The 49,608-nt window shown below is 72.3% G+C and carries 44 protein-coding genes, 1 rRNA gene, 1 CRISPR repeat array and 1 riboswitch; of the genes, 21 read left to right on the top strand and 24 right to left on the bottom strand.

Going from position 1 to position 49,608, the window contains the following annotated elements; translation table 11 throughout:
- Positions 1 to 48: 48 nt before the first annotated feature.
- Positions 49 to 807: direct repeats of the CRISPR family, unit length 28 nt; unit sequence GTGCTCTCCGCGCGAGCGGAGGTGGGTC.
- Positions 808 to 1,444: 637 nt separating this feature from the next.
- The 4 genes from Q0994_RS32140 (at position 1,445) to Q0994_RS32125 (ending at position 4,329) form a co-directional block, all read left to right on the top strand.
- On the top strand, positions 1,445 to 2,560 hold the full coding sequence (locus Q0994_RS32140; protein WP_299541892.1) for a PP2C family protein-serine/threonine phosphatase: 1,116 nt from the start codon (positions 1,445 to 1,447) through the stop codon (positions 2,558 to 2,560).
- Positions 2,561 to 3,116: 556 nt separating this feature from the next.
- Positions 3,117 to 3,530, top strand: coding sequence for a phage holin family protein (locus Q0994_RS32135; RefSeq protein WP_299541890.1), 414 nt, complete (start codon positions 3,117 to 3,119; stop codon positions 3,528 to 3,530).
- Positions 3,527 to 4,066 (top strand): DUF3618 domain-containing protein, encoded by a 540-nt coding sequence (locus tag Q0994_RS32130; RefSeq protein ID WP_299541888.1) that lies wholly within the window; start codon positions 3,527 to 3,529, stop codon positions 4,064 to 4,066. The genes Q0994_RS32135 and Q0994_RS32130 overlap by 4 nt, the downstream gene beginning before the upstream one ends.
- Complete coding sequence (locus Q0994_RS32125) at positions 4,063 to 4,329, top strand: DUF4235 domain-containing protein (protein WP_299541886.1); 267 nt, start codon at positions 4,063 to 4,065, stop codon at positions 4,327 to 4,329. The genes Q0994_RS32130 and Q0994_RS32125 overlap by 4 nt, the downstream gene beginning before the upstream one ends.
- A gap of 160 nt (positions 4,330 to 4,489) precedes the next feature.
- On the opposite strand, the gene Q0994_RS32120 is transcribed toward Q0994_RS32125, so the two are convergent.
- A complete protein-coding gene (locus tag Q0994_RS32120; protein ID WP_299541884.1) occupies positions 4,490 to 4,837 on the bottom strand; it encodes a VOC family protein in 348 nt (115 codons plus the stop codon).
- 274 nt (positions 4,838 to 5,111) lie between these two features.
- On the opposite strand from Q0994_RS32120, the gene Q0994_RS32115 reads away from it, so the two are divergent.
- Positions 5,112 to 6,245: an acyl-CoA dehydrogenase family protein gene (locus Q0994_RS32115; protein ID WP_299541882.1), complete on the top strand. Its 1,134-nt coding sequence runs from the start codon at positions 5,112 to 5,114 to the stop codon at positions 6,243 to 6,245.
- 127 nt (positions 6,246 to 6,372) lie between these two features.
- Here the strand turns inward: Q0994_RS32115 and Q0994_RS32110 are convergent, their stop codons facing one another.
- The 3 genes from Q0994_RS32110 to Q0994_RS32100 all read right to left on the bottom strand — a co-directional run bounded on the left by Q0994_RS32110 (position 6,373) and on the right by Q0994_RS32100 (position 9,237).
- A complete protein-coding gene (locus tag Q0994_RS32110; protein WP_299541880.1) occupies positions 6,373 to 7,224 on the bottom strand; it encodes an alpha/beta fold hydrolase in 852 nt (283 codons plus the stop codon).
- Positions 7,225 to 7,418: 194 nt separating this feature from the next.
- Positions 7,419 to 8,174, bottom strand: coding sequence for a DUF4232 domain-containing protein (locus Q0994_RS32105; protein WP_299541878.1), 756 nt, complete (start codon positions 8,172 to 8,174; stop codon positions 7,419 to 7,421).
- Positions 8,175 to 8,568: 394 nt separating this feature from the next.
- Positions 8,569 to 9,237, bottom strand: coding sequence for a hypothetical protein (locus Q0994_RS32100; protein WP_299541876.1), 669 nt, complete (start codon positions 9,235 to 9,237; stop codon positions 8,569 to 8,571).
- Between the two features lie 238 nt (positions 9,238 to 9,475).
- Here Q0994_RS32100 and Q0994_RS32095 point away from each other — a divergent pair, with 238 nt between their 5' ends.
- From Q0994_RS32095 to Q0994_RS32085, 3 genes are all read left to right on the top strand, one after another.
- Positions 9,476 to 10,687 (top strand): HupE/UreJ family protein, encoded by a 1,212-nt coding sequence (locus Q0994_RS32095; RefSeq protein WP_299541874.1) that lies wholly within the window; start codon positions 9,476 to 9,478, stop codon positions 10,685 to 10,687.
- A gap of 205 nt (positions 10,688 to 10,892) precedes the next feature.
- Entirely contained in the window at positions 10,893 to 12,869 is a 1,977-nt protein-coding gene (locus Q0994_RS32090; protein ID WP_299541872.1) for a metallophosphoesterase family protein, read from the top strand.
- 171 nt (positions 12,870 to 13,040) lie between these two features.
- Positions 13,041 to 14,123, top strand: a complete 1,083-nt coding sequence (locus Q0994_RS32085; RefSeq protein ID WP_299541870.1) for a WxL protein peptidoglycan domain-containing protein — start codon at positions 13,041 to 13,043, stop codon at positions 14,121 to 14,123.
- Positions 14,124 to 14,137: 14 nt separating this feature from the next.
- Here the strand turns inward: Q0994_RS32085 and Q0994_RS32080 are convergent, their stop codons facing one another.
- Complete coding sequence (locus Q0994_RS32080) at positions 14,138 to 14,851, bottom strand: DUF2470 domain-containing protein (protein ID WP_299541868.1); 714 nt, start codon at positions 14,849 to 14,851, stop codon at positions 14,138 to 14,140.
- Positions 14,852 to 15,156: 305 nt separating this feature from the next.
- On the opposite strand from Q0994_RS32080, the gene Q0994_RS32075 reads away from it, so the two are divergent.
- Complete coding sequence (locus Q0994_RS32075; RefSeq protein WP_299541866.1) at positions 15,157 to 16,035, top strand: SGNH/GDSL hydrolase family protein; 879 nt, start codon at positions 15,157 to 15,159, stop codon at positions 16,033 to 16,035.
- Between the two features lie 80 nt (positions 16,036 to 16,115).
- Here Q0994_RS32075 and Q0994_RS32070 read toward each other — a convergent pair whose 3' ends face one another.
- Positions 16,116 to 17,036 (bottom strand): carbohydrate kinase, encoded by a 921-nt coding sequence (locus Q0994_RS32070; RefSeq protein ID WP_299541864.1) that lies wholly within the window; start codon positions 17,034 to 17,036, stop codon positions 16,116 to 16,118.
- 142 nt (positions 17,037 to 17,178) lie between these two features.
- Between Q0994_RS32070 and Q0994_RS32065 the strand changes: the two genes are divergently transcribed.
- The 4 genes from Q0994_RS32065 (at position 17,179) to Q0994_RS32050 (ending at position 22,130) form a co-directional block, all read left to right on the top strand.
- Positions 17,179 to 18,483: an acetyl-CoA carboxylase biotin carboxylase subunit family protein gene (locus Q0994_RS32065; RefSeq protein ID WP_299541862.1), complete on the top strand. Its 1,305-nt coding sequence runs from the start codon at positions 17,179 to 17,181 to the stop codon at positions 18,481 to 18,483.
- 81 nt (positions 18,484 to 18,564) lie between these two features.
- On the top strand, positions 18,565 to 20,664 hold the full coding sequence (locus tag Q0994_RS32060) for a CocE/NonD family hydrolase (RefSeq protein ID WP_299541860.1): 2,100 nt from the start codon (positions 18,565 to 18,567) through the stop codon (positions 20,662 to 20,664).
- A 215-nt stretch (positions 20,665 to 20,879) separates the two neighbouring features.
- Positions 20,880 to 21,419, top strand: a complete 540-nt coding sequence (locus tag Q0994_RS32055; RefSeq protein WP_299541858.1) for a Rieske (2Fe-2S) protein — start codon at positions 20,880 to 20,882, stop codon at positions 21,417 to 21,419.
- Positions 21,420 to 21,656: 237 nt separating this feature from the next.
- Positions 21,657 to 22,130 (top strand): pyridoxamine 5'-phosphate oxidase family protein, encoded by a 474-nt coding sequence (locus tag Q0994_RS32050; RefSeq protein WP_299541856.1) that lies wholly within the window; start codon positions 21,657 to 21,659, stop codon positions 22,128 to 22,130.
- Between the two features lie 28 nt (positions 22,131 to 22,158).
- Here the strand turns inward: Q0994_RS32050 and Q0994_RS32045 are convergent, their stop codons facing one another.
- On the bottom strand, positions 22,159 to 23,490 hold the full coding sequence (locus Q0994_RS32045) for an aminotransferase class I/II-fold pyridoxal phosphate-dependent enzyme (RefSeq protein ID WP_299541854.1): 1,332 nt from the start codon (positions 23,488 to 23,490) through the stop codon (positions 22,159 to 22,161).
- A 35-nt stretch (positions 23,491 to 23,525) separates the two neighbouring features.
- Here Q0994_RS32045 and Q0994_RS32040 point away from each other — a divergent pair, with 35 nt between their 5' ends.
- The gene (locus Q0994_RS32040; protein ID WP_299541852.1) at positions 23,526 to 24,221 is read left to right on the top strand and encodes a pyridoxamine 5'-phosphate oxidase family protein; all 696 of its coding nucleotides are present in this window, start codon (positions 23,526 to 23,528) and stop codon (positions 24,219 to 24,221) included.
- A gap of 92 nt (positions 24,222 to 24,313) precedes the next feature.
- Here Q0994_RS32040 and Q0994_RS32035 read toward each other — a convergent pair whose 3' ends face one another.
- Entirely contained in the window at positions 24,314 to 25,444 is a 1,131-nt protein-coding gene (locus Q0994_RS32035; protein WP_299541850.1) for a DMT family transporter, read from the bottom strand.
- A 162-nt stretch (positions 25,445 to 25,606) separates the two neighbouring features.
- On the bottom strand, positions 25,607 to 26,170 hold the full coding sequence (locus Q0994_RS32030; protein WP_299541848.1) for a Clp protease N-terminal domain-containing protein: 564 nt from the start codon (positions 26,168 to 26,170) through the stop codon (positions 25,607 to 25,609).
- A gap of 288 nt (positions 26,171 to 26,458) precedes the next feature.
- Between Q0994_RS32030 and Q0994_RS32025 the strand changes: the two genes are divergently transcribed.
- Positions 26,459 to 26,653, top strand: a complete 195-nt coding sequence (locus Q0994_RS32025; protein ID WP_299541846.1) for a hypothetical protein — start codon at positions 26,459 to 26,461, stop codon at positions 26,651 to 26,653.
- A gap of 88 nt (positions 26,654 to 26,741) precedes the next feature.
- On the opposite strand, the gene Q0994_RS32020 is transcribed toward Q0994_RS32025, so the two are convergent.
- The gene (locus tag Q0994_RS32020) at positions 26,742 to 27,389 is read right to left on the bottom strand and encodes a PadR family transcriptional regulator (protein WP_299541844.1); all 648 of its coding nucleotides are present in this window, start codon (positions 27,387 to 27,389) and stop codon (positions 26,742 to 26,744) included.
- A 254-nt stretch (positions 27,390 to 27,643) separates the two neighbouring features.
- On the opposite strand from Q0994_RS32020, the gene Q0994_RS32015 reads away from it, so the two are divergent.
- Positions 27,644 to 28,207, top strand: coding sequence for a DinB family protein (locus Q0994_RS32015; RefSeq protein WP_299541842.1), 564 nt, complete (start codon positions 27,644 to 27,646; stop codon positions 28,205 to 28,207).
- Between the two features lie 201 nt (positions 28,208 to 28,408).
- Positions 28,409 to 29,230 carry a PhzF family phenazine biosynthesis protein gene (locus Q0994_RS32010; protein WP_299541840.1) on the top strand — a complete coding sequence of 274 codons (822 nt, stop codon included), beginning with the start codon at positions 28,409 to 28,411 and terminating at the stop codon, positions 29,228 to 29,230.
- Positions 29,231 to 29,392: 162 nt separating this feature from the next.
- Here the strand turns inward: Q0994_RS32010 and Q0994_RS32005 are convergent, their stop codons facing one another.
- Positions 29,393 to 30,172: a CPBP family intramembrane glutamic endopeptidase gene (locus Q0994_RS32005; protein WP_299541838.1), complete on the bottom strand. Its 780-nt coding sequence runs from the start codon at positions 30,170 to 30,172 to the stop codon at positions 29,393 to 29,395.
- 201 nt (positions 30,173 to 30,373) lie between these two features.
- Between Q0994_RS32005 and Q0994_RS32000 the strand changes: the two genes are divergently transcribed.
- Positions 30,374 to 32,170 (top strand): substrate-binding and VWA domain-containing protein, encoded by a 1,797-nt coding sequence (locus Q0994_RS32000; RefSeq protein WP_299541836.1) that lies wholly within the window; start codon positions 30,374 to 30,376, stop codon positions 32,168 to 32,170.
- 84 nt (positions 32,171 to 32,254) lie between these two features.
- On the opposite strand, the gene Q0994_RS31995 is transcribed toward Q0994_RS32000, so the two are convergent.
- On the bottom strand, positions 32,255 to 33,760 hold the full coding sequence (locus Q0994_RS31995; protein ID WP_299541834.1) for a glutamate--cysteine ligase: 1,506 nt from the start codon (positions 33,758 to 33,760) through the stop codon (positions 32,255 to 32,257).
- 679 nt (positions 33,761 to 34,439) lie between these two features.
- Here Q0994_RS31995 and Q0994_RS31990 point away from each other — a divergent pair.
- On the top strand, positions 34,440 to 35,039 hold the full coding sequence (locus tag Q0994_RS31990) for a hypothetical protein (RefSeq protein ID WP_299541832.1): 600 nt from the start codon (positions 34,440 to 34,442) through the stop codon (positions 35,037 to 35,039).
- 305 nt (positions 35,040 to 35,344) lie between these two features.
- A complete protein-coding gene (locus Q0994_RS31985; protein ID WP_299541830.1) occupies positions 35,345 to 35,551 on the top strand; it encodes a DUF5999 family protein in 207 nt (68 codons plus the stop codon).
- 95 nt (positions 35,552 to 35,646) lie between these two features.
- Here Q0994_RS31985 and gcvP read toward each other — a convergent pair whose 3' ends face one another.
- Positions 35,647 to 38,532, bottom strand: coding sequence for an aminomethyl-transferring glycine dehydrogenase (gene gcvP / locus Q0994_RS31980; RefSeq protein WP_299541828.1), 2,886 nt, complete (start codon positions 38,530 to 38,532; stop codon positions 35,647 to 35,649).
- 191 nt (positions 38,533 to 38,723) lie between these two features.
- Positions 38,724 to 38,821: riboswitch (glycine riboswitch) on the bottom strand.
- 133 nt (positions 38,822 to 38,954) lie between these two features.
- Here gcvP and Q0994_RS31975 point away from each other — a divergent pair.
- A complete protein-coding gene (locus Q0994_RS31975) occupies positions 38,955 to 39,326 on the top strand; it encodes a PRC-barrel domain-containing protein (protein WP_299541826.1) in 372 nt (123 codons plus the stop codon).
- Here Q0994_RS31975 and Q0994_RS31970 read toward each other — a convergent pair.
- The 11 genes from Q0994_RS31970 to rrf form a co-directional block, all read right to left on the bottom strand.
- Complete coding sequence (locus Q0994_RS31970) at positions 39,248 to 40,723, bottom strand: DNA polymerase IV (RefSeq protein ID WP_299541824.1); 1,476 nt, start codon at positions 40,721 to 40,723, stop codon at positions 39,248 to 39,250. The genes Q0994_RS31975 and Q0994_RS31970 overlap by 79 nt on opposite strands.
- A gap of 100 nt (positions 40,724 to 40,823) precedes the next feature.
- Positions 40,824 to 41,438: a MerR family transcriptional regulator gene (locus tag Q0994_RS31965; protein WP_299541822.1), complete on the bottom strand. Its 615-nt coding sequence runs from the start codon at positions 41,436 to 41,438 to the stop codon at positions 40,824 to 40,826.
- Between the two features lie 179 nt (positions 41,439 to 41,617).
- Positions 41,618 to 42,091, bottom strand: coding sequence for a bifunctional nuclease family protein (locus tag Q0994_RS31960; RefSeq protein WP_299541820.1), 474 nt, complete (start codon positions 42,089 to 42,091; stop codon positions 41,618 to 41,620).
- 53 nt (positions 42,092 to 42,144) lie between these two features.
- Positions 42,145 to 42,891 (bottom strand): MerR family transcriptional regulator, encoded by a 747-nt coding sequence (locus Q0994_RS31955; protein WP_299541818.1) that lies wholly within the window; start codon positions 42,889 to 42,891, stop codon positions 42,145 to 42,147.
- Positions 42,892 to 42,933: 42 nt separating this feature from the next.
- Entirely contained in the window at positions 42,934 to 43,704 is a 771-nt protein-coding gene (locus tag Q0994_RS31950) for an FHA domain-containing protein (RefSeq protein WP_299541816.1), read from the bottom strand.
- Positions 43,705 to 43,894: 190 nt separating this feature from the next.
- Positions 43,895 to 44,743: a DUF881 domain-containing protein gene (locus tag Q0994_RS31945; protein ID WP_299541814.1), complete on the bottom strand. Its 849-nt coding sequence runs from the start codon at positions 44,741 to 44,743 to the stop codon at positions 43,895 to 43,897.
- Between the two features lie 5 nt (positions 44,744 to 44,748).
- A complete protein-coding gene (locus tag Q0994_RS31940) occupies positions 44,749 to 45,081 on the bottom strand; it encodes a small basic family protein (RefSeq protein ID WP_299541812.1) in 333 nt (110 codons plus the stop codon).
- Entirely contained in the window at positions 45,078 to 45,998 is a 921-nt protein-coding gene (locus tag Q0994_RS31935; RefSeq protein ID WP_299541810.1) for a DUF881 domain-containing protein, read from the bottom strand. The genes Q0994_RS31940 and Q0994_RS31935 overlap by 4 nt, the downstream gene beginning before the upstream one ends.
- Positions 45,999 to 46,128: 130 nt before the next feature.
- Complete coding sequence (locus tag Q0994_RS31930) at positions 46,129 to 48,624, bottom strand: mannose-1-phosphate guanyltransferase (protein ID WP_299541894.1); 2,496 nt, start codon at positions 48,622 to 48,624, stop codon at positions 46,129 to 46,131.
- A gap of 112 nt (positions 48,625 to 48,736) precedes the next feature.
- Positions 48,737 to 49,345, bottom strand: a complete 609-nt coding sequence (locus Q0994_RS31925; protein WP_299541808.1) for a CDP-alcohol phosphatidyltransferase family protein — start codon at positions 49,343 to 49,345, stop codon at positions 48,737 to 48,739.
- 178 nt (positions 49,346 to 49,523) lie between these two features.
- A 5S ribosomal RNA gene (rrf, locus tag Q0994_RS31920) occupies positions 49,524 to 49,608 on the bottom strand; the annotation flags it as partial.

Below are 49,608 nucleotides of genomic sequence, written 5' to 3'. Positions count from 1 at the left end.
GAGCGGAGGTGGGTCGCGGGTGTCGAGCAGGATGAACTTGCCCACGGTGTGCTCTCCGCGCGAGCGGAGGTGGGTCGGCGGACTCACCCCGGGGGACGACTTTGAGCAGGTGCTCTCCGCGCGAGCGGAGGTGGGTCGGTGTTCGTGGATGCGGACGCAGGCGCGGCGAAGTGCTCTCCGCGCGAGCGGAGGTGGGTCGCGGACCCTGGGTGCGTACAAGTACGGCGCCATGTGCTCTCCGCGCGAGCGGAGGTGGGTCAGTTCCTTGTGAGCGATCACCGACCGCTCCGACGTGCTCTCCGCGCGAGCGGAGGTGGGTCGGCGCTCGTGCATCTCGGCCACCAGCTCGTCCGGTGCTCTCCGCGCGAGCGGAGGTGGGTCGTCGATGGCCAGATCGTAGGTGGTCAGGCTGTCGTGCTCTCCGCGCGAGCGGAGGTGGGTCATCGGGCCCGGCGCCCACCGCCTGGTGCTCATTGTGCTCTCCGCGCGAGCGGAGGTGGGTCGTCGCGGTTCTCGGCCTCCGCCTTGGCGGCAATGTGCTCTCCGCGCGAGCGGAGGTGGGTCGACCTCGGCCAGCGGGACGAAGTGGTCGACGTCGTGCTCTCCGCGCGAGCGGAGGTGGGTCATCAGCGGACCCCGTAGGCGTGTCACCGCCTGCATGCTCTCCGCGCGAGCGGAGGTGGGTCGTTCGCGCCGGTCGTGGCGACGGCGACGAACGTGTGCTCTCCGCGCGAGCGGAGGTGGGTCGCTGATCGCGGGCAACGAACATGGGCAAGTCGTGCTCTCCGCGCGCGTGGAGGTTGACCGTCCTGAAGGCCAACAACGTGGCAGTCCGCTCCGTGTTCTCCCCGGAACCGAGGCGGCCCCCGCAGGCCCGTCGCCGCTCCCGACGTATCCGGCCACCCCTCCGCGATCGGCGGCGGCCCTCGGGCACCGCAATCCGGCGTACAGCCCGCCGGGTCCCCAAAGCCGCCAGCCCCGAGCCTGGCGCCGCTCGGCCCCGCCTCCCAGCGCGCCACCCCTGACCAGGCGTCGGGCCGGTCTACGATCGCGCCGTGCCGGAGGCCAACGGAGTGTTGAAGCGTCTCGGCGTCGTGCGTGCTCGGTGCGGTGAGGGCCTGCGCGCGAGGCCGCCGCCGAGAGAGCTGCGGTGGCGGCTCGTCATATCCGGTCCGCTCATACCCGACCCCGCAGCTCTCGGACCCGCGCGCCCCGCCCACGTACAGCCCCCGGAGACCCCCGTGCCCCCTGCACCCCCGACGACCCGGCGGACGGCGTCCCTCCCCGCGCCGACCGTCCCACCCGCTCCGTCCCTCCTAGCCGCCCTGTCCGCCCCGCGCAGCCGAGCCCGCACGCCCCCGCGCGGATCCTCCCCACCCCTCCCCCGCAGGCCCGCCGCCGCAGCCGATCCCGGTCGGCATCAGGGTGCGGCGGGGGTCGGCTCGTGAATGGCCGACGGGTCAGCCGCGCCGTGCGCTGGGCGGCTCTGGTGCCGTACGCGATCATCGTGGCGGTGGTACTGGTCGACGTCCTGGCGCAGTCCGCGGTGCTGCTGTCCCTGCTGGCCGCGCCGCCCGCACTCACCGCCGCCACGGGCCGGCCGCGGGCGGTGCTCATGACGGGCGGGGTCGCTCTCGCGGTGTGTCTCGGCGTGGTGTTGGCGGACGAGGTCTCGTGGGCGGGCCGCGGGTGGGCCGCGCTGGGGGCCGTCGCCTTCGTCACGCTGGCCGCCGCGCAGACCTCGGCGGTACGGGTCCGGGCCGGGGAGGCGCATCAGCAGACCAAGCGGGAGTTGGTGGACGTGCGGGCCGTCGCCGACGTGGCGCAGGAGGTGATCCTGGGGCCGGTGCCGCGGGTCAACGGCCGGATCGAGCTCGCGGTGTCGTACACCTCGGCGACGGTGGGGGCCCGGATCGGCGGGGACCTGTACGAAGCACTGACGATGCCGGACGGGAGGACGCGCCTGCTCGTCGGGGACGTACAGGGCAAAGGGCTGACGGCGGTCAGGACCGCTGTCACGGTGCTGACCGCGTTCCGGGCAGCGGCACCGGGGACCGGCGGACTCAGCGACGTGGCGCAGCACATCGAGGAGGCCCTGAAGCGCCGGGAGCACACCGAGAAGTTCGTGACCGCCGTGCTCGCGGACTGCACGCCGGGCGGGGAGGTGACATTGCTGAACTTCGGGCATCCGCCACCCCTGGTCCGCAGGACGGATGCGTCGGTGCGGGCCGTCGGGCCGGAGGTGCCGGGACCGCCGCTGGGCCTTCCGCACGGGCTGGGCAGGATCCCCCTCGACGATTCAGGGTCCGGCAGGATCCGTCTGGAGCCTGGTGACCGGCTGTTGTTCTACACGGACGGTACGACGGAGGCCCGCAACCGGCACGGCGCGTTCTTCGCGCTCCCCCAGATCGTCCGCCGCTTGGGCCACCGCGACCTGGACCACGACCTGACCGCGCTGCGCAAGGCGCTCGCCCGCCACACCGGAGGGCCGCTCAACGACGACGCCGCGCTCCTGCTGCTCCGCTTCAACCTCGCCCCCGGCGACGACCAGCGCGGCTGACCGCACTCCCGTACCTCCGTTCCCCCACAGCTCTGCTCCCCCGCTCTCCCGCTCCCCACGCGACGACCGCCCGCGGCCGACCCGTCCCCCCGCTTTCACCAGTCACCGGCCACCGGCCACGACCCCCACGGCCACGCGAGCCGAGGGCAACCGGGCAACCGGGCACCCACCCTCCCCTGACGCGGCGGCACGCTCACCGCCCGGCCTCCGTCGTCCCTGGCCGCCCGACCCTGCGGGCACGACGGCCGATGGACCCGCCGGAACGCACGAAAACTTACGAAAACGTACGAAGTCGTCGGCCGTCGCCCCCCGGCCGAAAACGCTCCGACCACCGCCCACTCCGGGCCGTAGAGCGGCGCCCGGCCCGCCCCGCCGTCCGACTTCCCCGAACTTCCCGAACCGGGACGGGTGTCCGGCCCGTTGCTGGGTACCCGAGCCGGGAGAACGGCGTGCACGGCTCGACGAGGAGGTACGGGTGGAGCGGTCGGCTTCCGAGCCGGGCGCTCCCGTGCAGCCGACGATCCCGACCGACAGAGGAAGACAGGGTGACCCCGCCATGAGCATCGCAGAGCGGCAGGCCCACGCCACCGACGACTCGGTGAGCGTGCTGGTGTCGCGTGCCTCGCAGCAGATGTCGGAGCTGGTCCGCGAGGAGATGCGGCTGGCTCGCGCCGAGATGACCCAGAAGGGCAAGCGGTACGGGAAGGGTGGCGGCCTCTTCGGCGCCGCGGGCTTCCTCGGGGTCCTGGCGGCCCAGGCCCTGATCGCGACCGTCATCGCGGCCCTCGCACTGGTCCTGCCGGTGTGGGCGTCGGCCCTCATCGTCACGGCGGTACTGGCGGTGGCGGCCGCCGTTGCCGCGCTGGCCGGCAAGAAGCAGATCGCCGAGGCCGGATCCCCCACGCCCGAGCAGACCGTCGACAGCGTCAAGGCCGACCTGGCCGAGATCAAGGAAAAGGCACACCGATGAACGAAGAGTCCAGGACCAACATAGGCACCCCCGTCCCCGACGCCTCCGACCCGAAGGAGCTGCGCGAGCAGGTCGAGCGGACACGCGACGAACTCGGGCAGACCGTCGAGGCGCTGGCGGCCAAGGCCGACGTCAAGGCCCAGGCCAAGGAGAAGACCGAGGCGGTCAAGGCCCAGGCCAAGGAGAAGACCGAGGCCGTGAAGGAGCAGGCCAAGGAGAAGACGACCGCCGCCAAGGAACAGGCCTCGGAGAAGGCGGCCCTGGTGGCCGAGCAGATCCGGGGGAAGGCGGAGCAGGCAGCCCAGCTCGTCAAGGACAAGACCCCCGAGCCGGTACGGGAGAAGACCCTCCAGGCCGCGACGCAGGTGCGGGAGGGCGCGACCAGGGCCGGTCACTACGCGGCGGAGAAGACCCCCGACCCGCTGCTCGAGAAGGCGGACCGTGCCGTGGCCTTCGCCCGCGCCAACCGCACCCCTCTGCTCGCCGGAGGAGCGGCGCTCGCCGCCTTCCTGCTGGTGCGCCGGGGGCGCCGGTGAAGGCCTCCAAAATCGCCTACAAGCCGGTCGGCATGGCCCTCGGCGCGGTGAGCGGCATGATCGCGGGCGCCGCGTTCAAGCAGACGTGGAAGATCGTCGAGGGCGAGGGCGACGCCCCCAACGCCACGGACGAGGAACGGTCCTGGCCGCAGATCCTTCTGGCGGCCGCCATCCAGGGAGCGATCTTCGCCGTGGTCAAGGCCGCCGTCGACCGCTCGGGCGCCGTCGCCACGCGCCGCCTGACGGGCGTCTGGCCCGGCTGACACAGTCGGCCCGCGGTGCCGGGACCCGCGTGTTCCGCGGGCCCGGCACCGCTCCGTCGTGCGAGCCCAGCGTCCTCCGCCGTACGGGCCCGCTCCAGCTACCGGTTCCACGGCCCGATCCGGTTCCACGGCCCGATCCGGTTGCCCAGCCCGATCCGGGTCACTCCGGTAGCGGGGCGCCGCCGAAGCCGGTCTCGTTGCCGTCCGGGTCGCGGAAGATCGCCTTGCGGACCCCGTTCTCGTAGGTCTCCACGCTCGCCGGGCGCAGCCCTCGCTCGGCGATCTCGGCGAGGCGCGCGTCGAAGTCCCCCACGAACAGGGTGTGCAGGGCGCGGCCCGCACGCTCCGGCAGGAGTTCGACGTAGAGATACCGGTGTTCGGCGAGCTCCCAGACGGCCTCGACGTCGTTGGGGAAGAACGCCGGCGGACCGCCGAGCAGACGCTCGTACCAGGCGAGTGCCGCCGGGAGGTCGCTGACCGGGATACCGGCGAACAGGTCGATGGCCACGCTTCCATCGTACGAAGGCTCCGCTCCGCCCCGCGGCCCGCCGCGCCGGGCCGCGCGACCGGCGGCCCCGCCGAGCCGCCCCGCCGTCCGGCTCTGCGTCACCCGCCCCGTCGCCCCAGCCCTGCGTCGCCCCTGCGCCACCCGCCCCGTCGCCCCCGCCCCCGTCGCGCCTCCGCCGGCCCGGTCGGGTCGGACCGCGTGCACGGGCACTTCGCGGGGGAGAGTCCACCGGGCGGGACGGGCCCGCCCGGTGGACGGACGAGAGGGATCGACGATGAGCGAGGCACCGGGCGAAGGGACCGCGCTGGCCACCGCACCGGAGGTGCGGGACGAGCCGCTGGTCGCGGCGGTCCGCGGTGTGGCACTGAACATCTTGCGGCCGGCCGCCGAACGCACCGCCGTGGAGGGGGTGCCGCGGTCGCATCTGGACGCACTCGCGCGGTGCGGAGCCTTCGGCCTGGTCAGGTACGAACCGGCGCCGTCGGGCGGCTGCACCGGGCGCCAGGTGATGCGGGAGGTGCACGAGATCCTGTCCGCCGTGGACCCGTCCACCTGGTTCGTGTACACCCAGCACTTCGCCCTGGTGAAAGCGCTGTTCAAGAGCCCCAACACCCGTCTGCGGGAGGCCTGGACGCCGGAACTCGTCACCGGGGGGACGATCGCCACCGCCGGCTACGCCTATCTGCGCCAGCCGCGACCGCCCGTCACCGCGCGGAAAGTGGAGGGGGGCTGGCGGCTCACCGGCCGCATCCCCTGGATGACCGGCTGGGGAATCGCGGACACCGCGATCGTCGGCGCCGTGGCCCCGGACGACCGGGCGCTCTTCGTCCGGATGGACTGCGGGCCGGGGCCGGGCGGCGGCCCGGCCGCCGTCGACTCGCCCCCGCTGTGGGCGATGGGCGGGACCCACACGGCGGCTCTGGAGCTGCGGGAGGTCGCCGTGCCGGACGATGACGTGATCTCGGTCGCGCCGAGGCAGGGGTGGGCGCACGACTACGACCTGGAGAACGCGAACGCCCAGCCGGCGGTCTTCGGGCATCTGCGTGCCGTCGTGGACCTCCTGCTCTCGGCCGCTCCCCGGGCAGCAACCTCGTACGAGCGCCTGGCCCACCGGCTGGCGGACGAGGGGGCCCGACTGCGGACCGAGGCCTACGCGCTGCGGGACGAGGTGCCGGCCGAGCAGGAGGTGGCGGCCCGGACCAGGATCCGGGCCGCCGTTCTGGACCTGGGCGTACGGGCGGCCACCGCAGGCGTGGCGGCCACCGGCGGTCGCGCCGTCCGGTACGGCGACACCGCCGGCCGGCTGGCGCGCGAGGCGCTGTTCCACCTGATCAAGGCGCAGACGCCGCAACTCCGTTCGGCGATGGCCGACATCACGCTGGACGGCCTGAACGGGGAGGCAGGGTGACGGGGACGGTGGAGCGACGGGACGGTCGAGCGACGTGACGACGGCTCCGAAGACCGACGTGGTGGGACGCCGGAGCGAATGAGCAAGGACGACGACGGCTGCGGGGTCGAGGTCGGGGCCGGGAGCGTCAGTACGTGGCGAGCTCGCCGAGCACCCCTGCGGCGGCCTCCGGGTGGACGAGCCAGCGCAGGTGGCTCCCTCCCAGGGTCCGCACGTCGAACGGGTTGTTGGGCGTGAGCGCGTCGGCCTCGCGGATCAGCCGGTCCTGAAGGGCGAGCGGCAGGCTGGCGTCGTCCTCCAGCCGCACGAACGTCCGGGGAATCTTTCCCCAACTCGACGCCTGCGCACGGTCCGAGGCGGAGCCCGCGTCGAGGTTCTCGTCCGGCTGGAAGGTGTTGAGGAACGTGCGGAACTCGTCGTCGGTGAGGTCGGCGGCGAACGCGTGCTTGAACGCGGCGAGCGTCTTCGGGTCCGCCGTGCGGAAGTTGGTACGGATCAGACCGAGTTCGGCCGGGTGGCCGAGCAGCGCGGGGGCGAAGGCGGCGGGGTCGACGGTCGCCATCTCCGGTTCGGCGTAGTAGTCGTTGGCGTCCAGTTCGACGGGGCACCAGGCGGAGACGTAGACGATCCGGTCGATCAGGTCCGGGCGGGCGTTGCCGGCGGCGGTGAGGGTGATGCCTCCCCTGCTGTGACCGACGAGGACGACCGGTCCGTTCCGCTTGGCCCGCTCCAGTACCTCGATCAGCCGGGCGACGTTGTCGGCGAGGGTGACGCCCCGGAGCGAGCCGGGGGCGCCGGCCAGCGCGGCGAAGTCCTGGGGCGCCTGGTACCCCTCCGGGAAGGTCGCCCCGAACCCGTGGCCCGGCAGGTCGACCGCGAGGGACCGGTGCCCCAGCAGTGCCAGTTCGGCCTGGAGGGGCGCGAAGGAAAAGGAGTTCGCGAAGGCTCCGTGGACGAGGACGAAGGTCGGTATAGGCATGCGGACCACCCTGCAACAGCGCGCGGCCGGGGACAAGCGGGAAGGCCGCCGGGGCGGACCAAGGGCCGCGGGCACGGACGGCACCGATGGGTACGGTCCGTGCCCGTCGGCATGCCGGGCGACGGGAGTCGGTCGGTCCGGAGGTCAACTTCCCGGGGCAGTCGGTCCGGAGAGCAACATCCCGGGGCGGCCGGTCAGTACGTCAGCGCGTCGTCGGCACCGGTCTGCCAGTAGGTGACGGTCAGCGTGCTGTCGACGTACACCGCCTTGCCGAGCGGTACGTTCGCCGACGGGCCGGCCGAGCCGGAGCCCCGGCCCTGGAAGCTCACGGTCAGGCTCTTGGTGGAGTAGCCGCCGCTACCGCTGCCGTCGGCCGAGGAGGTCGTGACTCCGGCGTACCCGGACTCCCCGGGCCCAAGGGTGACCACGGCCTGGGGCCGACTCTCCTCGTAGACCTGCGGGACGGCCTGCGCCTCGCTGAACCGCAGGTACGGGTAGAAGTAGGCGTTGCACGCGCCCGAACCGGTGTTGGTGATCGTGAGCAGCATGTGGTTCACGGGACGGGCCACGGGTGTGAGCGTCGCCTTGGTGTTGCCGCCGTCGCACGCACGGGTGACGGGTCCCGCCTCCTTGGCCGAGTCGTCGCCCGAGGCCGGCTGCTTCCCGGACCCGGACCCGGACGCGGCGGTTCCGGTTCCGGAGCCGGAGCCGGAGCCGGAGCCGGAGCCGGAGTCCGAAGCGCTCCCATCACCGTCCGGGGAGCCGGTCGCTGCGGAGCCGGGGACCGGAGAGCCGGTGGGGGTGGCGGCCGTGGCGGTCGGCTGCGATCCGGAGTCGTCGACCGCCCCGTCGGCCTCCTGCTGGCAGGCGGTCAGGGTGAGTGCGGCGAGCAGGGTCGCGGCGCCCAGGACGGTGGCGCGGGTGGTCCGACTGTGGCTGAGACGGTACATGCGTGGTTCTCCCCGTGGTGTGGATCGTGTGCGCCCGCCGGTACGCCGCGGGCGCACCGGAAGAGGACTGCCTCTACTGCACATGGACGAGCCGTCAGTTGCACGGATTCGGTCCGGCGCGTCGCCCTCCTTCATGAAGAGGGCCGGCTGCGCCGCGGCGTTCCGCGTCCGGATACCGGGTCGTGGGCCAAGCGGTCGGGACGGCGACGGGTCCCCGCAGAATCCCGGCCCCGACCCCGGCCCCGCAGCCCCGGCCCCGCCCGAGCCGCCGCCCGCCCGAGCCACCCGCCCCGCCGAGACTCCGCCCCGTCGAGGCCCCACCCCGCCGAGGCGCCCCGCCCCGTCGAGGCCCCGCCCCGTCGAGCCGCCCGTCCGGCTCGCCCGCACAGGCCGCTCAGTACTCGTCGAGCCACACCACGATGCCGGTGTGCCCGGTCAGCACCGCCGCCGCGCCCGCCCGTACGGCGGCGGCGCAGCGGGCTTCGGTGAAGGAGGCGGGGTCGTAGGTCGAGGACATGCCGAGTCCTTCGCCGCGGAACGACCCTCCGGTCCAGTCGACCGCGGTCACGTTGTGGGTGGGTTCGGCAAGTTCCGCGCCCACCACCAGGAACCGCTGGTCGAGGTGGCTCGGGGTGACCGCGGCCAGTGGGTCGATGAGGTCGTTCCCTGCGCTGACGACGAGGTCGGGGCGGAGATCGACGGCGCGGGTCACGGCGGGCAGGAGGTCGGTCCCGTCGGCCGCGGTCACCGTGCGCAGGTCGACGTCCTCGGCCTCGGCCCACGCGCGGACCGCTTCCACCAAAGTTTTCGTCGGGCGGTCCTGACCCGCCGTGAGCAGTACGACGCGCATCCCGGCCGAGGGCCGCACCCGGGCCCAGGAGCCGGGTTCCGGGGTGACGGTCGACTCCGGGGCGGGCTCTCCGGGCCCGTCGACGAAGCCCGCGCCCGGTGCGCCGACGGCGGAGGGGCTGGGGTGCGGCTCGGACCAGTCGTCACCGGAGGCGCAGCCGGTGAGCAGGGCGGCGGCCACGGCGAGTGCGGCGGCCAGGCGCGGGCGGGGCAAGAGGATCGTCCTCCGGGAAAGGGGCCGGCCCCGACCGCACGAAGGTGCTGGTGACGGGCCCGGCATGCGGGTGGGGCGGAGCCGTTCGGGAGCCGCTTTCCCTCATCCTGCGCCGTCCGTCCACGCGATCTCCACGTGCGCACGGGCGATCGAACGCTTGTTTTCACACGCTTCGCCGGACGGCCGCCTCCGGTTCATCCGCGACCCGCACGGTGCACGGGCAACCTCAAGGAGTCCCATGTCACCACGTGTCCGCCGCCCTCTGCTCGCCCTCGTCGCGGCGGTTCTCATCACTCTCGGCCTGGTGCGGCCCGCCGCCGCCCACGGCTTCACCTCCACCGTGTACGCCCACGTCACCGCTCCCGGTGACGGCGTGGTCCGCACGGATCTGAAACTGGAGTACGACCTGCTCATCGTCTCGGCGGCCGACGCCGGTTTTGACGACGACCTCTTCCGGGACGGGACGGACGCCTTCGAATCCGGGGACGCCGACGCCCGCGCCGAAGCCCTGGAGGCCCACCGGGCGACGGTGCTCGACTACGTCACCCGCCGGTTCACCGTCACCCCGGACGACGGGGCGTGCGAGCCGGTCCGGGCAGGTGCGTTCCGGATCGGCCGCGAAGAGGGCGTTCCCTACGCCCTGTTGACCCTCGACCGGGCCTGCGCCGCGCACGGCACGGGTGATGTCGAGATCCGCAGCGATCTGTTCCCCGACTCCGAGGGGTACGTCAAGGGTGTCAAGTCGATCGTCACCTACGACCTCGGCGGCCGGACCGGCAGCGCCGCCCTGGACGGCGGGCACCCGTCGTTCGGGATCGGCCAGTCCTGGACGCAGCGCTTCTGGGAGTTCTTCCGCCTGGGCGCCGAGCACCTGCTGACCGGCACCGACCACATTCTGTTCCTGCTCGCGCTCATCGCCGGATCCCGCCGGCCGCGCGAAGTCGTCCTCGCCGCCACCAGTTTCACGCTGGCCCACTCGGTGACCTTCCTGCTGGCGGCGCTCGGCCTGGTCGAGGTTCCCGCGGGTCTGGTGGAGCCCGTCATCGCGCTGTCCATCGCGGTGGTCGCCGGCTGGCACCTGCGGCGCCTGCGCGGCAGGGGCGCGGGTGACGCGGAGGCACCGGCCGTAGGCACGGGCCGGCTGAGCCTGGACCGCGCCGGCTGGATCCGGCTCGGTGTCGTGTTCTGCTTCGGTCTCGTCCACGGTCTCGGCTTCGCGGGCGCGCTCGGCATCGAAGCAGCCTGGTCGTGGACCCTGCTGTGGTCGCTGCTGGTGTTCAACCTCGGCATCGAGGCGGTTCAGCTCGGTGTCATCGCCGTGCTGTTCCCGCTGTTGCTGCTCTGCGGCCGCCGCTCCCCGCGCGCCGCCCGGTGGGCGACCGGCGCGTTGTCGGCGGGCGTGGCGGCCATGGGGCTCGTCTGGTTCGTCCAGCGGGTCGTCGGCGGCTGAGGACTGTCCGGCAGTTCCCGGCAAGGCAGCCCCCGGGAAAGCCGGAAATTCCGTCACAGGAGCGGCAAAACCGCAGAACAGCCGCGATGTTCAGCCTTCGCCAAGATCGCATTCAATCGGCGTTCACCGGACACCGGGAACGTGGCGGTCTCCTTTGGATGTGCACTACATGCGCACCGTCTGCATACAGAAGAAACGAAACTTCATGAGATCCAGCTCCTCCCCGCGGGCCCAGGGGCCCGCCCGGCGACGCGCGGCCACCGGTGCCACCGCCGCCCTCCTCGGACTGGCCGTCGCCTTCACCGGCGGGCTCTCCCAGCCCGCGGGCGCGGCCGAGTCCGCCACCCTCTCCGGCATCATCCTCGGCGTCGGCGCCAACGAGACCCAGCGCACCGTCAGCTGGTACTCCTCCGGTGACACCGCGCAGAAGGTGCAGCTCGCTCCCACCGCGCAGCTCACCGCCGGCGAGTTCCCCGCCGACGCGGCCGTCTTCGACGCGCTGGGCGCCGCGAACATCGCCACCAGCGGGGGCTTCAACCGGCACGCCACCCTGACCGGGCTGAAGGAGAACACGGCGTACTCCTACCGCGTCGGGTCGGAGGGCAACTGGTCCGCCGCGTACTCCTTCAAAACGCAGGACTTCGAGGGCGCGTACGACTTCCTGTTCCTCGGGGACCCGCAGATCGGTTCCTCCGGCGACCTGGCGCAGGACCAGGCCGGCTGGGCGGACACCCTGGACGTGGCCACCGGGGCCAACCCGGACGCCGAACTCCTGGTGTCCGGCGGCGACCAGGTCGAGAGCGCCAACAACGAGTCCCAGTGGAATTCGTTCCTGGCCCCCGACCAGTTGCGCCAGTACCCGTTCGCGGCCACCATCGGCAACCACGACGTCGGCGGAAAGGCGTACGAGCAGCACTTCTCGACGCCCAACACCGACCGCTCGGGCTCGAAGTACGCCAACGGCAACCCGGCGTCGAACACCTCGGGCGGCGACTACTGGTACATCTACAAGGATGTGCTGTTCATCGACCTCAACAGCAACAGCTACGCCACCTCCCAGGGCGGCGGGGGCGACGAGGCGCACACCAAGTACGTCACCGACGTCATCGAGCAGCACGGCTCCGAGGCCAAGTGGAAGGTGCTGGTCTACCACCACTCGATCTACTCCCCCGCCTCGCACGCCAAGGACGGCGACAACAAGGCGCGCAGGGTCGACTTCCCGACGACCTTCTCCAAGCTGGGCGTGGACCTGGTCCTCCAGGGCCACGACCACAGCTATTCCCGCAGCTACCTCATCAAGAACGGCGCGAAGGCCGATCCGGAGGAGGAGCCGGGTCAGGCCGACGTCTACCCCGGCCCCGGCGGCGTGCTCTACGTGACCGCCAACTCGGCCTCGGGGTCGAAGTACTACGACATCACCAAGCCCGACTCCAGCGGCACCAGCGGCGCGGGCAACGGTGCGGACCCGAAGAACCCGAACAGCTACTGGTACAACTCGGTGCAGAACCAGGAGCACGTCCGCAGCTACGTCAAGGTGCAGGTGCGCGACGAGAAGCTGGTGGTGGAGAACCTCCGCAGCGGCACCTGCGACGCCCCCAACTCCGAGGTCTCGCACGGCGACTGGTGCACCAACACCACTGCCGCGCAGCCGGTCGGCTCGGTCGTCGACAAGGTGTCGGTCCACCCGTACCACGGTGACGGTCAGTCCCTCCAGGTGAACGTGCCGAACCCGGCGCCCGGCGAGTTCGGCTGGACCATCGACGGCTACAACGGCCTGGTGGACCTCGGTACCGCCAAGGAGGCGAACGGTGACCACTTCACCGCCTCCGGCAAGATCAACCCGATCCTGGTCTCCGACACCCGCCGCACCCTGTCGCCGTGGTCGGTCTCGGCGGACGTGACCGCGTTCAAGGACGCGGAGAAGACCTTCGCCGGCTCGTACCTCGGCTGGTCGCCGTACGTTCTCGACCAGGGCGCGGGCGCCCGGGCCGGCTCCCCGGTCGCCTCGGGCTTCGACGACGGGGGTCAGGGTCTGGCCGTCTCCCGGAGCCTCGGCTCCGCGGAGCAGGGCCACGCCCGCGGCACCGCCAAGCTGGGCGCGGATCTTGATCTGAAGATCCCGGACAGCGTGCCGAAGGGCGGCTACCGCGCCACCCTCACGATCACCGCGCTGAGCAGCTGACCCACCGCTCCACCGGCGGGGCGGACTCCGGTCCGCCCCGCCGTCCCCTTCCCCGCCACACATCCCCGCTGTCCCCCTCCCCCGTCACGTATCCGCACGCCCCGCTGCTCCCCCGATCCGACCCGCCCGGCCCCCGCACCGCCCCCGCACCGCGTCCGAGAGAGACCCGACATGCTCGCAAGCCCCCCGTACCGCCGCACCGGCCCCGCCCTGGCGCGGGCCGTCGCCCTGCTCCTGTTCGCCGTCGCGGTGGTCACCGGCGCATCCGCCGCTCCGGCCCGCGCGGCCGGGGGCGACGTCACCTGGACGGTCCGGACGGCCGGGAACGACTTCGGGGACGACCGGTCGAGCTTCGCGTACGGCGTCAATCCGGGCAGTACGACGAAGGACGCGATGGTCGTCACCAACGGCGGCGCCACCCCGCTGACCCTGGCGGTCTACGCCTCCGACGGCTACACCACCGACAAGGGCCAACTCGACCTGCTCACACGGGAGAAGGAGTCGAAAGCGGTCGGCGCCTGGGTCCGTCCGGCGCGCGACTCGGTCACCGTGGCGCCCGGAAAGAGCGCCGAGGTGCCGTTCACGGTGACCGTCCCGCGCGGCGCCGCCCCCGGCGACCACGTGGGCGGCCTCCTGACCTCGCTCAAGCAGGCGGACGACACGGAGGGCATCGCTGTCGACCGCCGTCTCGGCATCCGCGTCGAGGTGCGGGTCAGCGGAGCGCTGCGCCCCTCACTCGCCGTGGAGGACGTGCACCTCGGCTACGACGGCTCGGCCAACCCGTTCGCGCGGGGCCGGGCCACCGTGACCTACACGCTGCACAACACCGGCAACGCCCTGCTGTCGGGCACCCAGCAGGTGTCCCTCAGCGGCCCGTTCGGCCTGTTCGAGGCCTCGGCCGGCGAGATCGCCACACCTCCGGAGCTGCTGCCCGGCGAACGCTGGACGGTCACCGTCCCGGTCCGCGACGTGACCCCGGCCCTGCGGCTCACCGCCGCGGTGGCCGTCACCCCGCTCGTCACGGACGCCGCCGGTTCCACCACGTCCCTCGAACCGGTCCGGGTCACCGGGCACGGCTGGGCGGTGCCGTGGACCCTCCTGGTCGTCGTGTTCCTGCTGGTCGCCGGTGGGGTGGCGGCGTTCGTCCGGGGGCGCCGCGCCCGCGCCCGGCGCGCCCGGCGCGAGGACGAGCGGGTGCGCGAGGCCGTGGAGCGGGCCCTGCGGGACGAGGCCGGTTCGTCCGCGGGCCGGTAGGACCGGGCGGGGCGTCAGGCCGGCAGTCCGCTGGAGTGGGACGACCGGCGGGCGGCGGCGATCAGCGCGTGGAGTTGCGGTCCCGCCTGGTCGATGTGGGTGACCGGGGTCGGGAACGGCAGCCGGACGTCCCGGTGCGCGCGCCGGTGCTCGAGGCGCAGCGTCAGACCGTACCGGTCCATCGCCAGCGGGACGGCGCGCACCATGCCGCGTTCCGGCTTCGGGCGGACGAGCCGGAGCAGCAGCGGCACGAGTTCGCCGTGGCCGTCCACGAGGTGAGTGAGCATGTCCGCCTCGCAGGGGGCGATCGGGTCGGGGTCGACCGCCTGCAGGTCGTCGAGGGTGACGAAGGTGCGCCCTTCGGAGTCCTCGACGACGGCTTGGCCGAACTCCACGCAGGTGCTGTCCGGGGACCGGGCCTCGTACGGGGCGGCGAGCAGTCCGGTGAGCGTGACGCGGGCCCGCAGCCGGTCGCGCACCGGGGTGGGCGCGATGTCGGTGAGTTCCAGCCGCACCGGGATGCGCGGGGCGTGCGGGGCAGCTCCGGCGCCCGGCGGGTCGCCGGGGTCGTGCAGGTGGACGTGGCCCATCACGCCGGCGCCGTCGAGCCGGTGCACCTCGTCGGCGACGCCGTCGGCGACGACGGTCATCGAGTGGGCCGCTGCCAGGATCGACCGCATGCGTTCGGCGGGGGTCGGCCGGACGGCACGGGTGGTGAAAGGACGCATCCACGTTCTCCAGAGGGCTGCCGAAGAGACCCAAGCCGGTTACTTAGGTATGCCTAACCTAACTCACCGACGGCGGTCGGGACACCCCCCTGGGTCCCGCGCGCCGCCCACGCCGCCCGTGCCGAGCAGTTGCGCACGACGTCTTGACGCTTCGGGTCGGCGGGCCGGATATTTACCTGCCAGTACGACCAGTCAGTAACCGCGCGAAAGCGCTTGTCCGGTATCCGCGACGGGGGACGGGACCCCTCCCGAGGCGGCACCACCGGTGCGGGCGCTCCTCTTCTCCCCACACGAGAGGCACCGTCATGCGCTTATCCCTGTCGAGCCGCCGCACCCGCACCCTCGCCACCGCCTCCGCCACCGCGGCACTCGTCGCCACCGCGGGATTCGCCGGGTCGCCGGCGGTCGCGGCCGATTCCGGCGTCGCGCGGTACGTCGCCCTGGGCGACTCGTACGCGTCCGCGGCGGGTGTGCCCGACCAGGTCGACACCGCCTGCACCCGCTCCAGCCGCAACTACCCGTCCCTGGTGTCGGCGGCGCTCGCCCCGGCCGCCGTGCGTGACGTGACGTGCGGGGGCGCCACCACGGTGCACCTGACGACCAGCCAGAACGCCTCCGCGCCGCCGCAGTACGACGCGCTGAGCGCCGACACCGACCTGGTCACCCTCACCATCGGCGGCAACGACGTGGGGTTCGCCGACATCATCGTCCGCTGCGTGGCCCTCGGCCTGCTGAACCCGTCCGGGTCACCGTGCCGAACGACCTACACCTGGACGGGCACCGACACCCTCGCCCGTACGATCGACAACGCCGCGCCGAAGATCGCGGCGGCGGTGGACGGCATCCGGGCCCGCGCCCCGCAGGCCCGCATCCTGGTCACCGGATACCCCGCGATCATGCCCGACGACGGCACCAACTGCCCGTCCGTGGTGTCGATCGCCAAGAAGGACGCCCCCTGGCTGCGGGACATCCACAAGCGCCTCAACTCCGTGATCGCGAAGCAGGCCGCGGACCGTGGCGCGACCTACGTGGACACCTACACCAAGTCGGTCGGGCACGACATCTGCAAGCCGTCCGGCACCCGCTGGATGGAACCGCTGATCGCCTCGGGCGCCGCGCCGTTCCACCCCAACGCGACCGGTGAGCGCGCGATGGCGGACGCGGTGCTCGCCTCGGTGGACTGACCGGCGCGCCACACCTCGGGGAGTCTCGCCCCACACCCGGGCCCGCGCACGGCGTTCACCGTGCGCGGGCCCGTCGGGTGTCAGCCCAGCGCCGCCCGCAACTCCGCGTTGTCCGGCGGGTCGGCGCCCGCCCGGCCCACGGCGACGGACGCGGCGGCCGCCCCGTGCCGCAGGACGTCGGTCAGCGCCGGTTCGCCGATCGCCCGGAGCCCCGCCCGCCCGTCGGGCCCGAGCAGTCCGCGCGCGGCCAGCGCGTGCAGGGCGCCGGCCATGAAGGCGTCCCCCGCGCCCACCGTGTCGACCACCCGCGCCGGAAAGGCGCCGATCCGGGCACCGGCCCGCCGCGTCACGGCGTACGCCCCCTCCCCGCCCCGGGTGACCAGCACCAGGGCGGGGCCGTCCGACTCCAGCCAGCCCCGAGCCACCTCGTCGGGCGTCCGGTCCGGGTAGAGCCACCCGAGGTCCTCGTCGCTCGCCTTGACCACGTCGGCGAGCGCGACGCACTCCTCGACGCGCCGGACCGCCCCGGCGTGGTCGCCCATCAGTTCCGGCCGCACGTTCGGGTCGTACGAGACGGTGGCCGAGGCCCGCAGCGACGCCACCCGCGCGAGCACGGTGTCCGCGCCGGGAGCCATCACCGCCGCGAGCGAGCCGGTGTGGACATGGTCCGGCGCGGTGCCGTCCGGGACCGGGGCGAGGGTCCAGTGGATGTCGAAGTCGTACGTGGCGCGGCCCCCGGCGTCGAGGGTCACCACCGCTTTGGGGGTCGGGCCCGGCGAACCGTCCGTGCGCACCGCCACCCCGGCCGAGGCGAGGTGCGCGGTGATCAGCCGACCCTCCTCGTCGGCCCCCAGCTGGGTGTGCAGGGTGACCGGTCTCCCCAACCGGGCCAGTCCGTGGGCGACGTTGGCCGGGCTGCCGCCGGGGTGCACCCGGTCGGCCTCGTCCGGCCGCCGGACGATGTCGGCGACGCATTCGCCGATGACGAGCAATTCGAGCATGCCAGAAGTGTCCCCCGGAATGGAGCCGCTACTGCCCCGCCCGCGCCATGCGGCACCACCCGTTCCGTTTGCGTCCACGGGCGCCGGGTACCTGCGGCGAACGAGCCCGCAGAGCGCGGGCACCGATCCGACGGGCCGATCCATGAGCCATGAGAACAAGACCAATATCTTCGTCGTCGGCATGGACGAGGGAAATCTCGATACCCTCCTCCGCGTCCCGCACGCGGAGGAGTACGCCTATCACCCGCTGCTGACGATCGAGGAACTTCAGCACGGCGAGCCGGACATCCCCGAACTGCTGCGCAAGGCCCGCAAGGAACTCGATTCCTTCGACGGGAAGATAGACGCGATCGTCGGCTACTGGGATTTCCCGGTCAGCACGCTGGTCCCGGTACTGAACGAGGAATACGGCCTGCGGGGAACCAGCCTGGAATCCATCGTCAAGTGCGAGCACAAGTACTGGAGCCGTCTCGAACAGCGTGAAGTGATCGACGAGCACCCGGCGTTCGGCCTGGTCGATCTGGAGGGCGAGCCCCGGGTTCCGGAGGGCATGCGCTTCCCGATGTGGCTGAAGCCGGTGAAGTCCTTCTCCTCCGAACTCGCCTACGGGGTGGAGAACGAGGAGGAGTTCCGCGAGGCGGTCGACAACATTCGTGCCGGTATATCCAGGATCGGGCGGCCGTTCGAGGACATCATGGACCGGCTCGACCTGCCACCGGAGATCGCCGAGGCGGGCGGTCAGGCGTGTCTCGCCGAGGAGGCGCTCACCGGCGACCAGGTCGCCGTCGAGGGTTTCGTGCACGAGGGCGAGGTCGTCGTCTACGGTGTGCTCGACTCGCACACCTATCCCGACAGCGCGTGTTTCCTGCGCCACCAGTATCCGGCGAGTCTGACGCCGGAGACCGTGGAACGCATCAAGGACATCTCCGTGCGCGTCATCCGCCGCATCGGGCTCGACAACGCCACGTTCAGCATCGAGTACTTCCACGAGCCGGCGACCGGAAAGATCGGACTGCTGGAGATCAATCCGCGCCATTCCCAGTCGCACGCCGAGATGTTCGAGCATGTGGACGGCGTTCCCAACCACCACCGGATGATCAGCCTCGCGCTCGGGAAGAACCCCCGCGTCAACCAGGGCGCCGGTAATTACGAACTGGGCGCCAAGTGGTACTACCGCCGGTTCACCGACGGGATCGCCCGGCGGGTGCCGAGCGGCGAGGAAATCGCGCGGATCGAAGAGTCCATTCCCGGCGTGAAAATCCATGTGATTCCGGAACAGGGCCAACGGCTGTCCGACATGGAAGGCCAGGACAGCTACAGCTTCGAACTGGCCCACCTCTTCGTCGGCGCCGACAGCGAGGAGGCGATGCAGGACAAGTACGACCGGTGCGTGGAGGCCATGCGCTTCGAGTTCGACGAGCCGGAGGCCGACAGCTCCGCGCACTGAGCCCGGCGCGCACCCGACCGCCGGCCCCCAACGGCCGGCCGCGCACGAACACCCCCGAACCGAAAGGCGGAATGTCCGTTTATGCGGTACGTGACCGACCTGCCCCACCCGATCGAGGAGGATCAGCACGTCTGGATCCCGATGTCCGACGGGGTCCGGCTCTCGGCGAAGATCTGGCGCCCGACGTCCTCGGACACCGATCCGGTCCCCGCCGTACTGGAGTCCATCCCGTACCGGAAGCGTGACCTGAGTTCGGTGCGGGACTCGATGCACCACCCGTACCTCGCCGGACACGGTTACGCCTGCGTACGGGTCGACACCCGCGGCACCGGCGAGTCCGAGGGCCTCCTGGCGGACGAGTACCTGGAGCGGGAGCAGCGGGACAGCGAGGAGGTCCTCGCCTGGATCGCCGCCCAGCCCTGGTGCGACGGGCGGACCGGCATGATGGGCATCTCCTGGGGCGCGTTCGCCGCGCTGCAGGTGGCGGCCCGCCGGCCGCCGAGCCTCCGGGCCATCGCCATCGCCTCGTTCACCGACGACCGCTACGACGACGACATGCACTACATGGGCGGGTGCATGCTCTCCGACAACCTGGCCGAGGCGGGCACCATGTTCGCCTACGCGACCTGCCCGCCGGACCCCGCGCTGGTGGGCGACCGGTGGCGCGAGATGTGGCACGAGCGGCTGTCCGGCAGCGGCCCGTGGGTGGTGGAGTGGCTGCGCCACCAACGGCGCGACGCCTACTGGCGGCACGCCTCGGTCTGCGAGGACTACACGGCGCTCCAGGTGCCGGTGCTCGCCTCCAGCGGCTGGGCGGACGGCTACTCCAACGCCGTGACGCGGCTGCTGCGGCACGCCACGGTGGAGCGCAAGGGGCTGATCGGCCCCTGGTCGCACAAGCTGCCGCACCTCGGCGAGCCCGGCCCCGCCATCGGCTACCTCCAGGAGCTGGTGCGCTGGTGGGACCACTGGCTCAAGGACGTGGACAACGGCGTGATGGACGAGCCGATGCTCCGCACCTGGATGCAGGAGAGCGTCCCGCCGTCCACCTCCTACGAGGAGCGGCCGGGCCGCTGGATCGCCGAGCCGTCCTGGCCGTCACCGCACGTGCGGGAGGTCACCAGCCCGCTGTACGCGCACACCATCGGCACACCCGACGACACCGACCGGGTCCCCTACGAGGACGACGACTCCGAGGAGCCGGGCCCCGGCGAGGTGCCGGTGGCCGAGGGCGGTCCGGATCCGGAGGACTTCGAGGAGCTGACGGTCCGCTCCCCCCTGTCGGTGGGTCAGTACGCGGGCAAGTGGGCGTCGTACAACGCTCCCCCGGACCTGCCCTACGACCAGCGGGAGGAGGACGGCGGTTCGCTCGTCTTCGAGAGCCCGGTGCTCACCGAGCGCACCGAGATGCTGGGGTCCCCGTCGGTGCGGCTGGACTTCTCGGTCGACCGGCCGGTGGCCATGGTCGCGGCGCGCCTGTCCGACGTCGCTCCGGGCGGGGCGACGACGCGGGTGACGTACGGGCTGCTCAACCTCACCCACCGGTCGGGCGCCGACGAGCCCGAACTCCTGGTGCCGGGACGCCGCTACCGGGCGACGGTGCACCTCAACGGGACGGCGCAGGCGTTCCCTCCGGGGCACCGGATCCGGCTGTCGCTGTCCACGTCGTACTGGCCGCTGGCCTGGCCGCCGCCGGAGCCGGTGCTGCTGAGCGTGCGGCCGGGCACCAGTTCGCTGACGCTGCCGATCCGTTCGGCGGACGGGCCCGCTGAACGCGACCCGTTCGGCCCGCCGGAGGCCGTGGAGCCGCTGGCCACCACGCAGAAGGTGCTGCCGGAACAGGACTGGACGGTCTCCAGGAATCTGGTCGACTACACGTCCGCGCTGGACATCGTCAAGGACAGCGGGACGGTGCACTACGAGGACGCCGGTCTCGACGTGGGGCGCCGGGCCGTCGAGCGGTACGACTGGGTCGCGGACGACTTCACCTCGGTGCGCGGGCGTTCGTCGTGGACGATGCGGTTCGGGCGGGACGGCTGGGACACGCGTACCGAGACCTCCACCGTGCTGTCGTCCGACGAGAAGCAGTTCCACGTGCACGCCACGCTCGACGCCTACGAGGGCGAGGAGCGGGTGTTCAGCAGGAACTGGCAGATCGACGTGGACCGCGACCACCTCTGAGTCCGGTCGGTCACGCGCCGCCCGGCCGTCCGCCGGCGCGACGGCCCGGTCCCCGCGCGGGGGCCGGGCCGTTCCGTCGTGCTCGCCGCCCGCCGCCCGCCGCCCGCCGCCCGCCGCCCGCCGCCCGCATCCGGAACGGTTCGCCGGGTCCGTACGTTTCCCGGTTCCGGACGTTTCCCGGTTCCGGACCCAGCATCGGCGAAGGAGCACAGGACATGAGCACGGACACGGGCGCGCGCACGGCGGCGGACGCGACGGACGCGACGGAGGACGCCGTCGGCAGGCCCGTCGGCGGCCCGGCACGACCGCCCCGCGTCCTCGGACGCCGGGCGGTCGTCACGGCGGTGGGCGCCGCGGGGGCGGCGGTGGCACTGACCGCGTGCGGCACCGACGACGGCCGGGAGGCGGACGGCACGAACGGCTCCGCCGAGGGCTCCGGTTCCACCGGGGGCTCGGACACCGGGGGCGGCACCGTCCTCGCCAGGACCACGGAGATCCCCGAGGGCGGCGGCACGGTCTTCAAGGACCAGCGCGTCGTCGTGACCCAGCCCACCGCCGGCGAGTTCAAGGCGTTCTCGGCCACCTGCACCCATCAGGGCTGCCTGGTGTCGAAGGTGGCGTCCGGCACCATCACCTGTGCCTGCCACAACTCCACGTTCGACGCCGCGACCGGCGCCCGGACCGGCGGCCCGGCGACCGCGCCCCTGCCGGAGCAGAAGATCACGGTGGAGGGCGGCTCCATCACCCTGGCCTGACCCGCGCCCGACGCGCACCGCTCAGCCGGGGCGCGGCGGTCGGCCCCACTCCGTGCCTCCCGGGCCGAGAGGTCCGTGTCGCCCTGCCGTCGCGGCCGGTGGGGCGTGGGCCGGTACGGAAGCCCGGCGGAGCCTGCCGCGGGCGCCCGCTCCTGTCCCGCACGGTCGCGTCCATTGCCCCGCACGGGTCGCGGGGCCGATGATCGGCAGGACCTGCCGACGACACGAGGGGGTTCCATGGCCGCCACCCAACGACGGGGCCGCCGGATCATGATGACCGACGACGAGCGCGACGCGTACCTCACCGAACAGCGCACCTGCCGGGTGGCCACGGTCGGCGCGGACGGCCGACCGCACGTCGCCGCCCTGTGGTTCGTCTGGGACGGCGCCTCGCTCTGGCTCTACTCCCTGACGCGCAGCCGCCGTTGGGCCCAGTTGCTGAACGACCCGCGGGTCGCGGTAGTGGTGGACGACGGTACGGAGTACGCGGAGCTGCGCGGCATCGAGCTGTCCGGCACGGTCGAGATCGTCGGCGAGGTGCCCCGCACGGGCGGCCCCGACGGCGGCGAACTGGACCTGCCGGAGCGGCTGTTCGCGTCCAAGTACTTCGGGCTCGACGAGCTCCCGCACGACGGCCGGCACGGCTGGCTCCGGCTGACGCCGGAGGCTGCGGTCTCCTGGGACTTCCGCAAGCAGTTCGGCGCGGCCTGACCCCGCTCCCGTGTGACAGGTCCTCCCCTCACCCGTAGCTGACCGGCTTCGCAGGCCCCGCGGCCCGTGCCACCGCGTCGGCCAGCGGCTCGATGTCCAAGGCGTCGAGCTGCGCGACAGTGATCCGCACACCGGGCGGCGCCTCCAGCCGGAAGCGGGCGCCCGGTGCGACCGCCCAGCCTGCGTGCAGCAGCGCGGCGACCGCGCCGGTCTCGTCGCTGACGGGCACCCAGACGTTCATCCCGCTGCGCCCGCGCGCCTCGGTCCCCCGCTCCCGCAGCGCCCGGACGAGGGCGTCGCGCCGCTCGCCGTAGGAGGCAGCGACCGCGGCGACGTCCACGGCTCCCGTCGCCCACAGTTCGGCGACGGTCCGCTGGAGCAGCCTGCTGACCCATCCGGGCCCCAGCCGCAGCCGTCCGGCGACCCGGTCGACCGTCACGGGGTCGCCGGTGAGGACGGCGACCCGCAGGTCCGGCCCGTACGCCTTGGCGACGGACCGGACGAAGGCCCAGTGCCGGGTGGTTCCGGCGAGCGGGTGGAGCGGCAGGTCGACGATGGCGTGCCCGTGGTCGTCCTCGATCAGCAGGACGTCGGGGTGCCCGGCGAGCAGCGCCCGCAGTACGGCGGCCCGCCGCTCGCCGACCGCCGCTCCGGTCGGGTTCTGCGCCCGGTCGGTGACGATCAGGGCCCGGACCCCGGCCTCCAGCGCCCGCTCCACCTCGGCGGGCACCGGCCCCTCGTCGTCCACCGCCACCGGCCAGGGCCGCAGCCCGAGGGCGGGTACGAGGTCCAGCAGGCCGCCCCAGCCCGGATCCTCGACGGCGACCCGGTCGCCGGGCCTGAGGTGGGCGGAGAGCACCCGGTCGATGGCGTCCAGCGCGCCGGAGGTGACGGTCACCGGCCCGCCGGGCACCCCGTCGGCGTCCAGTCCGGCGCGGGCGAGAGCGGCGAAGCGCGGCTCCACCGGCTCCTCGCCGTAGAGACCGGGCCGTTCGGCGTGGGCCGCGGCGGCTCGCGCGACGGCCTGCGCCAGGTCCGGCAGCAGTGCCGTGTCGGGGTTCCCGGCCCCCACGTCCCGTACGCCCGGGGGCGCTTCGACGCGGATCGACCCACGGTCGGTGGTGGCGGGCCGCGGGCGCACCCGGCTCCCGCGCCGCCCCGCGGTCTCGATCACCCCGCGCTCGCGCAGGGTGCGGTAGGCGGCGGCCACGGTGTTGGGGTTCACCCCGAGCGTGTCCGCCAACTCCCGCATCGGCGGCAGCCCTTGGCCCGGCACGAGCCGGCCCGACCCCACCCCGCGCTCGATGCTCGCGGCGATGTCGGATGCACGCCGCCCTTCGATCCGATACTCTCCTAGCACAAACAATATTATGCACTAATGCAATGGAGTTGTCCATGTCCGACACCCTCAGCCCCGCCGCCGCGGGCCCCGGAGAGGCCGCCACGTACCCGCCGACCGACCGCACCGCCCCGACCCGCTCCAAGGACCGGGCGTCCTACGACACCGAGGTGGTGCACTCGATCCTCGACGCCGCCTTCCTGTGCCACCTGGGATTCGTCCGGGACGGAGCCCCGGTGGTGCTCCCCACGCTGTACGGCCGGATCGGCTCGACGCTCTACGTCCACGGCTCGACGGGCTCCCGGCCGCTGCGGGCGGCGAAGGAGGAGCAGGCGGGCTTGCCGGTCTGCCTCACGGTCACCCATGTCGACGGACTGGTCCTCGCCCGGTCCGCCTTCCACCACTCGATGAACTACCGCTCGGTGGTGGTGCACGGGCTCGCCCGGGACGTGACGGACCCCGAGGAGCGACGGGTGGCGCTGGACGCCATCGTGGACCAGGTCGTGGACGGGCGCTCGAAGGACTCCCGTCCCGCGAACGCCAAGGAGCTGGCGGCCACCGCGGTGATCCGGCTGGACCTCCGCGAGGTCTCCGCCAAGATCAGGACCGGCGGCCCCAACGACGACGCCGAAGACCTCGCGCTCCCTTACTGGTCCGGCGTGGTCCCGGTTGCCCCGGCGTACGCGGCTCCGGTCCCCTCCGACGACCTGGACCCGTCCGTCGCGCTGCCGGACTACCTCGCCTCGCTCTGACACCCGGCGGCGACCCCGATCGCGGCGTGCCGGCGGATGACTGCCGAGCGCGGCGTGCCCGCGCCGGACGCGGCGCACGCCAAGGGAACGGGTCAGGCCGAGCCGACGGGGTTCTGCCGGGGTCCGGGCCCGGACCCGTGCGAGGACCCGGCGCCGGACTCCGTCCCGGCTTCCGGCGCAGCACCCGCCGAGCCCGCCGACAGTACGGCCGACGGTCCGGTCGGAGGCTCCGGTCCGGTCGGCGGTCCGGTCGGCGGCTTCGCGGGGGCCGCAGGTTTCGGGGCGGCCGACTGGGCGATGTAGGCGCCGATCAACACCACGCCTCCGCCGAGCAGTTGCGGTGCCGAAAGGTGCTCGGCGAGCAGCACCCAGGCCAGCACCGTCGCCACGACCGCCTCCAGGCAGGCGACCACGCCGGCCACCTGGGGCGAGAGCAGCCGCACCGACAGGACGCCCGTGACATACGCAAGAACGGTGGCGAGCAGGACGATCCAGCAGAGCAGCAACCAGGCGGGCACGCTGCGGCCGTTCATCGAGGTGGCGCCGGTGAGCACCGCCCAGTCCATGCCCCACGGCCGGGAGACGACGGTGAGCACGGCGGTGCCGACCAGCAGCCCGTACACGATCACGCCCACCGGATGCGGGGGCTCGCGCCGCACCGGACCCGGGCCGTCCGCCTCCGGTCCGGCGGCCGGGTCCGCACCGCCGTGGTCGGACAGTACGAAATAGCCGACCTGGCAGCACGCGGCGGCGAGCGCCAGGAGCAGTCCGGCGACGTCGAAGCGGAGCCCCGACCAGACCTCGACGACGCAGGCCAGCCCGCCCACCGCGAGGACCACGCCGAGCGCGGCGGCGCGGGTGACCGCGCGCCGCTGCACGAAGCGGACCCAGAGCAGCACCAGGGCCGGGGCCAGGTATTCGACGAGCAGCGCGACGCCCACCGGGATGCGGGAGATCGCGGCGAAGTAGAAGGCCTGCACCCCGGCGACGGCCAGCAGCCCGAACCCGACCAGCAGGGCGGGGCGTTCACGGACCAGTGAGCGGTGCCTCCAGGCCAGCGGCGACAGCACCAGCGCGGCCCCCGCCACCCGCAGCCACACCACGTGCAGCGGGTCGAGCCCCGCTTCGATCAGCGGTTTGGCCGCCACCCCGGAACCGCCGAACGCCACCGCCGAGGCCAGGGCGATCCCCAGGCCGGCGCTTCTCCCTCGCTGCGCGTGCATCGGCACATCATGGCAGCCACCCGACGGACGACAACAGCAGTGTCACCACGTTGACACCTGACGGCGGGTCCCCGTCCGCACCGGCACCGGGACGCGAGGGCCCGGAGCGGGGACGCGGCCCGGCTCCGCCACGTACAGGCCCACCGTGTACGGCTCAACCGGCTACCGGTCCGCCGCGTCGGGTTCGGCCGGTCGGCCGCCGTCCGCGTCGGACCGGCGCAGCGTCGCGGGGTCGACACCGGCGCGGCGCAGCACCTCGACGGCCCGGCTGGACCGGTCGGACGCCAGCGCGGACAGGACGTCGAGACCGTCCGCGTGCGGTTCCCCCCGGCGGGCGGCCTGGCGCGCCGCCGACTCCATGGCTCCTGCGGCAGCCGGGGACCAGCCCTCCGCCGCCGTGAGGGGGACCCGGGGAACGGTCCCCGAATCCTCCGGCCGGCCCTGCCAGGCCAGTCCGTAGCCGATGCTGCGCTGCACGAGGAGGCCGAGGACCTTGGTGAGCGGGGTGCCGTCGCCGAACGCGGCGCGCACCAGCGGATCCGACTCGATGAGGGAGTGCAGCAGGTGCGCGGTGTCGATCCGTTGGTCGCCGTCGCGGAGCGCTCTGCGCCGGGCCGCCGAAACCACCGACGCCAGCTCCGCGCCCAGGTACGCGTCTATGTCGGCGCGGGTCGGCGAGGGCGGCTCGGTGGCCTGTTCGGGGATGCCCGGTGTCCGGTTCTGCACCCTTCCACCCCATCATCGCCACCCCGCCCGAACATCCCCGCCGGGGCCCATCCGCGCGTCCCACCCTGGTGGTGCACCCCGGCGGCCCTCCTCATCCTTCCGGATGAGTTCTCGCCCTGCCCTCTCCGGCGCAGGCCGCCGATCCGGTCCGCACCCGCGAACTCTTCACGGAACCGGCCGCGAAGGACGGGGCGCGCCGCCTTGCTCCGCGCGTCACCGGGCAACCGCGCCTCACCGGTACACGTCCTCACGCAGGACGGACGCCGCACGCAGGAGGGGGGCCCGGAGGTGTTCTGGCTGGTCGCGTTACCGGCGGTGGACGGACTCCAGTACGTGTACCGCGTGTACGCACCGGGCGACGCCCTGCCCGCCGACCTCTTCTGGGCCGCCTTCCACTGCCACGACGAGGGCCCGCATCCACGGGCCTCGGACCGGTTCGACTCCGCGGTGATCTGGCGCAACCGGCAGACCCAGGAGATCTGAGCCGGCGGACCCCCTCCTCACCCGAACGCCGACAGGGCCCCGCGGGCGGCCGCGAGGCCCTGCTTCGACGGTGTTCACGCGATGCACCTCAGTCCTCGTCGGCGAGGATCAGGTAGAGCTTCTTGCGCGCGTCGTTGATGACCCCGAGCGCCTTCTGACGCTGATCGGCCGAGCCGGTCTTCCACACCTGGCCGAACGCCTCCATCAGCCCGAAACCGGCCTGCCTGATCTCGTTGGCGCTCTCCCAGTCGACACCGCGACCGGCCTCCTCCCAGGGGGCCTCGGAGCCGGACTCGGCCTCGGCGCGACCGGCGTCGGTCAGCGTGAACAGCTTCTTGCCGCCCTCGCTGGCACTGACGATGAGACCCTCGTCCTCCAGCAGCTGGAGGGTCGGGTAGACCGATCCGGGGCTCGGCCGCCAGGCTCCGCCGCTGCGCTCGCCGATCTCCTGGATCATCTCGTAGCCGTGCATCGGCCGGTCCTTCAGCAGCGCGAGGATCGAGGCGCGCACGTCACCACGCCGCGCCCGGCCCCGTCCGCCGCCCCGCCCGCGTCCACTCCCCGGCCCGAACGGGCCGCCACCGGGACGGCCGCCGAACGGCCCTCCGCCGAAGGGCGGCCCGAACGGCCCGAAGGCGGCCCGGCGTCCGTCGAAGTCCCCACGCTCTCCACGCCCCACGGGGCCGCGTCCGCGGCGCTCGGGGCCTTGCTCATGTTCGTATCCATGTGAACGCATGACGCGCTCCTCTCGTCGAGCGAACAGTCGGCGACCGTTCTGCGATAACTCAACGATATATCGGAACCTATCTTTCGGCAACACCCTTCCCGGCGTCACCCCTGACCTGTAGCGGGCGTCGATCGATCGCCGGCACGTGCCGATGGATCGACTTCTGCGCCATTCGGCGATGACCTTCCGTGAGGTGGCTGACAGCGGAGGACGCCTGCGGACGGCGACGATCATGCTCCTGGACGGGCCCGTAGAGTTCGGCAATGACAAGAAGCGAACGGCTCGCGGAACAGTCGGATTGGTACTGGCGCAAGAACGTGCGGCCACGGCTGGATGGTCTTATCGACGAGGAGTACTTCTGGGAGCCGGTACGCGGCTGCTGGAGCATCCGCCCACGGGGCACGTCGGCCGCACCGGCGTCGGAAGGCTCGGGGGAATGGACGATGGACTCCGCGTCCCCTGCTCCGACGCCCGCGCCGGTGACCACGATCGCCTGGCGGCTGGCGCACGTCGTCGTCTCCTGCCTGGGCTATCGGGTCGGATGGTATTTCGGCGGCCCGGACATCGACTCCGAGACATTCGCCTACGCGGGGACCGCGGACGAGGCGCTCCAACAGCTCGATGAGATGTACGGGAGATGGAACGCGGGGGTCCGCGAGCTCTCGGACGCCGACCTGGACCTTCCGCCCACGGTGGGGCCCGAGCGGTTTCCCATGGAGAACAGGGTCCTGCACGTCAATCGGGAGCTGATCCATCACGGTGCCGAGATCTCCCTGCTGCGCGACCTCTACCGAGGGCAGGACGGACCCGGACCACACCGCCCATGACTTCCGCCGGCGGTCGAGCTTCGGAGCCTCGCGGGAAGGCCGTGACCCTCCACGGCCGCCGCCGATAGACCTCACGGACTTCGACTGCCGTTCTGCCTTCCCCGTGTTCGCCGTCGGGACAGGACAGTCCTCCGCGACACGGGTAACCCGATCCACAGTCGCCCCGGCCGGTCCCGGTGCGACCCGGTTACGGTCGGACCCATGAAGATCCGCATCGTCGACGCCTTCACCGACCGCCCGTTCCACGGCAACCCGGCCGGAGTCGTCCTCCTGGAGACCGGCGCGTTCCCCGACGCCGAACGGCTGCAACGCGTGGCCGCCGAAGTCAATCTCTCCGAGACCGCCTTCGCGCACCCGCTGCCGCCGGGCGGCGACGCGGACTGGGCGCTGCGCTGGTTCACCCCGACGACCGAGGTCGACCTCTGCGGGCACGCGACCCTGGCCACCGGGCACGTCCTGAACACCGCGGGGAGGGCGGGCGGCACGGTGCGCTACGCCACGCGTTCGGGCGTGCTCGCCACCACCGCCCACCCGGACGGTTCGCTGACCATGGACTTCCCCACCGCCCCGCTGACGCCCGAGGCGACCCCGCCGGGTCTCGCGGCGGCCCTCGGCGCCGAGCCGCTCGCGGTGTACGACACCGGGAAGCACACCGGTGACCTGCTGGTCGAACTGTCCGACGAGGCAACCGTACGCGGCCTGGCTCCGGACCACGCGGGCCTCGTCGCCTGCTCCCGGCGCGGGATCATCGCGACCGCCGCGGCCGAGGACCCGGCCCGCGGGTACGACTTCGTGTCCCGCGGGTTCTTCCCCGGCGTGGGCGTGGACGAGGACCCGGTGACCGGCAGCGCGCACACCGCGCTCGCCCCGTTCTGGTCCGGGCGGTTCGGCCGCGACACCCTCACCGGGCTCCAGGGCGGTGCCCGTACGGGGCTGGTCCGCACCGAACTGCGCGGCGACCGGACCCTGTTGACCGGATCGGCCGTGACCGTCATCGACGGCGACCTGCTCGTCGGCCTCTGACCCGGACCGGCCCCCACGCACCCGGACTGCCCCCGACCCAACCCGGACCCGGCCCCCAGCCGCCCCCACTCCCACCCCGGCCCTGGTCACCCCGGACCAGGGCCAGGACAGGGGTGCGCGGACATTCCGCGCACCCCTCCCCCGGCCGCTCCGGCCGTCTCCTCAGGGCGTCGGCAGCCAGTCCACCCGGCCCGCCAGCAGGGCATAGCCGACGAAGGCGCCGATGTCGAGGAGGGCGTGCGCGGCGACCAGGGGGCCGACGCGCCCCCAGCGCCGGTACAGCAGCACGAAGACGACGCCCATCGCCACGTTGCCCAGGAAGCCGCCGATGCCCTGGTAGAGGTGGTAGGACCCGCGCAACACCGAGGACGCGACCAGCGCGGCCATCGGCGTCCACCCCAACTGCCCCAGCCTGCGCAGGAGATAGCCGAGCACGATGACCTCCTCCACCACGGCGTTCTGGACCGCGGAGAGGATCAGCACGGGGTACTTCCACCACACGTCGGGCAGCGACTCCGGCACGACGGTGAGATTGAACCCGGTGGCCCGCGCGACCAGGTAGAACGCGATGCCGGCGCTTCCGATCACCGCGGCCACCACCGTGCCGCGCCCCAGGTCGGACCACGGCCGGGTGCGGTCGAAGCCGATGGCCCGCAGGCCCGTCCGCTCCCTCGTCAGAAGGTGCGCGACGAGCAGGACGGGGACCAGAGCCGTTGCGATCCCGAACATTTGCCACGCCAGATCAAGCCATGGCCGCCCCGGCGCATACGAGCCGTTGAGCGTGGCGGCCTGATCCTTCAAACCCCCCGGTTTCGTCAGTGATCCGACAAAACTGATCAGGGCAGACACGCCACTCGCGCCCAGCGAGAGCGCCAGCACCAGCAGCATCTCGGACCGCAAAGTCCGTCGTGAAACGGCTTCCTGGGGAAAAGAATCGGCCACTCGCCGCACCTCCACCTGTACACCTGCCTTCAGTTCTGCAATCGCGTCCCATGCCACCCGCCGCCCCGCTAGGGTCTCGAATGCAGGTACGAAGATCATGCGTGACAGGCCGGGGGACGACCATCATCGGCTGGGCGGTTCGCGCCCCCTTCTCCGATCTCCCCGTTTCCCCGTTATCTCTCAACGAGGGGCACCACCGACATGGGACGCCATAGCTTGCCCGACGCGCACACGCCGGAGAGACGGCGGGGCGCCTCGCCCCGCCGTCGCCGTCGTACGGTCGCCGTCGCCACCCTGCTCGTCATCGCGGTGGTGACCGGGACGGCGGTGGCCGCGGAGAGCGGTCTGCTCTCGTTCGGCGAGTCCTGCGAGGACTCCGCGGTGCACCTGACCGTCGCCGCCTCGCCCGACATCGCCCCGGCCGTGCGCGCGGTCGCCGACCGGGCGCGGGAGGACGAGCTGCGCACCGACGGCCACTGCATGGACGTCGAGGTGGTCGCCCGCGACTCCTACAAGGTCGCCAACACCCTCGCGGCGGGCGGGAAGGCGCCGGACTACCAGGTCTGGCTGCCCGACTCCGAGCTGTGGCTGGACCGGGCCAAGGGAAACGGAGAGGGCGTCCCGATCACCTCGGCCGACTCGGTGGCCTCCTCGCCGGTCGCGTTCGCCATGGTGCCGAAGGCCGCCAAGGCGCTCGGCTGGCCGAAGAAGACGTACAGCTGGGCCGAGCTCGTCGGGGCGGCGCTGGGGTCGGACGGCGACGTGCGACTCGGTGCGGCCGACCCGGCCCGCAGTGCGACCGGGCTGATGGCGCTGGCGCAGATAGCCGGCTCGTCCGCGGCGCTGGGCGGCGACAGCGACACCCGGGTCGCCGAGACCGCGAAGGTGCTGGCCGAACGGATGTCGGAGAGCGACTCCCAGGCGAGGGAGACGCTGGCACACGACAGTTCACCGGCGGAGGAGGGCAACCCGAAGCGCAACCAGGCGCTGCTGCTGTCGGAGCAGGCGGCGTTCACCCACAACGCGGAGGCCGCCGAGGGCGGCAAGGTGGACCTCTTCTACCCCTCCGACGGCATCCCGCTGCTCGACTACCCGTACACCTTCGTGGACGAGTCGAGGCTGACGGTCGCGCAGACCCGGACCGCGGTGCGGCTGATGACGCTGCTGAGCGAGGGCTCGTCGAACAGGAAGGGCACGCTGGCCGGGTACGGCTTCCGGCCCGGCGACGGCGCCCCCACCGCCGACGTGGTCGAAGCGGCCGGCGGCATGGCGCCGCAGCCGTTCACCGAGTCCGCGGTCACCGAGCCGTCCGCCGCCGACCTGCTGGAGATGCTCGGCATGTGGACGATCACCGTGCAGAGCGCCCGGCTGACCACCGTGGTCGACGCCTCCGGCTCGATGGCCACCCCGGTACCCGGACGCAACGAGTCGCGCATGGACGTGACCAAGGCGTCGCTGGTGCAGGCGCTCGGCCAGTTCACCGACAACGACGAGATCGGGCTCTGGGAGTTCTCGACCAGGCTGGACGGCGAGAAGGACTACCGGCGCCTGATGCCCACCAGCCGCCTCGGCGCCCCGTCCGGCGACGGCACCACCCACCGCGAACGCCTCGCCGCCGCGTTCGAGTCCCTGGAGCCGGTGCCGGACGGCGCGACCGGACTGTACGACACCGTGCTCGCGTCGTACCGGGACGCGCTGGGGAGCTACGTACCGGGCAAGTTCAACGCCCTGGTGATCCTCACCGACGGGTCCAACCAGGACGACCGGGGGATCTCCCGCACCGACCTGATCGCCGAGCTGACGGCGCTGGCGGACCCGGACCGCCCGGTGCCGCTGCTGGCCATCGCGGTCGGTCCGGACGCGGACCGCGAGGAGGTGGCGGAGATCGCGAAGGTGACCGGCGGCGACGGCTACGAGGTCAGCGACCCCGCCGACATCCAGGCGGTGATCCTGCAAGGGATCATGACCGCCAGCCAGGTCGGCGGCGCCGGGGAGTGAGGCTCCGCGGAGCACGGCACCGGAAAGCCGGGCGTCCGGGCGTCCGGGCGCCGGGCGCCGGGCGCCGGGCCGGCGGGGCTCCCCTCACGGCTTCGGGAAGCCCACCGGCCAGGTGTGCACCGGCTCCCCGGACCGCGCCAGGTCGCCGTAGCGGCGGGTCATCGCGGCGAGTGCGGCCTCCCGGCCCAGTCCGGCGTCCAGCGCGCGGCGGTAGGTGTCCACCTGCCAGGAGGCGCCGTTGACCCGGAGGCGGCAGCGCTGCTCGATGATGCCGAGGTAGCGGTCCCGGTCGACGGGTTCGATGTTCCACGCGTCGAGGCCGGCGGCGGCCAGCGGCAGCAGTTCGTCCAGCACCAGTTGGACCGCGGACACCTCGGCGACCTCGCCGGAGCGGCCGGAGCGCGGCCAGCGCAGCCGGGCGTCGATGCCGTGGCGGCACGCCTCGTCGAAGTTCCGCTCGGCCTCCTCGAAGGGCAGCCTGCTCCACACCGGCTTCTGTTCCTCGGCCAGGGCGCGGACCAGTCCGTAGTAGAAGGCCGAGTTGGCGATGACGTCGGCGACGGTCGGGCCGGCGGGCAGCACCCGGTTCTCGACCCGCAGGTGCGGCACCCCGTCGGCGACGCCGTACACCGGCCGGTTCCACCGGTAGACGGTGCCGTTGTGCAGGACGAGTTCGGCGAGCTGGGGGGTGCCGCCGGCCTCGATCACCTCCAGCGGGTCCTCGTCGTCGAGGATGGGCAGCAGGGGCGGGAAGAAGCGCAGGTTCTCCTCGAAGAGTTCGTACGCCGAGTCGATCCAGCGTTCCCCGAACCAGGTGCGCGGCCGCACCCCCTGGTTGCGCAGTTCCGGCGGCCGCACGTCGGTGGCCTGCTGGAACAGCGGCGGGCGGGACTCGCGCCACAGCTCCTTGCCGAACAGGAAGGGGGCGTTGGCGCCCACCGCGATCTGTACCGCCGCGACGGCCTGCGCCGCGTTCCACACGTCGGGGAAGCGCCGGGGCGTGACCTGGAGATGGAGCTGCACCGAGGTGCAGGCGGATTCCGGGGCGATGGAGGCGGAGGTGCACTCGAGCCTTTCCACCCCTTCGATGTCGAGGGCGAAATCCTCCCCCCTGGCGGCGACCATCTGATCGTTGAGGAGGGCGTAGCGGTCGACGTCGGAAAGGTTGCCGTGCACGAGGTCGTCGCGCCCCAGGGTCGGCAGAATTCCGATCATGACGATGCCCGCGTCGACCTCTTCCGCCTTGCGGTGCGCATAGGCGAGACCGGTCCGCAGCTCTTCGGCGAGCTGGTCGAAAACATGGCCGCTCAGCCGGTGCGGAACGATATTGACCTCCAGGTTGAACATCCCCAGTTCGGTCTGGAAATCCTTGCTGGAGATCCGCTGGAGAACCTCGGCATTAGCCATTCTCGGCATGCCGTCGGGGCCGGCCAGGTTGAGTTCGATCTCCACCCCCATGAGATTCCTGGGTTTGTCGAACTTCTCCCGGGCCAGCAGCCTCTCCAGCCCCTCCAGGCACCGCCCGAGCTTCCTCCGGTAAGCCTGCCGGTCAGACAGCTCGAAGGCTTGCGCCACGACCTTCTCCCCCATCGAGGGGTCCCTCCTCCAGTGGCGGCCTGCGGCCCAGGCCGCTCGCATCACGATCGATAATGCCCCGTCGAACTGATCCGTAACGTCCCCGGGACAGGTCCGCACCCGGTAGCCTGGGCGGCGCGTCGTCGTACGGCACATTCCGCGGGCATGAAGCGTTGTGCGGTTTCCCGCACCACCCGGTCGACATCGGGCACGGAACAACCGCTCCCTTTTCCTGCGGAAGGTGGCGGAAGGACCGATGATTTTCGGCCGACCATGCGGGGGAGACATTCCCTGGCCGCGAAGGAATGAGACGGATCGAATCGTCATATTCTCCGCAGAAAATAGACGCAAAACTCCCTTGCCGCCCTTGATCAAGAACGCTAGTGGAAACATCGTGGGAACATTTGTCGTATAAACTCCGCGAACGAGGCTGAGAGTTGACGCACCGGCCTGAGGGGTGTCCCGTTCCACCCCGGCGGATCCGCGTGCGGCGCCGGCCACGTTTCCCGCCACGCGTCCGCGCCCGCCGACGCGACCGCCCCGCGGTACGGCGTGGACCGTGGCCGCGCCCCGCGCCCGCCGGGACGACGGGGCACCCCTCGGGGTCACCGTCCTCCTCCTGTTTCGCATGCCGACAGCGCCGTCCGCACCCGCCCCGTACCACCCGTGTCTCCTGAACGAGAGGCGACCCACCATGCCGCTGCACGTTCCCCCGGCACCCGCTCCCGCACTGCGCAGCGTCCTCGCGGCGCTCGGTTCTCCCACCGCCGTACGCGAGTCCCACACCCCGGCCCTGCGGTCCGTCCAGGGACCGCTGAGCCCCGAACTCCCCCTACCCGTCCACGTGCTGAACCCGATCCGGCCCGGCGAGCAGCCCACCACGCGGCTGACCGCCTGGCGCTTCCAGCTCCACGCCGAGAGCCGGGCGGTGGCCGCGGCGGACGCCGTCCTCACCGCGGACGGCTGGACCTTCTCGCACTTCTTCGAGGGTCCGTACCTCGCTTCGACCGAACTCGCCGTCAGACAGGCGGAGTCGACGGCCATCGCGTACCAGCCGCGGCTGCTGTCGGTACCGGAGCTGTACATGCTGACGCTGTGGCTGCACGGCGACCCCGGCGCCGATCCCACGACCGGCACCGTGGCGTCGGCCGACATCCTGGTGCCGCTCGCCCCGGCACCCACCGGAATCGCGGCCCACCGCCCCTACCGGGCCGCCGATCTGCTGCCGGTGATGAGCCTGCGGATCGCTCCCGTACCGCGGCTGAACACGGCCAGGCGCGACCTGGTGACCTGACCCCCACGGGACGCGCACCGGTCCGCCGCGCCGCCCGGCGCGGCGGACCGGTGCGCGCCGGGGCACGTTCGGCCCATCCGGCCTAGCCCGCCCGGACCATCCCGGACCCCCCGGAATGACGGTCCGGCGGCTCCTGAACATCCGGGCGGGTGACGCGCCGCGTACGGAGGACGAGCGCTGCGGCGAAATGCCTGCGGAACGCGCGCCGTGGGGCAACACTGGGAGCCGACGACCGACGGGGGGTGCGGGTAGCAGTTTCCTCGTCACACCGCAGGACACGCCCACCACGCAGCGAAAGAACTCCCATGTGCCAGCACCAACCCCCTTGTCCCACCGCCGAATCCGCCGACCGTGAAGCAGCCCGCCTGGTGGCGCACCACCCGGAGCAGGGCTGGAGTCTGCTCTGCAACGGCGTCCTGCTCTTCGAGGACACCGGCGAGCTGCTGCCGGACGGGCAGATCATCGCCCCGCACCGACCGTTGAAGCCCTCCCGGGTGATGAACGCCGCCTGAGGCGGCGTCACGAAAAGGGGCCGGCCCCGGAGGAGTCTCCGGCACCGGCCCCGACGCATGCGCGGGCCCGCGGTTTCGTGCCCCTTGGCGAAACCTCAGTTGTCGTACGCGTCCAGCGGCGGGCAGGAGCACACGAGGTTGCGGTCGCCGAACGCGCCGTCGATGCGACGGACCGGCGGCCAGTACTTGTCGGCGGCCGAGACCCCGGCCGGGAAGACGGCCTCCTCGCGGCTGTACCCGTGGGTCCAGTCGCCGCCGAGGGCGGCGGCGGTGTGCGGGGCGTTGACCAGCGGGTTGTCCCCGGCCGGCCACTCGCCGGAGGCGACCTTCTCGATCTCGCCCCGGATCGCGACCATGGCGTCGCAGAAGCGGTCCAGCTCCGCCAGGTCCTCGCTCTCGGTCGGCTCGATCATCAGCGTGCCGGCCACCGGGAACGACATCGTCGGCGAGTGGAAGCCGTAGTCGATCAGGCGCTTGGCGACGTCGTCGATGCTGACGCCGGTGGCCTTGGAGATCGGCCGCAGGTCCACGATGCACTCGTGGGCGACCAGCCCGGCGGGCCCGGTGTAGAGGATCGGGAAATGCGGCTCCAGCCGCTTGGCGACGTAGTTCGCGGCGAGCACCGCCACCTGCGTGGCGCGCTTGAGCCCCTCGCCGCCCATCAGCCGGACGTAGGCCCAGGAGATGGGCAGGATGCCGGCCGAACCCCACGGAGCGGCCGAGATCGGGCCGACCCCGGTCTCCGGGCCCGCGGCGGGCTGAAGCGGGTGGTTGGGCAGGTAGGGCGCCAGGTGCGCGCGGACGCCGACCGGGCCGACGCCCGGCCCGCCGCCGCCGTGCGGGATGCAGAAGGTCTTGTGCAGGTTCAGGTGGGAGACGTCGCCGCCGAACTTGCCGGGCTTGGCCAGGCCGACCAGCGCGTTGAGGTTGGCGCCGTCGACGTACACCTGGCCGCCCGCGTCGTGCACCTCGCCGCAGATCGCGGCCACGTGCTCCTCGAAGACGCCGTGCGTCGACGGGTAGGTGATCATCAGGACGGCCAGTTCGTCGCGGTGCAGCGCGATCTTGGCGCGCAGGTCCTCGATGTCGACCTCGCCGTCGTCGGAGGTCTTCACCACGACGACCTTCATCCCGGCCATCACGGCGCTCGCGGCGTTGGTGCCGTGCGCGGAGGACGGGATGAGGCAGACGGTGCGGCCCTCGTCGCCGTTGGCCCGGTGGTAGGCGCGGACCGCGAGCAGCCCCGCGAACTCACCCTGCGAGCCGGCGTTGGGCTGGATGGAGACGGCGTCGTAGCCGGTGACCTCGGCCAGCCGCTCCTCCAGCTCACGGATGAGGGTGAGGAAGCCCTGGGCCTGCTCGGCCGGCGCGAAGGGGTGCAGCGCGCCGAACTCCGGCCAGGTGATCGGCTCCATCTCGGTGGTGGCGTTCAACTTCATCGTGCACGAACCGAGCGGGATCATGCCCCGGTCGAGCGCGTAGTCGCGGTCGGCGAGCCGGCGCAGGTAGCGCAGCATCGCCGTCTCCGAGCGGTGCAGGCGGAAGACGGGGTGGGTGAGGATCTCGTCGGTGCGCAGCAGCTCCTCGGGCAGCGCGTCCGCGGCGGTGCCGTCCAGGACCTCGATGTCCCCCGTGACGCCGAAGGCGGCCCACACGGCGGCGACCGTGGCGCGCGTGGTGGTCTCGTCGCAGGCGAGCGAGACGTGGTCGGCGTCGACCTGGCGCAGGTTGACGCCGCGCTCGCGGGCGTCGGCGACCACCGCGGCCGCCCGGCCGGCGACCCGCACGGTGAGGGTGTCGAAGAACGCGCCGTGCACGACCTCGGCCCCGCCGGCCCGCAGGCCCTCGGCGAGGATCGCCGCGTACCGGTGGGTGCGCCGGGCGATCGTCCGCAGCCCGTCCGCACCGTGGTACACGGCGTACATGCCGGCCATCACGGCGAGCAGCACCTGCGCGGTGCAGATGTTGCTGGTGGCCTTCTCGCGGCGGATGTGCTGCTCACGGGTCTGCAGCGCCAGCCGGTACGCCTTGTTGCCGTCGGCGTCGACGGAGACGCCGACCAGGCGGCCCGGCAGCGAGCGGGCGAACTTCTCGCGGACGGCCATGAAGCCGGCGTGCGGTCCGCCGAAGCCCATCGGGACGCCGAAGCGCTGGGTGGTGCCGACGGCGATGTCCGCGCCCAGCTCGCCCGGCGAGGTGAGCAGGGTCAGCGCCAGCAGGTCCGCCGCGACGGTGACGATCGCGCCGAGCTCGTGGGCGCGGTCGATCACCGGCTTGAGGTCGCGGACCGCGCCGGAGGCGCCCGGGTACTGGAGCAGCACGCCGAAGACACCGCGCTCGGCGACGTCCTCGGGGATGCCCGCGGACAGGTCGGCGACGACGACCTCGACGCCCGTCGGTTCGGCGCGGGTCTCGATGACCGCGACGGACTGGGGCAGCGTGTCGGCGTCGACGAGGAAGACCCCGCCCTTGACCTTGCCGACGCGCCGCGCGAGGGCCATGGCCTCGGCCGCGGCGGTGCCCTCGTCCAGCAGGGAGGCGCCGGAGGTGGGCAGCCCGGTCAGCTCGGCGACCATGGTCTGGAAGTTGAGGAGCGCTTCGAGGCGGCCCTGCGAGATCTCCGGCTGGTACGGCGTGTACGCCGTGTACCAGGCCGGGTTCTCCAGGACGTTGCGCAGGATCACCGGCGGGGTGAACGTGCCGTAGTAGCCGAGCCCGATCATGGGGGCGACGACCTCGTTGCGGTCGGCGAGCGAACGCAGTTCGGCGAGCACCTCGGCCTCGGTGCGGGCGGACGGCAGGTTCAGCGCCTCGGCGCTCTTGATCACGTCCGGTACCGCGGCGTCGGTCAGCTCGTCGAGCGAGCCGTAGCCGACCTGCGCGAGCATCTTCGCCTGCGCCCCGGCGTCGGGGCCGATGTGACGCTGCTCGAACGGAATGCCCTGCTCCAACTGGGAGAGCGAGGTGCGACGGGGGGTCATGATGGAGGCCTCCTGGTCTGCCACGACCTGCGGGGGCACCGCGGGGGTGCCCGGACGGCCTCCCCCTCTGTCATCTCAACCTGAGAGTTTCACCGGTCCGCTTGGGGGCGTCCCGGCTTTCACCGTCGGTGAGGACGGGCTCCGTGCCGGCCGATGCCCGCGCGCGAACCTGCCCTGCTTTCCAGAGTGACCTCGTCCGTGCGGTACGTGGGCCTGAGAGATTCCGGGGAGGATTTGCTCCTTCGGCGCCTCCGGTTCCTTCGCCGGAGGACTCTCCCGCACGGGGTCGGCAGCCATGAGCCAGCCTACCAGCGGGGTTCCGGGCCGTTCTGCCGAGTGGCCGACAGCCGGGATCTGCACTTCTGTAGTGCCTGTGGAGTAGTGGCGACCACCCTCAGCAGGGGCGACCAGCGGGAGGCACCGTGCACACCGACATCGATCCGCGCAGTCTGATCGGCCGCAAGGCGTTCGACCGCCGGGGCACCAAGATCGGAACGGTGGACGAGGTCTATCTCGACGACGCCACCGGCGTCCCCGAGTGGGCCGCCGTCCGCACCGGGCTCTTCAGCCGGGACGCGTTCGTGCCCCTGGAGCCGAGCGAGTTCGTCGACGACGTGCTGCGGGTGCCCTTCGACCGCGCCCTGATCAAGGACGCGCCCGACTTCGGGGTCGGCCGGCACCTCTCGCCCGAGCAGGAGCTCCAGCTCTACCGGCACTACGGGCTGGACTCCCCGCCGTCCGCGGAGTCCGCCCCCGACCGGGACTTCGGCAGACTGGCCGGCCAGGAGGAGTAGTCGGCGGGGTCCGGGACCAGCGGCAGCGGGTCGGCGGGACTCAGCGCGGCCGCGTCGGACGGGAACGTGCGCACCCGGCCGGGCGGGTCGCCCGGCCGCTCGAACCGCACCGTCACCCGCCCCACCCCGCTGCCCTGCACCCAGCCGTGCCCGTACTCCTCGTGCCACACGTCGGTCCCGGGCGGCCACCGCCGCAGGGCCCGCTCTTCGGCCGTCCCGGCCGGCTCGGCCGCCTCCGGCCGGGCCTCGGCCGTCCGCGCGGAAGGCTCCGGATCCGTCGCGGAGGACGCCGCGGCGGCTTCCTCGGCCGCGGCGAGACGGGCGTCGGCCGCCTGCGCGAACAGGTCCTCCTGGGTGTAGTCGGCGAGCCCGGTGACCCCGACCCCCAGCAGCCGGACGCCCCCGGTGGTGTCCACACCCTCCAGGAGCCGCGCGGCGGCCTCCCTGACCACCGTGGGGTCGTCCGTGGGGCCTCTGAGCGTCTCGGAGCGGGTGAGCGTCGAGAAGTCGTACCTGCGGACCTTCAGGACGATCGTGCGGCCCGAGTGTCCGGCGTCCCGCAACCGCTGGACGCACCGGGCGGCCAGCCGCTCCACCTCGGTGCGCACCCGGACCCGGTCGTGCAGGTCGACCTCGAAGGTGTCCTCCACCGACACGGACTTCGCGTCCCGCTCGGCGACCACGGGCCGGTCGTCGTGCCCGAGCGCCATCCGGTACAGCGACCCGCCGTGCGCCTTCCCGAGCAGTCGCACCAGCTCCGCCTCGCCGGCCTCCGCCAGATCGTGGACGGTCGTCATCCCGGCGCGCCTGAGGTGGTCGCCGGTCGCGGGGCCCACCCCGGGGAGGGTGCGGACCGGCATGGGTGCCAGCAGTTCGCGTTCGGTGCCGGGCTCGATCAGCATCAGTCCGTCCGGCTTCGCCTCCTCGGAAGCGATCTTGGCGAGCATCTTGGAGCCGGCCAGCCCCACCGAGCCGCTCAGCCCCGTCACCGCGCGGATCGCCTCCCGCAGCTCCTCCCCCACCCGGCGGGCCGAAGCCGAGTCGTCGGCCACGCCCCCCGCCTCCAGGTCGACGAACGCCTCGTCCAGGCTGAGCGGCTCCACCAGCGGCGACAGCCGGCCCAGCAGCTCCATGACCTGCTCGCTCACCGCCCGGTACAGCGCGAAGCGCGGCGTGAGGTACGCGGCGTTCGGCGCGAGCCGCCGCGCCTGCGCCGTAGGCATCGCCGAGTGCACGCCGAACCGGCGCGCCTCGTACGAGGCGGTGGCCACCACGCCGCGCGGCCCGGTCCCGCCGACCACGACGGGCTTGCCCCGCAGACTGGGCTTGGCCGCCTGCTCGGCGGAGGCGTAGAACGCGTCCATGTCGAGATGCAGGACGGTCGGGGCGGTTCTCACACCCCCGATGCTGCCTCACCCCACTGACAACGCCGCTGCCCGGCGCTCCGGGAGAGTCCTCTCCGGGGGCGCCGGGCAGTGTGCCGGGTGCGTGCGGTGCTCAGCCGGCGCGGTTGCGCCGCCGGGCCAGTTCGTCGCCGGGGTTGTGCCCGACGAGGGTCTCCCCCGTGTCGACGCGCTCGCCGTGCAGTTGCGACAGCGCGGTGTCCACGTCCCGCCAGACCACGCCCACCGCGATGCCGAAGACGCCCTGGCCGCCCTGGAGGAGGCTGACCACCTCGTCGGGCGACGAGCACTCGTAGACCGTGGCGCCGTCGCTCATCAGCGTCATCCGCTCCAGGTCCTGGAACCCGCGGGCCCGCAGGTGCTGCACCGTGGTGCGGATGTTCTGCAAGGCGACCCCGGTGTCCAGGAACCGCTTGACGATCTTGAGGAGCACCACGTCCCGGAAACTGTAGAGCCGCTGGGTCCCCGATCCGTACGCCGGGCGGACACTCGGCTCGACCAGACCCGTACGGGCCCAGTAGTCGAGCTGCCGGTACGTGATCCCGGCCGCCGCGCACGCCGTCGGCCCCCGGTAGCCGATGTCACCCGCCACTGTCACGCCGTCCCCCACCGCCACCGGTGCGACCGGTTGCCTGATGGTGTGGTCGGCCCCGCTGCCGTGCTGCGGATACGGCCCGCCCGCCGCCGTACCGTCGCCGCTGCTTCTCACGCCGACCTCCGTCCTTGACCTGCCCCCTCGAAGGTAGGCAGTCACTGGGGGTGCGTCAACGATCGCCACACTCGGCACGCCGAGTGATAATCACCCCAAGGGTGGTTTCGCGTGACTCGACACCGGGAAAGGCTTGCCGGATGCGCGTCCGCCCGGTCGTCCGGGACGGGCGCGCACGCTCACTGGCTGTTGGTTCCGAAGTCCTCCGGCGAGATCTGGTCGAGGAACTCGCGGAACTTCTCCACCTCGTCCTCCTGCTCGTCCGGGATGGCGATCCCCGCGTCGTCCAGCACCCCGTCACTGCCGTAGATCGGCGTGCCGGTGCGCAGGGCCAGCGCTATGGCGTCGGAGGGCCGGGCGCTCACCTCCACGCCGCCGGCGAAGACCAGCTCCGCGTAGAAGATCCCGTCCCGGATGTCCGTGATCCGGACCTCGGTCAGTTCCTGACCGACGGCCTCCAGGACGTCCTTGAACAGGTCATGGGTCAGCGGTCTCGCGGGCGCCATGCCCTGCTGGGCGAAGGCGATCGCGGTCGCCTCACCGGGACCGATCCAAATGGGGAGGTACCGGTCGCCTCCCACTTCACGCAGGAGAACGATCGGTTGGTTGGAGGGCATTTCCACCCGGACACCGACAACGTCGAGCTCGTTCACACAGCAACCCTAGGACGTGCCCGCCATGTTTGGGTAGTCGGGCTCGTCCGAGGTCAGTGGAACCGGATGCGCAGAGCGGTCTGCACCAGCGCCGCGTGCAGCCGTACGGAGAGCTCCGCGAGCTCCTTCGCGGTCTCCTCCGCATGGGCCCTGGTCTGCGGATTCCGATGCCGGCGCAGGGGGGCGACGACCTGCTCGACCAGCCCGGCCTCGCGGTCGGCGGCGGCCCTGATCGCCCGCAGATGACGCGGCTCCAGTCCGAACCGCCCGAGATCCGCCACCAGCTTGGCGACGTTCACCGCCTCGGCGTCGTATCCGTCCACCGGATCACCGACGACCAGCCCGTACGACTCCCATTCGTCGAGCTGCTCCTCGTCCGCACCGGTGGCGGCGAGCAGCTCCGCGCGCCCGATCCGGGCCGCGGTGGGAGTTGCCGGGCCGGAGGGCTCCCAGCACCCCTCCGCGAGCTCGCGGCGGCCGCCCGGAGAGGGCAGCACCGCCTGCTCGCCGCGGCCGAGGGCGTCGAGGTACTCCCGGATGACCTTCAGCGGAAGGTAGTGGTCCCGCTGCATACGGAGGACCTGGGCGAGCTTCTCGACGTCCTCGGCACTGAACTTCCGGTACCCGGCGGGGGTGCGCCGGGGCTCCACGAGACCCTCCGCCTCCAGGAAGCGGATCTTCGAAATGGTGACTTCGGGAAACTCGTCACGCAGCTGCAGGAGCACCGCGCCGATGCTCATCGCACGCTGGTCCGCGGCGGCGGTGCCGTTTCCGGCACCGCCGGTGGATGTTCGCAGCATGGGCCTTCCTGGGGGTCCCCCCGGACCGTGTCCGGGGGTGGGTCACACGCTCCGCTGGCTCGCGTAGAAGACCAGTCGGTACTTCCCGATCTGGACCTCGTCGCCGTTGGAGAGCGCGACCGAATCGATGCGCTCCCGGTTGACGTAGGTGCCGTTCAGGCTGCCGACGTCCCCCACGGTGAAACTACCGTCCGCACCCCTGCGGAACTCGACATGACGCCGCGACACGGTGACGTCGTCGAGGAAGATGTCGCTCTGCGGGTGACGCCCCGCCGTCGTCAGATCGCTGTCCAGCAGGAACCGGCTGCCCGAGTTCGGGCCCCGGCGGACCACCAGCAGCGCCGAACCCGCGGGCAGGGCGTCGACGGCGGCCTGCGCCTCGGGCGACAGGGACGGCAGCAGCGTCTGGCCGGTGGCCTCCGCCTCGTACGCCTCCAGGCCCGAGATGGAGATCGTCGAGGTGGTCTCCGAGGGGCGCTCGGGCACCCCGCCCCGCAGCGGCGCGCCGCAGTTGGAGCAGAAGCGACTGCCCGCGGCGTTCTGGTGACCGCACCTCGTGCATACCGGCATGGCGGAGCCTCCCGGGGCGGCGGACGCCCCGCCCGCGCTCGGGGTCGATGATTCCCCGAAACCTATGCGCGGCGCACCGGCGGGGTCAACGGACGACGCGCCGGTGGCGGTCACCTCGTCGCGGAAGAGCGGACGCTCCGCGTCCTGCCCCTCCTCCTGGCCGTTGCGCGGCGCACGGTGGCGGGCAGCGCTGTTGCTGTCCTCGCGTGCGCTCTTGCCGAACAACTTCGCAAAAAACTTCACGGGCGATTCCCCTTGACCGACATAGACCCGCCCGTGGGGCAGGACGAACCCTGACTGAATGCACCTGCCGACCCGGACAACCTCACAACGTCCGTATCCACCCGACAGTTTCCACCACGCGCCCCCCATCCGTTGCGGCGACCCCCCGCAATCCGACGAGGGCATGCCCCGATCCGCGCGCCGGAACGGATCACTGCGACGACGACCGAGCGTAGTCAGGCTGCTTCGCAGGTCGCAAGGCGTCCACGACGATGTCGTCGGCGCGTTCCACCACGGCGGTGGCCTGTTCCTTCTCCAGCGTCTGGACCACGCCGCCAGGAATGTTCAGCGCCGGCTCCAGATCCTGCGGCCGGCCGATCACCTTGAACGCGTACGGGGCGGTCACCTTGCGGCCGTCCACCTCTACCGCGCCGCCTTCGCCGGAGAAGTACGTACTGGCGACCACCCGCACCCCGTTGACCTCGATGGCCTCGGCCCCGGCGGCCCGCAGCTCCTGGATGGCGTCCAGCAGCATGTCCGGCGTGACGGCGCCGGTGGGGTCGTGGATGGTCAGCGTGATGCCGGGGCCGTGCGCGGCGACCGTGCCCGCGAGGATACCGAGCTGACGCTCCTTCTCCAGCGTCTGCCTGCGCGCCTCCTCCGCCTGGTCCGAGCTGTTCTCCAACTCGGTGCGCTGGGCGTCCAGCCGCTGCTTCTCGTCCTCCAGCCGCCGGCTGCGGTCGTCCACCTCGTCGAGGATGCGGACCAGGTCCTCCTGCCGGGCGCCACGCAGCGCGCTGTCGTCGTTGGTGGACCTGACCTGGATCGCCAGGCCGAGCCCGAGCACGAACAGCAGGAGCGCGACGACGAGTTGGGCGCGCGTCACCCGCGGCGGCCAGAGGCCGGCGATCAGCCGCCGCCGCCCGTCGGTGGAACCCGGGCCGCCGTCCGCCGCCCGCGGAGGTGCGGAGGCCGGCGGGGCGGCGTGGTGGTGGTGCTGCTCGGAGCGCGCCGGCTCCTCGTCGCGGGGGCCGTCGCCCCCAGTCACGTCGTGAACCATGCTCATCAAGCCCTGAAGACGTGGCGGCGGATGGCCGCGGCGTTGGAGAAGATCCGGATGCCGAGCACGACCACCACACCGGTGGAAAGCTGGGCGCCGACGCCCAACTGATCGCCGAGGAACACGATGAGGGCCGCGACCACCACGTTCGACAGGAACGACACCACGAAGACCTTGTCCACGAAGATGCCGTCCAGCATGGCGCGGAGCCCGCCGAAGACCGCGTCGAGCGCGGCCACGACGGCGATCGGCAGGTAGGGCTCGACCACCGCCGGCACTTCGGGGCGGACGAACAGTCCGACCACGACTCCCACGACGAGGCCCAGTACGGCGATCACGATGCGTCCTTCTCTGTCTCGGCCGCGCCACTGCCGGCGCCCGCGGCCTTCGGTTCTGCCGAGCGTACGGTGAGGCTCGGCGCGGCCGGCAGGCGCACCGAACTCTGGTCGGACAGGCTGGTGCGGATGTCGAAGTTCTCGCGCAGCGCGTCCAGGTACATGCCGTCCGCGCTGTCCCGGAACGCCGCGGCGAGCTTCTTGCCGTCGCCCACCGCGAGCACCGTGTAGGGCGGCACCAGCGGCCGGTTGTCGACCAGTATGGCGTCGCCGGCGGCACGGATCGCCGAAAGCGCCGTCAACCGCTGCCCGTTGATGGCGATGGCCTCGGCGCCCGATTCCCAGAGGCCGTTGACGACCCGCTGCATGTCCCGGTCGCGGACCCGGCCGGTGTCGGAGAAGCCGCTCGACTCGCGCGGCCCGCCCCCGCCGGCGGAGCTGTCCTCGGCGTCGTCGACGACCAGTTTCACGCCCGGTCCGCGCACCGCCGTCGCGCCGGACAGCAGCGCGACCAGCTGCCCCTGGTCCCCGCCGTGCTCCTGCAGCGCCTTGCGCTGCCGCTCTCCGACGTCCGCCCGGAGCTTCTCGACCTGCGACTCCAGCGAGTCCGCGGCGTCCGTCTCGTCACCGATCCGGTCGATCAGCTCCTCGCGCTCCTTGGCGACCACCGGGGCGGAGACGCGCGCCTCGGCGGCGCCGAGCGTCACGATGACCGCCGCCAGCACGAGGGCGCCGGCCAGCGCCAGCTTCGCCCGCAGGGACCGCGGCGCGCCTGCCCGGCCTTCCGCCTCGCGCCTCGCCGCGGCCTCCGCGTAACCGGCGTCGAGGCTGTGGTCCATCACATTGGTCAGCAGCGACATGGAGGCGTCGAGGCGGGGGCGCGGCGAGCCGGTACTCCGTTCGGGGGGCTGCTGAGACATGCCGCACATCGTCGCACGTCAACCCCGCTCGCGCCGAATGCACCCGTGGGGCCGGGCCCCGCGGCGCACGGCGCCCCCGGGAACCGCGGCGTGGCCGCAGCTCCCGGGGGCGCCGTCATGGCTGATCCGGTCAGTCGCCCGCGCTGTCCACCACGGCCGCCCATTCGTCGAGCAGGGCCTCCGCGGACGCGTCGTCGGGCCCTTCGGCCCACAGGTGGGTGACGGCCTCGGCCCGGTCCGGCAGGACCATGATCCAGCGGCCGTCCGCCTCCACGACCCGCACGCCGTCGGTGGTGTCGACGTCGCGGTCGCCCGCGGCCTCCACCACCCGCCGCATGACCAGGCCCTTGACGGCCCAGGGGGTCGCCAGGTCCCGCCGCAGCACGTGTGCCCGGGGGATCCGGGCGTCGATCTGGCTCAGCGTGAGCTGGGTGCGGGCGATCAGTCCGAGGAGCCGGACGAACGCGGCCGAACCGTCGAAGACGCTGCTGGACTCGGGGATGATGAACCCGCCGCGCCCGTCCCCGCCGAAGATGGTGTTCTCCTCGCGGCCGACCCGCGTCAGGTCGTCCGGCGACGTCGTCGTCCATTCGACCTGGGTGCCGTGGTACGCCGCCACCTGCTCGGCGACCCGCGTCGTGGTCACGGGCAGCGCGACCCGCCCGCTGCGCCGCTCCGCGGCGACCAGGTCGAGCATCACCAGCAGTGCGCGGTCGTCCTCGATGATCTTGCCGCGCTCGTCCACCAGGGAGAGCCGCTCGCCGACGGGGTCGAACCGGACGCCGAAGGCGGCCCGCGCCGAGGAGACGATCTCACCGAGCCGGACCAGTCCGGCCCGGCGGGACTCCGCGGACTCGGTGGGCCGGGTCTCGTCGAGACCGGGGTTGATGGTCAGCGCGTCGACGCCCAGCCGCCCGAGGAGGCTGGGCAGGACGAGGCCGGCGCTGCCGTTCGAGGCGTCGACCACGACCTTCAGCCCGGCGTCCGCGATCCCGGTGGTGTCCACGTTCCGCAGCAGCGAGCCGGTGTACGAGTCGAAGACGCTCGACGGGAAGTGCAGGTCCCCGATCTCGCCCGGGAAAGCCCTGCGGTACTCCTGGCGGGCGTAGACCCGGTCGAGCTTGCGCTGCTGCGCCTGCGAGAGGTCCGCGCCGCGCTCGTCGAAGAACATGATGTCGACGGAGTCCGGAACACCGGGCGACGTACGGATCATGATGCCGCCGGCGCTGCCCCGGGCCGTCTGCTGGCGGGCCACCGGCAGCGGCACGTTCTCCAGGTCGCGGACGTCGATCGCGCTGGCCTGGAGGGCGGAGATGACCGCTCTCTTCAGGGCGCGCGCGCCGCGGGAGTGGTCGCGTGCCGTGGTGACCGTGGAGCCCTTCTTGAGGGTGGTCGCGTAGGCGCCGGCCAGCCGGACCGCGAGTTCGGGGGTGATCTCGACGTTCAGGATGCCGGAGACGCCGCGCGCGCCGAAGAGGTGCGCCTGACCGCGCGACTCCCAGATCACCGAGGTGTTGACGAAGGCGCCGGCCTCGATGGTCTTGAACGGGTAGACCCGCACGTTGCCCTGGATGATCGATTCTTCGCCGACGAGGCATTCGTCGCCGATGACGGCGCCGTCCTCGATGCGGGCGGCCCGCATCACGTCGGTGTTCTTGCCGATCACGCAGCCGCGGAGGTTGCTGTGGGCGCCGATGAACACGTTGTCGTGGATCACCGCGCGGTGCAGGAACGCCCCGGACTTGACGACCACGTTCGAGCCGATGACCGTGTGTTCGCGGAGTTCGACGCCGGCCTCGACCTTGGCGTAGTCGCCGATGTAGAGGGGCCCGCGCAGCACCGCGTCGGGGTGCACCTCGGCGCCCTCGGCCACCCACACGCCGGGAGCGATCTCGAAGCCGTCGAGTTCGACGTCGACCTTGCGCTCCAGCACGTCGGCCTGGGCCTTGACGTAGCTCTCGTGCGTGCCGACGTCCTCCCAGTAGCCCTCGGCGATGTAGCCGTAGATCGGCTTCCCTTCCTTCATGAGCTGCGGGAAGACGTCACCGGACCAGTCCACGGAGGTGTCGGCCTGGACGTAGTCGAAGACCTCGGGCTCCATCACGTAGATGCCCGTGTTGACGGTGTCCGAGAAGACCTGCCCCCAGGTCGGCTTCTCCAGGAACCGTTCGACCTGGCCCTCCTCGTCGACGATCGTGATCCCGAATTCCAGGGGATTGGGGACACGTGTCAGGCAGACGGTGACCAGACCGCCCTTCTCCTTGTGGAAACGGATGAGGTCGGTCAGGTCGAAGTCGGTGAGGGCGTCACCGGAAATGACGAGGAAGGTGTCGTCCTTGAGGGCTTCCTCGGCGTTCTTCACACTCCCCGCGGTGCCGAGCGGCTTCTCCTCGTTGGCATAGGTGAGCTCCATCCCGAGCTCCTCGCCGTCCCCGAAGTAATTCTTCACCAGGGAGGCGAGGAACTGCACGGTCACGACGGTCTCATTGAGCCCGTGCCTTTTGAGCAGACGCAGCACGTGCTCCATGATGGGCCGATTGGCCACGGGAAGGAGCGGCTTGGGCATGCTCGAGGTCATAGGGCGAAGGCGCGTGCCTTCGCCGCCAGCCATCACGACGGCCTTCATGTCGGAAACGTCCTCCTGCAAGAGACGATGATTGCCGACTCAGCCCGTCGGGGCCGCCTGCTAAGGCATGGGCCGCGGGCCGGCCACACTGCTCGGCGCCGCTACGACGGACTCACTCGGCTTCGACGTCCGCCTTCACAAGACGGCGGACTTGAACCACATAGAGGATTCCTGCCCACCAATAGAGCGTTGTACCCCATCCGGCGAACGCCCATCCGAAAATAGCGGCCAGTGTTTCCAGCCAACCACTTCCGGTACTGAGCAGCAACAACGGGAACGCGTACATGAGGTTGAAGGTTGCAGCTTTTCCGAGGAAGTTCACCTGCGGCGGCGGATAGCCGTGCCGGCGCAGGACCCCTACGGCGACCAGCAGCATGAGCTCGCGGGCCACCAGCGCCAGGGTCAGCCAGAGCGGCAGGATCTCGCGCCAGGTGAGTCCGACGAGCGTCGACAGGATGTAGAGCCGGTCGGCGGCCGGGTCGAGGAGCCGGCCGAGGCTGCTGATCTGGTTCCACCGCCGGGCCAGCTTGCCGTCGAGGTAGTCGCTGATTCCGCTCAGGGCCAGCACCAACAGGGCCCAGCCGTCGCTCTCGGGGCCGCCGAACACGGGGCGGAGGATCAGCCACAGGAACAGCGGCACCCCGACGAGCCGGGCCATGCTGAGAATGTTGGGGATGGTGAGGACCCGGTCTGTCTGGACCCGAGTCTCCTGGACCTCCACCCGGGGGCCTCCTGTGTGCAGAATGTGCCGATGATGCCCCCTGACCCTACCGGTCGGGGTCGGCCGGCGGATGCGCGGGGTGGAAGTCGCCCGCGGAGCGCTCCCCCTTACGGATCCATCGGGTCCGGAACGCGGAAAACCCCCGTGCCACCAGGCACGGGGGTTCCCCACAAAAATTGTTCGGCAGCGACCTACTCTCCCACAGGGTCCCCCCTGCAGTACCATCGGCGCGGAAAGGCTTAGCTTCCGGGTTCGGAATGTAA

Source organism: uncultured Streptomyces sp., from assembly GCF_947488945.1.
Taxonomy (GTDB): Bacteria; Actinomycetota; Actinomycetes; order Streptomycetales; family Streptomycetaceae; genus Streptomyces.
This window is presented reverse-complemented; position numbering and strand designations above follow the sequence as displayed.

Excerpts from the sequence above, each read along its gene's own strand:
- Q0994_RS32135 (WP_299541890.1), top strand. The coding sequence starts at position 3,117 with ATGAGCATCGCAGAGCGGCAGGCCCACGCCACCGACGACTCGGTGAGC.
- Q0994_RS32130 (WP_299541888.1), top strand. The coding sequence starts at position 3,527 with ATGAACGAAGAGTCCAGGACCAACATAGGCACCCCCGTCCCCGACGCC.
- Q0994_RS32115 (WP_299541882.1), top strand. The coding sequence starts at position 5,112 with ATGAGCGAGGCACCGGGCGAAGGGACCGCGCTGGCCACCGCACCGGAG.
- Q0994_RS32110 (WP_299541880.1), bottom strand. The coding sequence starts at position 7,224 with ATGCCTATACCGACCTTCGTCCTCGTCCACGGAGCCTTCGCGAACTCC.
- Q0994_RS32105 (WP_299541878.1), bottom strand. The coding sequence starts at position 8,174 with ATGTACCGTCTCAGCCACAGTCGGACCACCCGCGCCACCGTCCTGGGC.
- Q0994_RS32095 (WP_299541874.1), top strand. The coding sequence starts at position 9,476 with ATGTCACCACGTGTCCGCCGCCCTCTGCTCGCCCTCGTCGCGGCGGTT.
- Q0994_RS32090 (WP_299541872.1), top strand. The coding sequence starts at position 10,893 with ATGAGATCCAGCTCCTCCCCGCGGGCCCAGGGGCCCGCCCGGCGACGC.
- Q0994_RS32085 (WP_299541870.1), top strand. The coding sequence starts at position 13,041 with ATGCTCGCAAGCCCCCCGTACCGCCGCACCGGCCCCGCCCTGGCGCGG.
- Q0994_RS32080 (WP_299541868.1), bottom strand. The coding sequence starts at position 14,851 with ATGCGTCCTTTCACCACCCGTGCCGTCCGGCCGACCCCCGCCGAACGC.
- Q0994_RS32075 (WP_299541866.1), top strand. The coding sequence starts at position 15,157 with ATGCGCTTATCCCTGTCGAGCCGCCGCACCCGCACCCTCGCCACCGCC.
- Q0994_RS32070 (WP_299541864.1), bottom strand. The coding sequence starts at position 17,036 with ATGCTCGAATTGCTCGTCATCGGCGAATGCGTCGCCGACATCGTCCGG.
- Q0994_RS32065 (WP_299541862.1), top strand. The coding sequence starts at position 17,179 with ATGAGCCATGAGAACAAGACCAATATCTTCGTCGTCGGCATGGACGAG.
- Q0994_RS32060 (WP_299541860.1), top strand. The coding sequence starts at position 18,565 with ATGCGGTACGTGACCGACCTGCCCCACCCGATCGAGGAGGATCAGCAC.
- Q0994_RS32055 (WP_299541858.1), top strand. The coding sequence starts at position 20,880 with ATGAGCACGGACACGGGCGCGCGCACGGCGGCGGACGCGACGGACGCG.
- Q0994_RS32050 (WP_299541856.1), top strand. The coding sequence starts at position 21,657 with ATGGCCGCCACCCAACGACGGGGCCGCCGGATCATGATGACCGACGAC.
- Q0994_RS32040 (WP_299541852.1), top strand. The coding sequence starts at position 23,526 with ATGTCCGACACCCTCAGCCCCGCCGCCGCGGGCCCCGGAGAGGCCGCC.
- Q0994_RS32035 (WP_299541850.1), bottom strand. The coding sequence starts at position 25,444 with ATGCACGCGCAGCGAGGGAGAAGCGCCGGCCTGGGGATCGCCCTGGCC.
- Q0994_RS32020 (WP_299541844.1), bottom strand. The coding sequence starts at position 27,389 with ATGCGTTCACATGGATACGAACATGAGCAAGGCCCCGAGCGCCGCGGA.
- Q0994_RS32015 (WP_299541842.1), top strand. The coding sequence starts at position 27,644 with ATGACAAGAAGCGAACGGCTCGCGGAACAGTCGGATTGGTACTGGCGC.
- Q0994_RS32010 (WP_299541840.1), top strand. The coding sequence starts at position 28,409 with ATGAAGATCCGCATCGTCGACGCCTTCACCGACCGCCCGTTCCACGGC.
- Q0994_RS32000 (WP_299541836.1), top strand. The coding sequence starts at position 30,374 with ATGGGACGCCATAGCTTGCCCGACGCGCACACGCCGGAGAGACGGCGG.
- Q0994_RS31995 (WP_299541834.1), bottom strand. The coding sequence starts at position 33,760 with ATGGGGGAGAAGGTCGTGGCGCAAGCCTTCGAGCTGTCTGACCGGCAG.
- Q0994_RS31990 (WP_299541832.1), top strand. The coding sequence starts at position 34,440 with ATGCCGCTGCACGTTCCCCCGGCACCCGCTCCCGCACTGCGCAGCGTC.
- Q0994_RS31985 (WP_299541830.1), top strand. The coding sequence starts at position 35,345 with ATGTGCCAGCACCAACCCCCTTGTCCCACCGCCGAATCCGCCGACCGT.
- gcvP (WP_299541828.1), bottom strand. The coding sequence starts at position 38,532 with ATGACCCCCCGTCGCACCTCGCTCTCCCAGTTGGAGCAGGGCATTCCG.
- Q0994_RS31955 (WP_299541818.1), bottom strand. The coding sequence starts at position 42,891 with ATGCTGCGAACATCCACCGGCGGTGCCGGAAACGGCACCGCCGCCGCG.
- Q0994_RS31945 (WP_299541814.1), bottom strand. The coding sequence starts at position 44,743 with ATGGTTCACGACGTGACTGGGGGCGACGGCCCCCGCGACGAGGAGCCG.
- Q0994_RS31935 (WP_299541810.1), bottom strand. The coding sequence starts at position 45,998 with ATGTCTCAGCAGCCCCCCGAACGGAGTACCGGCTCGCCGCGCCCCCGC.
- Q0994_RS31930 (WP_299541894.1), bottom strand. The coding sequence starts at position 48,624 with ATGAAGGCCGTCGTGATGGCTGGCGGCGAAGGCACGCGCCTTCGCCCT.